The following is a 55,784-nucleotide window of genomic DNA, read 5'->3' as shown; positions in this document are numbered from 1 at the left end:
CGTTACTCGCCACAGCGTCTTCGACGTCTTCTGGTGTGAGCTCCGCCGAGGCGCCCATAAACACTGAAATACGGTTGGCCCCATCGGGCTGAACCCAAATAGTCGCATTACCCGAGGCGCCATCGACTTTTTTTAGATGCGCCAGGTCGATGCCCTCACCGGAGAGGCCCTCCTGCATCATTTCGCCAAAAGAGTCATCTCCCACGCAGCCAATAAAGCTCACGCGGCTCCCGGCTCGTGTCGTGGCGACCGCTTGGTTGGCGCCCTTGCCCCCCAGTCCAATCTTGAAGTCGGAGGCAATAACGGTTTCCCCCTCAGCGACTTCGTGAGGAACGTAGGCGACGAGGTCCACATTGGTGTTGCCGAGGACCACGATGTCGGCTACCTGAGCGTCAGCAGTGCCATTGTTCTCGTCGATTGTCACGCTCATTAGTATGTCACTGCGACGGCGCCGTAGGCCGACAGGAAGCTCCCACGGCCGCCCCCAGAAGACAGCGCTGGGTGGTCAGTCCGATACCGCGGTCGGGTGTCCTCCCGTTGCCATTCGGTGGGCTCTTTCCTTGACGATCCTGTGTGGGTTAGACCCCGGGGCGTTGTGCTTTCAGCCCGGCATCCATTGACTCGCGTGCGGCGACCACACTGGAGCGCTCTGACACCTCGGGGACGCCGACCTGCCAAAAGGCACCGCCTTCGGTGAAGTCCTTTGCGCGCACCTTGGTCACGATCACGGTCGTGCGATCGGCCGCCCGCGCTGATGCGAGGGCTTCTTCGAACTCGGAAAGGCTTGACACTTCGTGGGTGAGTGCCCCCATGGCGGCGGCGTGAGCACGAAAATCGACGCGGACGTCGGTGCCGGTGCCATTGGAATCGGCCAACATGTTGTTGTAGGACGCCCCGCCTTGGCCGGTTTGGAGCCTCTCAATCACGGCGTAGCCTTCGTTGTCACAGACCACAAGAATCATCTTGTGTCCGGAGAGGACAGACGAGTAGATGTCCGAGTTCATCATCAGGTAGGAGCCGTCACCGACGAGCGAAAAGACCTCTCCGGTCGTTCTGGCCATTGCTGCACCCCACGCGCCGGAAATTTCGTAGCCCATGCAGCTAAACCCGTACTCGCAGTCGAAGGTGGCTATGCCTTTGGTCATCCAGTTGATGTTGAGCTCGCCGGGGAGCCCACCGGCCGCGGTGAGGACGTAGTCCTCTGTGGTGGCCTGTTGGTTGACCAGTCCCACCAGTTGGGCATAGCTGGGGGGCCACACGCCGTCATCGGAGACGCGGGAGTGCACAAACGCATCCAATTCGCCGCGATGGGTCTTCGCCTGATCGAACCAGGTCTGCTCACTACTCCAGCTGCCCAATACTTCCGTGAGCTCTGTGAGGGCTTCACGAGCGTCGGCCACGACGGGCACGGCACGGTGCTTGGTGGTGTCAAAGCGTGCGGCGTTGATCGCGACGAATTGGGCGGAGGCGTCAAAGACCGTCCAGGAGCCTGTCGTGAAGTCTTCCAGCCGAGTGCCCAGTGCGATCACGACGTCGGCTTTGCTGACCACGGCGTTCGCGGCCCCGGCTCCCGTGACCCCGATGGGCCCCGCGTAGCAGGGGTGGCTTGCCAGAAGAGAGGACTTGCCCGCTACTGTCTCCACCACGGGAATGTGGTGATCGGAGGCAAAAGCTGCCAACTCTGCTTCGGCCTGTGAGTAGTGCACTCCTCCTCCCGCAATAATGACGGGCCGCTTCGCGTCCTTGATTACCTGTGCCGCGGAGGCGAGCTGGGCCGTGTCTGGACGTGGGCGCGCAGTCTGGTGCGTGACGGTCTCGAAAAACGACTCCGGGTAGTCGTATGCTTCCGCGGCAATGTCCTGGGGCAGGCCCAAGAATGCGGGGCCGCAGTCGCCGGGATCGAGCATGGTCGCCACAGCGTGTGGCAGTGAGCTCAGAATCTGCGCCGGGTGAGTGATGCGGTCCCAGTAGCGCGTGACCGACTGAAAAGCGTCATTGACCGTCGTCGAGGGCATCCCGAAGTGCTCCACCTGCTGAAGAACGGGGTCGGGCAGGCGTGAGACAAAGGTATCGCCAGAGATGAACAGCACAGGCAGGCGGTTGGCCATGGCGACACCGGCAGCGGTCACCATATTGGTGGCCCCGGGCCCAATCGATGAGGTGGCAACCATGATCTGTTGGCGACGGGTGGCCTTGGCAAATGCCGTGGCAGCCAGCGCCATCCCTTGTTCGTTTTGCCCCCGCCACACCGGAAGTTCCTCTCGGTGCATTTCCAGTGAATGACCGAGGCTTGTCACGTTACCGTGCCCAAAAATTCCATAAACACCGGGGAACAGCGGCTGGTTCTCGCCGTCGACGATGGTCCGCTGCGCAACGAGATACCGCACGATTGCTTCAGCGACCGTGATGCGAACAGTTTTGCCGTGCATTGTTATTTCCCCCCTAGGTTCACGACGGGCTCGAAGGAGCGTGAGTCCCACGAGTTGATCAGAGCCTGTTGAACACTCACCACATCGACTGCTTCGGTAAAACTGGGAGAGAAGTCACTTCCCGTGGCGATGGCTTCGAGGAATGAGTAGTCCTCGATGGTCATCAGATCCTCGAGTCCGATCGAGTTCGCCTGTCCCGGCGCGAAAGCGCCGTGAAAGGGGAAGCGGTCTCCGCCGTAAATGGTGGTGTAACCCGAACTGATGTCGTCGGTGAGCCGGTAGTACTGCAACTCATTGATCTTTTCCAGGTTCCACGACAGGGCGCCCTTTGTGCCGTAAATTTCGAACGCATTTTGGCTCTCCGGCCCGACCGTCGTGCGACTGGATTCGAATGTTCCGGTTGCACCATTGGAGAACCAACACAGCATCGACGCGAAATCTTCGTTTTCGACGGCGCCCTTGGGGTCTTCTGGCTTTCCTCGCCCGTAGTGGCTGGCGGCCCCCGTGGGGAGCGGGCGCTCAGGAATGGTGGTGTTTTTCATCCCGACGACCTCTGTGATGTCGCCCACGAGGAAGTGGGCAAGCGAAATCGCATGGCTGAGAACGTCGCTCGTTGCACCATATCCCCCCTGTTCCATCATAAATCGCCAGGTCAACAGGCCCATTTCGTCACTGCCGTACATGGAGAGGAAACGACCCCGGTAGTGGGTGATCTCGCCGAGTGCGCCGGAGGCAATTAAATCGCGGGCGTGGAGCACCAGCGGTGCCCAGAGGTAGTTGTAGCCCACCGCGGTGCGCACTCCCGCGGCACGCGCCAGTTCATTTGCGCGCACCGTTTGTTCTGGTTTACCCCCAATGGGTTTTTCACTAAAGACGGCTTTGCCCGCGGCAGTAGCTGCTTCGATCATCGGCAGGTGCAACATATTGGGAGCGGTCACCCAGACCACGTCGACGTCGTCGGCTTCGACAGCCTCACGCCAGTCGGAGACCGCACGCTGAAAGCCAAAGTCGTTGACTGCTCGGTTCCGACGCTCCTCTTCGGTATCCGCGCAGACGACGAGTGTGGGATCAAAAGATCGCTGCGGAAAAAGTGACGGGATGCGAAGCATCGAGCGCGCGTGGACTTGGCCCATCCAGCCAAGACCGAGCACTGCAACACCGAGTTTTGTGTTCATAGTGGCTGGTGCCTTTCTGATGGTTACGGGGTCGGTCTGACAATTTTTGCGGCACGCTCGGCTGTTGCGTCGAGTTCACCATCCGGTGGGTAGAGCAGAGTCCGACCGGCGAGCAGGCCTCGAACGTTTGGCTCCCGCATTCCCTTTTCCCACAGGGAGAAGATCCGATCGACGCCGTTGGTGGGGTCGCCACCGAGCATGAGGATCGGCAGCGTGGTCGCTCCCGCTGCTTCGGCCATACGTTCACTGGCCGGGATTTTCAGCCAGGTGTAGGCCGAAGAGGCTCCCAGCCCAGAGGCGATGGCCACCACGGTGATCAGGGCGTCATCGGAGGGATCGAGTGTGGCGCGGCCTGAAGCGTCTTTCTGGTAAGGCAGCGGCTCGATCATGGAAAGTAGTTTTCGGTCAGCTAACTCTGTGGTGATTGAGGCCACCGTCTCGAGGGTTTGTGCGACCGCGGGGTCTGAATAGTCGATTCGGATGAGCGTTTTACCGCCATCCAACCCCATTGATTCGATGTGCTCCGCGTCGTAGGAGGTGACGCGGTCGTCGAGCTCCCAGGTCGCACCGACGATGCCTCCGCGGTTCATCGTTCCCACCGCTACTTTGCCTTCCAGGGCGCCGAGCCAGGCCAGCTCTTCTAGAACGTCGGCGCTTCCGAGGACACCATCGACGTCGGGACGCGAGAGCACCCGGACCAAGTGGTCGAGAAGGGTGTGCCGATCAGCCATGGCAACTGGATTGGATTGAAGGCTAATTTTGCCCCGCGCCGTGTGGTCCGAGGCCACCAGCAGCAACTTGCCATCATCGCCCGCGACGGGGCGACGTTTCCTGTTCTGCAGGGCGTGAGTAAAGGCTTCCGGTCGGAACACTCGTTGTTCGAGTAGTTCCCGATACTGCTCCGAGCTCACACTCATGCGGAGTCACTCAAGGCCGAGTGGAGTTCACTGAGGGTCGGCATCGCATCGGAGCAGGTGAGTTGCCCCGCGACGTGGGCACCTGCAGCATTAGCGAGAGACCCGATTTCTTCCAGGCTTAGCCCCTCGATCAATCCGTGGCACAGTGCGCCTCCAAAAGCATCTCCCGCGCCCAGTCCACACACCACGTCGATCGGGGTGGGCTGAACGCGAATGCGCTCTTCGGCGCTGGCCAATAAAGCCCCGCCTGCACCGAGTTTGATCACGGCAAGACGCACTCCTGCCTCAAGCAGTGCATCGGCAGCAGCATCTGGATCACTCACGCCAAGGGCCACCTCGCACTCTTCGGCATTTCCCACCACCGTGCTGGCGAGGGAAATCGCCCGCTGGGCCATGTCCCTCGCCTCATCGACAGATGACCACAGCGAGGGGCGGTAGTCGAGGTCGAGAACCGTGTGCTGATTTGCCCCTCGAAGAGTCATCCACTCCACGCAGGTTTCCGCAGTGCTTCCCTGGGCGAGTGAGCCTTGACTGATCCAGAGCACTGTGGCCTCCGCCACGGTCGAGGCGGGAACGTCTGAGGGGTCCAGTTGGGTATCGGGGGCGGAGGCTCCTCGGTAAAACATGATCGTGGGAGTTTCCGGGGGAGTCAGGGCAGCAAAGGCCAAAGGAGTGGGTTCTCCGGCGACTCGACCGATGAATTCGGTGTCCACACCCATTTCCGCGAGGCGGTTTGTCACGTAGTGGCCAAAATCATCATCGCCGACTTTGGTCGCGAGCACGGCGTGGTGACCAAGTCGCGCCGCGGCTACCGCCACGTTTGTGGGACTTCCGCCTACCGACTTTCGAAAGCTCTGCTGCTCCGCGAAGCTTTTGTGGGGCTCCATCGCGTAGAGGTCGACACTGATGCGACCGACGCTGAGCACATCAACCGTCATGTCGACTGATTTTCCAGCGTGGGCGCAACCTCTTCGACGAGGTACCGCAACGATGCGGTGACTTCGTCCAAGGGGCCCTCGCCCTCACCGGGCAGCCCGTTGGTGATGGCGGTGTCCTGCTCGATCACGTACCAGCCGTCGTATCCCGACCTCTCGAGCGTCTGAATCACGCCCATGATGTCGACATCACCCTGTCCCAGGGGGGTGAAAATTCCTGCTTGGGTCGCTTCCATCAGAGAGACTTCCCGGCGAAGGACGGGTCCCACCATGTCTAAGCGAATGTCTTTGAGGTGGACGTGGCCCACTCGGTCCATCGCGTCTTTTGCGAAATCCACTGGGTCCTGACCCCCAAAGGCCATGTGGCCGGTGTCCAGACAGAAGTGCACGTCGGAGGAGTCCAGTACTCGGGAGATGTCGTCTTTTGTTTCGACGAGCGTTTGAACGTGGGGGTGGAGTACCTGTTCGAGGCCGTGCTCGGCGCAAATGTCGTCGATGATTCCAAACATTTCGGCCATGTGAGACCGCTCGTCAGCGCTGAGGGGCTGGGGTACTGTCCACTCCATGTCTTGAACTACCGAGGAGATGAATTTGGTGGCACCGGCATCTTGAAACAGCTTTGCCGTCGCCCGTGCGCTGGCAATGGTCGCCTCCCTCTGGGACTTGTCGTGAAGTACGACCGGTGTGAACCCTCCCAGCAGAGACATCCCAAAGCCCGAGAGTGTGTTTTTTACGTCATCGGGGGAGTCGGGGAGAAAACCAGGCGCGCCTAATTCTGTTGCGCTGAAGCCCAGGCCGGCCATTTCGCCCAGTACGCGCGATGTGGGCAACATCGCACCCCAGCCGGGCACCTCGCAGACGCCCCAGGAAATCGGGGCGGATGCGACACGAGATAAAAAGTCCACTTTCGGCACCCCTTCTTTGGAACGTTCCAATAAGTATGGCAGACTCTCGAAACAGGTGCAACACACGGTTGGTCGAAAACGAAGGAGCACACCATGCGAGTCTTAGTCGTCGGAGCGGGGCGTATGGGGGCGATTCGGGTCGAAGACCTCGTGGCCGATCCGCGCGTGTCCGAAGTGGTCGTGACCAACCGCAATGCCAGCCGAGCAGAAAGCCTCGCGCAGGAGTGGGGCGCGACCGTGTTGCCCTGGGATCAGATTGGCGAAAAAGTTGCCGACGCCGCCGTCGTTGCCGTTGGAACGGACGCCCACGACTTTGTCCTCAAGGGAGTCTTGCCCCAAGGAATTCCGGTGTTGTGTGAAAAGCCGGTCGCGTTGACCCTCGAGGACACCGCCTCAGCAATCAGCTTGGCCGCTGAGAGTGGCTCGGCGATGCAGATTGGGTTCCAGCGTCGCTTTGACGAGGCCATTCGCGGCGTATACGACACTCTCCAGTCTGGTCGGATCGGAACGCTTTATTCGATGTCGATGGCGTCTCGCGACCACACTCCGAGTACGACAGAATTCATCGCCGGAAGCGGAGGAATTTTCCGTGACCTCCACGTCCACGATTTTGATCTGGTGCGCTGGCTCAGTGGGAGTGAAATCGATTCTGTGTTCGCGAGAAAGCAGGTCCGGGAACATCAGGATTACGCGGCCGCTGACGATGCCGACGTGGCGACGATTTCCCTGGTGACCACCGAGGGGATGCAGGTGGTCATTACCGGCACTCGCCACGATGCTCTGGGACACGATGTGCGATTAGAAGTGTTCGGTTCCCAAGATTCGGTCTCAGCGGGGCTGAACACTCGCACTCCGCTGCGCACACTCGAGGGCGACCTGGGGCTCAATGACAATCCCTACACCGGATTTGTCGATCGTTTCCGGGGGGCTTTCGCGAAGGAGACAGAATCCTTTGTCTCCTTCGCTGCGGGTGAAATCGACAATCCGACCCCAGCGGATTCCGCCTTGGAGAGCCTGCGGGTCGCCATCGCCTGCGAAGAATCGATTCGGACATCGCGCCCGGTGGCCGTCGCGGACATCGGATAGGCAATGTCTGCGTCGAGACCCACGATTCTTGATGTCGCATCTCGAGCCGGTGTGTCCAAATCGTTGGTGTCTCTCGCCCTTTCGGGGTCACCCAAGGTGAGCGAGAAAAGTCGGTTGAGGATTGAGCGGGCGGCCCAGGACCTTGGCTATCGGCTCAACGCGGCGGCCAGAAGCCTGGCCATTCAAAAAAGTCGCACACTCGGTGTCCTCGTACTCGATCTTCACAACCCGGTCTTCGCCGAAATTCTCGATGGCGTTCAAACCGAAGTGCGCCAGCACGGCTTCAGCACGATGTTGGTGAGCGGGGGAGAGGATCCAACTCTCGAACACCGCCAGATCAACACCCTCCAGGAGTTTCAGATCGAGGGTCTCATTTTGATTTCCCATCGACTCAGTGCCGATGTGCTGAAGGCAGTCGCCCGGGAAATTCCGACCGTCACGGTCACACGAGACGATATTCCCATCAGCCGGATGGACATGGTCTGCAACGACGACATCTCGGGCGCACGGCTCGCGGTAGATCATCTTGCGAGCTTGGGACACGAGCGAATTGTCTGCCTCAGCGGAGGAGATAACCCGGTATCTCATGCGCGGGCTCGTGGCTACTCCGAGGCGATGGAGGATCACGCTCTTGCCAACTATTCGACGATCGTCTCCGGAGGCCTGACCGATAGCGCCGGGTATCGAGCGGCCCAAGAGGCGCTGCAGGGGGACCCCACTGCTCTTTTTGTCGTCAACGATATTGCGGCGATGGGAGCCATCGCCGCCGTCGAAGAAGCGGGTTTGAGGGTCCCGGAAGACATTTCCGTGATTGGCTACGACGGTATTCGACTCGCCGGCCTTCGAAGCATCAACCTGACCACGGTTGCGCAGCCGCTCGCCGAACTCGGCCGACTGGCCGCGACACGCATGTTGGAGCGCCTCGATCAGCCGCAGCGGCCAGCTCAGCACGACCAGGTCGCCTCCCGCGTGGTGGTGCGGGGCACGACAGGACCGCCTCCTGCACACCCGCGCTCCAGTGCCTCATGAGGCCAGTTGGCCTGGCGTGCCTGCCCACGCATCCGCCTACACGGGGTAGATGAGCGAATCGGTCGCTGGAGGTCGAGTTAGTCCTCGGCTCGATAGGGAAGTCGCGGGTCGACCTCTTCAGATTCCCACATATCTCGAATCCAGACGTGTCGCGGATCATCGGTGACTCTCCACGAGCGATCGGGGTCTGGCCCCGCCATCACATTGGTGAAGTACAGATCGTAACCGGGCATGGGGGCCGCCGGTCCGTGGTAGCCGTAGGGAACGAGCACAATGTCGCCGCTTCGAATCTCCATCATTTCGTCCATTTCCCGTTCATCGGAACTGTATGTCCGGAAATAGGCGATCGGGTCGACTTCACCCTCGGGTGCATGAGAGCGATCCGGGGCGAGTTCGAAGTAGTACACCTCTTCGAGGTTTGATTCCACCCCGGGTATGTAGGTGTCGTGCTTGTGCGGTGGAACGCCTGACCAGTTGCCGGCTGGTGCCACCACTTCAACAGCGACCATGCGGTCGGCATCGAGGTGGTCGACGCCACCGTAATCATGAATTTGTCGGCTGGATCTTCCCGCCCCTCGCAACAACAGCGGGACATCGGCGGCTTTTCTCAGAGACACCGGTTTGCTCACCGAGGCTACGGCTTCAACGACCATTACCCGGCCGTCAGTCGAAAATGAAATCTCCGTGTTGATCGGAAGGTAGAGGTAATCCACGGCACCGTGAAAAACAGACACACGGCCGTCAAGGGTGACGGTGGAACTCTCGCCGTCGACTGTGTAGGTCACCGACGTCGCCTTTCCGCTCAACATATAAATCACGCGCTCTTTGCCATCTGCGGGGATGGTGAAGTGATCGGAATCGGCAGAGTCGGCGATGCGCATTCCGGTGTACTGCCAGCCCGGCAGGCTTTCATCGACAACAGCTTCCCACGGGCCTTGTCGCAGGGACCCTTTGGGGTAATACCACTGACTCATAATCCAACCTCCGCTGTTGCACAATCGACTACGACGATGTCTTCGGCCTCCACCATAGAACCACAAACAGAGTTGGGCCGATTACCCTCGCCCAAATTCATCCACAGCCCAGCTTCAGCCACAGCCCAGGCGCAGCGCGGGCTTCGCTCAGACTGCACACACCCGGGTGAACGTGCAGCCAAGTACGCGGTGGACCACCGTGTTTCCCAATCGCGTCTCGGGCATTGCCCGAACAGATCGTTAGCGCGAGCGTAAAACCAGTCCCGATCCTTGGCCGCCGCCACCACAAATGCCCGCAGCGCCCCATGTGTCCGGGCCGAATTCGGCAAGTTGCCGGGCAAGTGTGCCCACAATTCGGGTACCCGATGCGCCAATGGGGTGGCCAAACGCAATAGCGCCCCCCTTCTTATTGACGACATCCAGGGAAAGGCCGAGGTCGCGCGCGGACTGGATGACGACCGACGCGAAAGCTTCATTGATCTCCACCGCGGCGAGAGCGTCCGGTTCGACGTTGACCGAGCGAAGAGCCTGCGAGATGGCGCGTGAAGGTTGGGAGTGCAGGGCGGTGGTGGGCCCCGCAACTAGCGCGTGTGCCTCGACGGTGGCGAGGCCAGAGATGCTCCGCTTGGTCGCTTCCTCGGGGCTCATTAACACAATCGCTGCCGCCCCATCCGAAATCGGCGACGCATTCGCGGCAGTGATCGTCCCCGCGCTGTCAAAAGCGGGCTTGAGTCGTGAGACTGACTCCATCGAAGTCTCGGGTCGAACTCCCTCATCCTGGGAAATGTGAACAGTCTCGCGACCCAAGACGACCTCGACGGGAGTGATTTCATTGGCGAGAAAATCGTCGTTGCTCGCTGCACGACGATGAGATTCGACCGCCACAGCGTCTTGTTCTTCGCGAGAAATCCCAAGCTCCGCGTTGACTTTCTCCGTGCCAAGGCCCATGGATTCTGTGGAGAACGCATCGGTCAACCCGTCGAATTCGAGGGAGTCAATGACTTCCAGGGAGCCATATTTGGTGCCCGATCTCGAGTTTTTCACCACGTGCGGGGCCTTACTCATTGACTCTTGTCCCACACACACCACAATGCGGGCTTCGCCTGAGCGGATGAGGCGTGTTCCGTGGGAGACGGCCTCGGCTCCCGAGAGGCAGACCGCGTTCAGTGTGAGTTGGGGGACGTCCAGGCCAATCCCCGCCGCGATCGCGGACTGACGAATCGGATTTTGGCCCTGTCCTGCCTGCAACACGTGGCCGCCCACCACGAGGTCCACATCTGTGGGGTCGATCTGGGCTTCGGAGAGTGCGGCAGCGATGGCGTGGCCGCCAAGCTGCATCCCCGAGAGGGAGCTGAGCCCACCCATTAGGCGACCAAAGGGCGTGCGTTGGTAGGACGCGATTACTGTCATGGCGTGACCTCACTGTCGCCTGCGGATAGCGCCTGTCGAAAAGGTGTTCCGGTTTTTTCCACGATTTCTTCCACATCGTGGCCCGGCGCAATGGCCATCAGTGTGAGGGCGTGATTCTCTACCTCAAAAACCGCCAAATCAGTGATGATTCGCCCCACGACTCCGCTGCCGGTCAACGGCAGTTGGCATTGCTCGACGATTTTGGGGGAACCGTCTTTTGCCACATGGTCGGTGAGCACAATGATGCGAGGTATTCCCGCCACCAGGTCCATGGCGCCGCCCATCCCCTTGACAAGCTTGCCGGGGATGGTCCAATTCGCGAGATCACCGCGACCAGAGACTTCCAGCGCACCCAGAATCGCGACGTTGATGTGACCGCCCCGGATCATTGCAAATGACGTCGACGAGTCAAAGATGCTCGCGCCGGGCTCCAGCGTCACGGTCTGCTTACCCGCATTGATCAGGTCAGGATCTTCCTCGCCGGCGAACGGGAAAGGCCCCATACCCATAATTCCGTTTTCGGATTGCAAAGAGACGTGGACGCCCTCAGGAAGGTGATTGGCCACCAGAGTGGGAATGCCAATCCCTAAATTGATGTATTGACCGGCCTCCAATTCGCTCGCGGCAATTGCGGCCATTTCCTCTCTAGTCCACATCTCTATGCCCTCTCTCTGACGGTGCGCTGCTCAATGTCTTTCACCGGGTCCGGCACGTGAACCACACGCTGGATAAACACCCCAGGGGTCATCACCGAGTCCGGCTCGAGAAACTCAGGGCTCACATGTTCGACCTCGGCGACCGTGAACGAGCTCGCCATCGCCACAAGCGGGTTGAAATTGCGCGCCGTGAGTCGGTAGCGCAGGTTGCCCTCCAAATCAGCTGTGTGGGCGTGGACAAGACTCAGATCGGCGCGAATTCCCATCTCGAGAACCGCCGTTGTTCCGTTAATCTCGCGGACTTCTTTACCTTCTGCCACGGGGGTTCCCACGCCCGTGGGGGTATAAAACGCTGGAATGCCAGCCCCACCGGCCCGAAGTCGCTCCGCCAGGGTTCCCTGGGGGACAAACTCAACGTCCAAGACGCCCTCGAGAAACTGCTGCGCAAAAAGGGCGTTTTCCCCGACGTAGGACGAGAGGACCTTGGCGACTTGGTTGTTTTCGATTAGCAGGCCCAAACCTTTCCCATCGACCCCCATGTTGTTGGAGACGATGGTGAGGTTTTTTGCCCCGCTATCGCGAATCGCGTGGATCAGTGTCGACGGGATGCCGGAGAGACCAAAACCCCCGACCGCAAGGGTCATCCCGTCGGAGATTCGATCACTGACTGCTTCGGAAGCACTTGCCCACAATTTGTCCCGCATGACTTGGCCTCCTCGCCTTGGTTCACACCCTCTGCGTCCGATTCCACTGACCCTTCCGCCTGAACGGGTAGATCGCATCAAGCCAAAAAAAGTGTAGCCCACGAGTGTCCAGCGCGCCCCACCGCTCGATTCCCGACGATGTCGCGTGAGGGCACCGCTGGTTCATCAGCTCTTTGGACCCCTCTCGCGCACCTGGCGCGTCGGCGGCCTAGGGCATACTTGTTATTGACGCACTAACCAGGAGAGGGTCTGTCTATTGAGCGCAATTCGAATCGGGCTAATTGGGACGGGCCGGATCGGTCAAGTACACGCCGAGAGCATCGAAGGACTCTCCGAAGCGACGCTCTCGCGGGTTGCCGACACTGATACCCGCAGCGCTGAAGCAACGGCGGAAAAATTTGGCGCCAGTGTGTCCACGCCGGATGATATTTTTCGCTCAGATGACGTCGACGCTGTGCTCATCGCCTCGCCCACGAGCACACACCTCGATTTGATGATGGCATCGGTTGAGGCGGGCATTCCCGCCCTCTGTGAAAAGCCTATTGATCTCGACATCACAAGAGTTGACGCGGTTCGAGAGGTCATCAACTCCTCCGGGGTTCCCGTGGCAATCGGCTTCAATCGCCGATTCGATCCCCACTTTCAGGACTTTCGCCGTCGGGTGCTTTCGGGAGAAATTGGGGCGTTAGAGCAATTGCTGATTACCAGCAGGGATCCGGCCCCGGCGGGAACCGACTATCTGGCGGTGTCGGGCGGAATTTTCCGGGATATGACAATCCACGACTTCGATATGGCGAGGTTTATCCTGGGCGACATCGTTGAAGTGAGCGCCCAGGGGTACAACCAATTCAGTGAAGACATCAAGGGCTTGGGTGATTTCGATGCCACGTCGATCGCCCTTCGAAGCGCATCGGACCAGTTTGCGACAATCACCAATTCACGCCACGCCGCCCATGGGTTCGACCAGAGGATGGAAGCGCTCGGAAGCGAGGGAATGGTTCGTGTCGAAAATGTCTCGGACACTGAAGTTCGGACGTATACAGCAGAAGCGGTCGAGAGCAAACAGCCTTACAAGAACTTCTTTTTGGAGCGCTACCTCGATGCTTTCCGCCTCGAACTGTTGGAGTTTGTGAAGCTGGTTCGAGGCGAACCCGGCCAATGTCCCACGTTCGATGACGGACGAATGGCGTTGATGTTGGCCAATGCTGCCACCGAGTCGGCCCAGACGGGTCGCGTCGTTCGGGTGGAGGCGTAGTCCACCACTGTGCTGCGACTAAACCACCACCACCGCTTAAAACCGAGAGTCTGAGTAGATGGCCAATTCCCCAGCCTTCGACATGTTGACCATCGGACGTGTTGGAGTGGACATTTACCCACTGGATATCGGCGTTGGCTTAGAAGAAGTTTCTCGCTTTGGGAAGTTTCTTGGGGGTTCGCCCACAAACGTCGCGGTCGCCGGAGCGAGATACGGCCTCGACTGCGGTGTCATTACCCGCGTGGGGCCAGACCCCCTCGGGAAGTTTGTACGATCGGAAATAGAGCGTCTCGGGGTTGACCCGCGATTCGTCGACGACGTCGCCGGCCTGAAAACCCCTGTGGTGTTCTGCGAAATTTTTCCGCCCGATCACTTTCCGCTCTATTTTTATCGAGATCCGGTCGCTCCCGATCTGATGATTGAGGCAGGAGATTTGGATGAGCAAGCCATCGAAACGGCCGATATTTTTTGGCTCACCGTAACCGGCCTCGTCCAGGAGCCCAGCCGGTCTGCCCACCACCGTGCACTGGAGCTTCGCAGCAGAAAAGCTCACACAATCGTCGATCTGGATTATCGCGCGGAACTGTGGTCTAGTCCGCAAGAGGCCACCAGTCAGGTCGAACGGGTTCTTGAGTATTCGAGCGTCGCAATCGGAAACCTCGAAGAGTGCGCCGTCGCCGTGGGAGAGTCTGACCCGGAGCGCGCCGCGGATGCTCTGCTCGATCGCGGTCTCGACATCGCCGTGGTCAAACAGGGACCGAAGGGTGTGCTCGCGAAGACCGCAAGCCAACGCGCAGAGGTTTCGGCTTTGCCGGTCGACGTTGTCAATGGTCTCGGCGCAGGCGATGCTTTCGGTGGCGCTTTTGCCTACGGTCTGCATGAGGGCTGGGATTTACACAAAACACTCGAATGTGCGAATGCGGCGGGAGCAATCGTCGCTGGCCGGCTCGAGTGTTCTACCGCAATGCCATATCTGGCAGAAGTCACTGACTATTTGGAGGCACACAGTGGCACATCCTGACTTCTCTGAGCTTCGCCAGCTGCGCGCTCATTCCCCCGAAGCAGTAGCGACCGCGCTCGCGTCGCGGTCGAGGCGTCCACTGCTGGCAGAAGATGGCCGGATGATGGTGATCGCGTGCGATCACCCCGCTCGAGGCTCCCTCGGTGTGGGTGGAGACCCTGTCGCAATGGCTGACCGCGAAGAGTTATTGCGCAGGCTCCTGGATGCACTAGCCGTGCCTGGAGTCGATGGCCTACTGGCCACCCCCGATCTGGTGGATGACCTGGTGCTGTTGGGGGCTTTGGAAGACAAGATTGTGGTGGGGTCTCTCAATCGTGGCGGGCTCAGTGGGGCTCGTTTCGAGATGGATGATCGTTTTGGCGCTTACAGCATTGCCGGAATAGTCGATCAAGGCCTCGACGCGGCGAAGACGCTCACGCGGATCAATTTTGACGACGAGGGAAGCGCGGCCACTCTGGAGGCTACCGCTCACGCCGTGACGGAAGCAGCCGCCGCAAAACTGCCGATTATGGTTGAGCCATTTATTAGTCGCCACGAGAACAACAAAGTGCAAAACGACTTGTCAACCGATGCGGTCATTCGGTCCATTGCCATCGCCTCTGCGCTTGGAACCTCGAGCGCTTACACGTGGCTAAAAGTGCCGTATGTGGAGCACATGGAACGTGTGATGGCCGCGACGACACTGCCTGCGGTGGTTCTCGGTGGTGACCCGGGTGGAGACAGCGAAGGCCTTTTCACGCAGTGGGCACACGCGATGAAGCTCGATGGTGTGATGGGCCTGATGGTCGGCCGTAGCCTGTTGTACCCCTCGACGGGAACCACATCTGACGCCGTCGCCCGAGCGGTCGACGTCGTTCACGGATAACAATTTTTTGACAAACAAGGAGAGGACACAGCGCATGAGCCAAGACATCGTGAATCACTTTGTAGCGGGAGAAGAATTTGAGGGGAAGTCCACCCGGACGGCTCCTGTTTTTGATCCTGCGAAAGGGGTGTCGACCAAGCAGGTGAGATTGGCGAGCACAGATGATGTCGAACACGCTGTGCAGAAAGCAGAAGCGGCTTTTGCCAGCTGGTCGTCAATGTCCATGACGAAACGTAACCAGGTGCTCTTTCGATTCCGTGAGTTACTCGAGGCGAAAAAAGGTGAGCTCGCCGAAATTATCACGTCGGAACACGGCAAAGTACTCTCCGATGCGCTCGGAGAGATCACGCGAGGCCAAGAGGTGGTTGAGTTCGCGTGCGGACTTCCCCACCTGCTGAAGGGGCAGTTTTCTCTCAATGCCTCCACTGGTGTCGATGTGTACTCGTTGACCCAGCCCCTCGGAGTCGTGGGCATCATCAGTCCCTTCAACTTCCCCGCCATGGTCCCAATGTGGTTCTTTCCGGTGGCGATTGCCGCGGGGAACACGGTGATTTTGAAGCCCAGCGAAAAGGACCCCTCAGCGGCTAACTGGATGGCGGCGCTATGGAAAGAAGCGGGGTTGCCCGACGGGGTTTTTAATGTCGTCCACGGGGATAAAGAGGCAGTCGACGCCCTTTTGGAACACCCCGTCGTCCAGTCGATATCGTTTGTCGGCTCTACCCCCATTGCCCGCTATGTCTACGAAACGGGGGCGCGCGCGGGAAAGCGAATTCAAGCTCTCGGCGGGGCGAAAAACCACATGCTGGTGCTACCAGACGCGGACGTCGATGTCGCGGCGGATGCTGCGGTCAACGCGGGATTTGGTTCCGCGGGGGAGCGCTGCATGGCGATTTCGGTGGTCGTCGCCGTCGACCCGGTGGGTGACACGCTGGTCGAATCGATTGCGAAAAAGATGTCAGCGATTCAGGTGGGAGACGGTCGTCGCTCCTGCGATATGGGCCCTCTGGTGACCGAGGCGCACCGAGACAAAGTCGCTTCCTACATTGATGTTGCGCGAGAAGACGGAGCCACAGTGGTCGTGGACGGCCGCGAGGTGGCAGTAGACGGTGACGACCAAGGCTTCTGGCTTGGCCCCACACTCGTCGACAACGTGCCGACCTCATCACGGGTGTACGGTGAAGAAATTTTCGGACCGGTGCTCTCCGTCGTTCGGGTATCCAGCTATGACGAAGGTGTGGATCTGATTAATAGCGGTGCCTTTGGAAATGGCACGGCGATTTTCACCAACGATGGGGGCGCAGCGAGGAAGTTTGTGACGCAGATCGAAGTCGGAATGATTGGTGTCAACGTGCCAATACCCGTTCCAATGGCCTATTACTCCTTTGGTGGGTGGAAACATTCGATGTTCGGCGACTCGCGTGCTCACGGAGAAGAAGGCTTCCGGTTCTTCACCCGTCAGAAGGTCGTCACGTCGCGTTGGCCAGAACCCAGTCATGGTGGCCTGAACCTCGGTTTTCCCCAGAACTAGTAGCGGGCGCACTGGCCCGAAGCCGACTTGGCACTTTAGAGCCTGTTTCTCCAAGGTGCCTCACACCCCGGGTTGGACCATGTGAATCCAGCCCGGGGTATTTTGGGTCGGGCTGTCGACGATCCCCGAATTCCGGTGTTTTCGACGGCGTGTTTTCTCGTGGTCGTTGCAACCACCACTAGTAGCCTCCTGGCCTGCCGGGGTAAAAAAACAGTGCCGGTATGGGGTCCCCACACCGGCACTGAGGTGTTCTTTCTCGAAATGAATTCCTTGGATGGGGGGGCACCGTTAATCACTCGGGGCATCGAGCTCAATTAGTGGGGCTTACTCACCGGGAATGATTACTTCGCAGTAACGCCTGGCGACCCCCACGAGCTTTGGATCGAGGGTGACCAGGGGTATGTCTAGTGCCATCGCCAGTCCGACATAACAGGCGTCGTAGAAGGTGATGTCATGACGAAGCGGCCACGCGATGGGGGCGTATTCGCTCACGTGATACTCACTCCAGGGTGAACTGGTGAAGGATTCGAACTGGTGTGTGAGATCCACGCCTCGGAGCCGTTCCTGGGTGCGAAACACGTGACCCACTTCAGAAAAGACGAGGTCGGGGACACACGATTCAGACGAGGACAAGATCCCTCGACACTCTGAGGCGACCGGGGAGTCGTTGATCCATGCCTCCACGACAACCGAGGCATCGGCAACAATTCTCACGCGTCTCGGACGGTGCGAATTGTTGCCACGATCTCCTGGGTACTTATGCCCGGGTTGGGCGTGGTTCTTAAACCCGCCTCAATCTCCGCCATGACTTCGGCCATGGTGGGCTTGTCGGCTGATGCCTTAAGAAGGCCCAGAACATATTCCTGGAGTGACTGGCCTTCGCTTTCTGCCCGACGAACCAAAGTCGCGTGGGTATCCGAAGGGACACTTCTGACCAGAAGATTGGGGCTCATACTCCGACGATAGGGGAGCTGCTTACGTTTTGCAAGCACTTGGTAATGCGGTGGTTGCATCCCTGAACGGTAGCTCCCGAGGCAATGGCGTTGGCGAAAGGCGCCACATCTGTGGAGAAAAGCCTGTGGCGCTCGTGAAAAACAGGACGGGTTAGCTCAACACATCCTTAGTGCTGAACCTGCCGTAGGCGAGGGCGCCGAACAGGGCGATGTAGCCGAGCTGTAGGAGGGCGTTGGAGCCGAAACTGGAGAGCTCGATGGGCTGTCTCAAAATATCCGCGAAGTCCAACCAGTAGTGGGTAAACAGCCATTCGTGGATGATCGAGAGCTGGGGCAGGTTATCGAGAATTTGGCTCACGCCACTGGCGATCAACACGCCTGTCATGGCGCCCACGGGAATGGTCGTCAGGGTCGAAATAAAGAGCCCGATGGCGAGCATTCCCGTCATCGACACCGTCGTATAGAGCGCAACGAGGGCCATTCGGCCGAGGCCTTCGCCGAGTCCAATGACATCGCCGCTCAAGAGTGTGATGGGTCCGGTGGGAAAGAGGATCCAGCCAATCAGTGCGCCTGCCAGCATCAGGGTGAATGTGCCTGCCAGGACGAAGGCGAGTGTCCCCAGATACTTCACCACCAACAGGCGAAGCCTGCCGACCGGGGCAATGAGTAAGTAGCGAAGCGTGCCCAGGCCGGCTTCGCCGGCGATGGTGTCACCGGAGACCACCGACACAGTGAGTGGCAAAAACAGTGGCATCGCGAGCAACATGGCGGCAAAACCGGTGAAGAGGCCGTTTTGGGTGACCCGGTCGACAAAGGGTGGGCCTTCACCCGGGGCGAGGCGATCAGAGGATAAATAGACGGCCACGGCCAACAGGATGGGAATCAGCGCGATGGCGGCGAGCATCGCCCACGTACGCCGCCTGGTGAACATCACGAGCAGTTCTGAGAGCATTAAGTCGAGGCTGAGTGCGGCGCTTAAGGTTTTGTTAGCGGGCAACGTCGAACCCCTCTCCGGTGAGTTCCACGAAATACTCTTCGAGGCTCGGCCGCTCGATTCGAATCCCACTGACGCCGATGCCCGCCGAGACGAGTTCTTGGTTAATCGCCGCCGGGTTCGTGTCCGCACTGACCGTGGCCACCAGCGTGCTGATCATGCCCGCCGTGGTTGCCCGAGGGCTCTGCGGGGACTCGGTGGCGGAGAGGGGGAGAGTCTTGGTGGTCGCGATGATCTGGTGCCTGGCGAGGACCTCTTTTGCTCCCGCGACATCGTTGACTTCGATGACCAGTCTCGGCTCGGCGTGCGAGCGAAGCTCGTCCAGGGAACCCTGGGCGAGCAATTCGCCCAGATTCATCACCGCCACGTGGCTACACAGCTGTTCGATTTCCACCAGAAGGTGGCTGGAGAGAAAAATGGTGATGCCTTCATCGGCGAGGCTTCTAATCAGGGCGCGTACTTCCCGGGTGCCTTGGGGGTCGAGACCGTTGGTGGGCTCGTCCAAAATCAACAGATCGCGCGGTTTTAATAGAGCATTGGCGAGGCCCAGTCGCTGTTTCATGCCCAGCGAATAGGCACCCGCTTTTTTCTCGGCCGCGGCCGTCAAGCCCACTCGCGCCAAGGCGTAGTCGACTCGCTCCGCCCGGGTGTCGGCATTGGAAAACCGATCAGCGGCATCCATCCGGAGCAGGTTTTTCCGCCCGGAAAGATAGGGGTAGAAGGCGGGGCCCTCCACCAGGGCGCCCACTTTGGGAAGGGCCTGCTCGAGGTGGCGAGGAATGTCGTGGCCGAGAACGCTGATGGTTCCCGAACTCGCTTCCGCGAGTCCCAGCAGCATCCGAATGGTGGTCGTTTTGCCCGAACCGTTTGGACCGAGGAAACCAAACACCGACCCGCGGGGAACCGCCAGGGATAACCCGTCAACGGCAGCCTGCGAACCGAAAGTCTTGGTTAAGCCCTCGGTCTGGATCGACAACTCGCCGGGACCGTGCGCTGTGTCACCGAGCTCTGTGTCGCCGAGTTCTGTGTCGCCGTGCTCTGTGGCTGCTGCCGCGGTGGCCGCGGCGGCAGCTGGTGTCCGCGCGCTCACCTAGTTGGTGGCGAGTTGCTGCAGGTAGTCGACGCTCACTGCTCCGGTGTAGACCTCGCCGGAGTCGGTCAGAAGCGTGGTGCTCAGCGGTGTACTAAACACCGTGCCACCGTCGACCTCGGTAGTGAAGTCGCTGAGGAGTTCGTTGTCCAGCATTTCGCGCGGGAAGGCTTCTGGTAGCTGGTTCATGGCGAGCACCGTGTCGAATCCTTCACCGAGGGTTTCTGAGGTGACGTTGGAGCCAAATTCTTGGCCCATGTCGGCCCGAAGCGACTCGAGCAGTGCTTCCCGCTCGGCGTCGGTGAGGTCTTCGCGCTGGAGCTCGGTCAGCGTGTTTTCCACCTCATCGGGGAACTCGAGGGTCTCTACTGTTGCCCCTGGAGGGGGACTAAAGGCAAAGATCGAGTCTTGTGGTGTCTCGTATGAGATGGAGTCAAAAGCGACGGAGAACGCCACGTCGGCCTGCTCGGTGGAATACACCTGAACGCCGAGGCCCAAGCCGGTGTTCGCATCGACGGAGATGTCGATGCGCTCCACCAGACTGACGTCTGATTCCGGTGTCACGACCAGGCGGTAGGCGTCTTGTCCGGCGACCTGGTGGTCGGCTCCCACCGTGATGGTGGCTTTACCGGCTGACTGCTCGAGAAGGGCGCCCGCGAGTTCGTCGGGGTTGGTGAGATCCAGCTCCACCTCAGCGTTTAGCTCATCGAGGGTGGGCTTATCGAGATCCGCATCGATGCTTCTGGTCAGCACAGTATTGGTCTTCGCGTTGTAGGAGTAGAAGGCGTCTTTGTTCACAATGACGTCTCGTTGGCTCATCGGGTCAAGAATTTGTGCGCGGAAACCCTCTTCGGAGGCGTAGACACGGATGGTGTCGGAGCCGGCGAGGAAGGAAATGGCGTCGGTCACCATATTTTGTTCCACCACTTCGGGGACAAAGTCTTCGAAGCCATCGGGCATCCGCTCTTCCATGTCGGCGACCATCTCTTCGCTCATCAGCTGAGACATTTCCAGCTCGGGAAGACCCAGGTTGGACGTCTTGGTGACACTTCCGGAAAAGCCCTGCACGCTGTCGTCCATTGCGGCGAGTAATTCCGCGACGGTGCGCTCGGGGAGGTCAACCGCGCTCGCCTGCATCGGAACGGCGATCGCTCCGGCGGCGATGACGCCTGCGACGGCTACTGAAGGAACCCATTTGGTGAGAATGTCGATCACGACCTTTCAAAGACTGTGTGATGCTCAGAATACGAGCAGTGGCTAAACAACCGCTGAGTGCGCTGCTGAATGTGGTCCCGATGGGGACCACACCCTCTCCTTGCTCACAGCACGCAGTACCGGCGCGGAGGAGACCCGGCCGGGGATCCGGTTTTTTCAGACCGTCTCCAGGAGAAAGCCCACGTCGTTCCTGGAGCGCATTGGGGCGCCAATCCCGGTTCACCTGGATCTTCTGTAGCCCGCAGGCAGCTACCCGGGCCCCCACACTGAACTGACGAACTGTTTTCCACTCCGCGGTGGCTTAATCGGGCGGTGGCTTAATCGGACTGTCGCAGCAAAAACACAGCGCAGCAAAAGACCCCGTGCCGTAAAGGCCACGGTGTCCTACACTGTAGAACTGTGGGTAACAATCACGTAGGGCTGCGTCAACTCGGTCAAAATGTCTCCCGTGTACTGGAGCGAGTAAAGCGGGGGGAAGTCTTAGTGGTCACCGAATTTGGCAAACCGATTGCGAAAATCTCTCCCGTGGGTGAACCGCGAACGCTTGAGGAAGCGGTCGAAATGGGGCAGGTCACACCCCCGACGGCGGATCTGAGAGATTTTCTCGCTCGCGGGCCCCTGCCCTCGGCCGACGGAGAACCGTTGTCCGACATTTTGGAGCGAATGCGACGCGACGAGCGATGAAGGGGTTTTATCTCGATACTTCGGCGGCACTCAAGCTGTTGGTCACAGAGAACGCCTCAGAGCAGTTGTCCAGTTGGCTGGCAGAGTCTCGCTCCCCACTGATGTCGAGTTCACTCCTCGTCACGGAGTTGGTTCGCGCCGCACGGCAGGGAGGTGACGGCGCAGTCTTGGCAGCTCGGTCACTTCTCAATACGGTTTATCTGCACGACGTCGCGGGGCCGGTGCTCGAATTGGCCGCTCACCTCACGCCCACGGCTTTGCGATCGCTTGATGCCATTCACCTCGCCACTGCTCTTCAGTATCTTCATTTTCTCGGCGGAATGGTGACTTACGACCAGCGGCTGGCCGCCGCGTGTCGAGACCACGGTGTCCCGGTCGTGAGCCCCGGTGTGGACTTATAGCGGGCTGGAAAGCCGCGTCCCGCCCCAGAAGGAGCTGCCGGATACCCGGAGTTGAATTACCGAGGATCGGCGACTGCTGCCCTGCTGTGGGGAGGTGCCCTTCTGGCAGCAGGAGAGCTGGTTTGTGGAACTCCCGCTACGAAGAGCTCTCGGAGTCGTCTTTGGGTGCGGTGACGCGGCCGGCGTGGGCGACGGCGTCTGGGTCCCTCGCCGATTTGATCAAGCTCGCCACCGTGGCCACGGTGAGGATCGCCACAATCACGATCAGGCTCACCACGGTGTCGATCTTTGGCAGCGCTTCCGAGATTTGCTCGTGGCCGAAGAGCAAAATGAGTTTCACTCCGATAAAGATGAGAATGAACGCGAGTCCGAGAGAGAGGTAAATGAGCCGATCGAGCAGGCCCTTGACCAAAAAATACAGGGCGCGAAGGCCGAGAAGGGCGAACGCGTTGGCGGCGAAGACCAAGAACGGCTCCTGGGTAACCCCGAAGGTGGCGGGGATGGAATCCAGGGCAAAGAGAAGATCGGTGGAGCCAATCGCGATCATCACGATGAACATCGGTGTGGCCAGGCGCACACCGTTTTCCTTCACGAACAGTTTGGTGCCGTGGTAGGTCTCTGTGAAGGGCACTTTGCGCTTGACAAAGCGCACCACGAAGTTTTCTGAGGGGTCGGGGTCTTCGTTCCAGTGGCGCATCAGCCCGAATCCCGTCCAGATGAGGATCGCGCCGAAGATGAAGAAGGTGAACGCGAAGTAGGCCAGGGCGGCCGCGCCGATGGCGATGAAGATGGCGCGGAAGATGAGCGCGAGGATGACACCGATGAGGAGCACTCGCTGCTGATAGATCGACGGGACCGCAAACGTCGTGAGGATGATCGCGAAGACGAAAACGTTATCGATCGAGAGTGACTTCTCGACCAGGTAGGCGGTGAAGTACTCGGTGCCAAAGACGCTTCCCGAGTCCCACCAGACCCATAGTCCAAAAGCAATCGCGACGGCGATGTAAAAAACAGACCACCACGCCGCCTCTTTAAACCCCACCTCGTGGGGGTGTCTCGAGAAGGTGAGGAGGTCGAGAACGAGAAGGGCGAGGATGATTCCGATAATGAAGGCCCAGGTATCAAGACCGACGTCCACGGCGGGTGTGTCCTAACTGTGTGAGAAGCACGGCGAACGCCGTATTAAACACAGTTTATGAAACTCAGGCGCCGGGTGGGTGGGAATATGCCGAGGGTTTCTGCCTCGGGGTGGCTCGCTGGCAGGAGAATTAGGCCGGGGGAAGGTCGGGCATTGCCTCTTCTGCCGTGTCGTCCATGCGCACGACGACTTTGCCGAATACTCCGATTTCCTCCAGGTCGATGAAGGCTTTCCTGACCTCATCGAAGGGTTGGGTGCGAATGGGGATAATGAGCGAACCGTCCGCAATTTTTTCCGCCAATGCGGTGATAATCGGCGGGTTGAGCCCCACGCGTCCCACGGTGGGGACCCCGAACTGGGGGCCGTCGCCGGAAATGGAGTTGATGTTCTCTCGCGGGACGCCCAACTCCAGCGCCGCCTCGATCATTTCGTGCCCGGAGTTGTCAAACACGTGGTGGAGGCCTTTGGGGGTGAATTCTTCGAGGGAGGCGACGAGGTCACCGTGATAGTCCAGGGGGATGAGACCCATTCCCTCCAAATACACGTGGTTTCGGGGGCTGGCGGTGGCAATCACCGTCGCGCCCAGATCGCGAAGCAACTGGCACATGACCACGCCCACTCCGCCGGAGGCACCGCTGACGGCGACCACCTCTCCGGGTTTCACACTCTGAGATTCCACGGCCGCCCAGGCTGTCTGGGCGGCAACGGGTAACACTGCGGCGTGATCAAAGGTGATTCCCTCGGGTTTTGCCATCACCAGGTTGGCGGGGGAGGAGATGATGTCGGCCATGACCCCTTGGCCGGTGCCCAAGACTTCTGCACCCACCTCGATGTGGCTGACGTCTTTCCCCACCGCAATGGCGATGCCGGAAAATTCACGACCGATTCGGGCGGGGAGTTCGACAATGGGGGTGCGCCCTCGCCGCATTTTGCTATCGGCGGGGTTCAGCCCGGCGGCGACCACGCGGATCGAGACTTCGTCGGGACCAGGCTCGCTGGGATCTGCTTCGTGGGCCAGAGTGATGACCTCTGGAGGGCCGTATCGGTCGTATTTTGCTACTCGCATGCTCGGGCTTTCTTCCTGGGCGCCTGCGGTTGTGGAGGGCAAATCGAGACGTCTTCTCGGCTGGTGGCATCAGTGTAGTAGGGGCCTGTGACATGGCGGCAGGGCGAAAAAGCGACCGTGGGTGAGCAGTAACCGGGTAAGTAATTGATTACCCGGGTGGCCTCCCTGGCTGCGTGGCCACCCACAGTGCCCGCCACTACCAATAAAACGCCACGAAAAAAAGTCTTGAATGTTATTCGACTCTGCAGTTAACTGTGCGCCATGTTGACCCGAAGTCGTGTCACCGCAGCAGCCACACACCCCGATTCGCGCCGCGAGCCGCGGCGACGATCCGGCCCGGCCGACACCCGGAGGACGGCGGGCCACCCCGCAGGAATCCACCCCTCGGGGGCGCTCCCGATTCGAACTGCTCTGCTCACGGGCGGCGCGCTCGCCCTGGCAGCAGTCCCGATCGCCACGCCGCTGTATGCCACGGGCGGTGAATTAGAAGACGACAGTGCCGTCATGATCGGCTCCGATGGAAAGATCTACGCACTCGATCTCGACTCTGCCGAGGTGAGCGGAGGCGTCGCAATAACCGGCGACACCTTCGACTACGTGGTCACTGGCCTCGAAGCAGACCCCGTGTCAAACACCCTCTACGCGATTAACCAGTCGGCCACAGACTCGAACGTGCTGGCCGCAATCGACTACACCACGGCCGAATCCACCCTCGTGGAACCCGACTACGGCGAAGACGAAATTCTGAATGCCCTGGACCGAGCAGAAGACGGTACCTATTTCTTGGGTCACCTGCCCCATGACGGGCCCGCCGGTGCCCACCTGTCCACCCTCGCAGTCGATAGCGGAAACTACAGCACAATCGACACCACCGACCTAGCGGGGGGGGGGTGGGGGGTAATAACAAGATTGTCTCAGCGCTCGTCTCGGTAGCCGATTCCCTCTACGGTTTCGTCCTCGGCGGCGATGACGGGCTCTACCTCGTCGATACCGACACCGGCGAATTGGCCGCCACACAGGCCGCCAGTGACGAGATGGACGGGATCACCATTGTCGCGGCCGATCACACCGCCGATGACACGGTGTATGTGCTCGGTCGAGATATCGACTCCAATGTCTCGCTCTACACCAACGACCTCGCCGGCACCAGCACCCTGGTGGGTGCGATTACCGGCCTCTCCACCGGTGTCTCGGTCGGCAATTTCGCCATCGCGACCCTGCTCGCCGATGAACGCGTCGGTGAGGACACCGAAGAGGGCTCCGGGGGAGACTCCGGAGACGACGAACCAGGTGGGAGCGGGGGTGGTGACCGTGAGCCGGAGGACTCCGATGGTGTCGACACCATCGTCAGCACACCGCTCCCACCTGCCACACTCCCTCCCGGGCAGCCAGAGCTGGCCCCCACAGGACCCGTGACCGCGATCGCCTCTGGCAGCACCCTGCTGGGACTGGGGCTTGGCACAGGGGTCGGCGCACTACTGGGGTTTGGACTCACCGTAGGACTCACTGGGGGAGCCACTGGGCGACTTCGGGGCGCCATTGGGCCCCGAAAGCGTCAGCGCGGCGGGCAGCGCGGCGGGCAGCGTGGTGGGCAGCGTGACCGGCAGCGAAGCCAGCAAGGTGACCTTCGGTTCAGGTCCGCAGCTCGTGCCCAGAGCGAACGGCCCTCCGGTGGGAGCCGCGGGCGCACTATTCTGTGAGGACATGAGTGAATCGTCCAAGCGGGTAGACCCCATTGATCGAATCCTCTCTCGCGCGCCCGAAGAGCGCTCGGCTGCTCCCCAGCAGAGCGTCTTTAGCGCACCGGTAGAAGAACACGCGGGGGATACCCCGGCCACGGTGGCAACCCCCGATACCGCGGAGGCGCAGTCCTCCGTGCGAGCGGGTGCTCCACCGACCACCGGGGATTTGGACCTGGAGGCGAGAAGTGGCCTGCGCCGCGTCGGAGGGCTCTCGACAGAGCTCGAGGACGTCACCGAAGTCGAATACCGGCAGCTTCGTCTCGAAAACGTCGTCCTCGTGGGCGTCTATCGACACGGGGACATTGTCGATGCGGAAAACTCGCTGCGCGAGTTGGCGCTGCTGTGTGAAACGGCCGGCGCCGCCGTCATTGACGGGGTGTTGCAGCAGCGCGACCAGCCAGACCCCGCCACCTATTTGGGCAGTGGCAAAGCGCGTGAGCTTGCCGACCTCGTCGCTGCAGTCCGGGCGGACACCGTGGTCGCCGATACCGAATTGGCGCCCAGTCAACGCCGTGCCCTCGAGGATGCGATCGGAGTAAAGGTCATCGACCGCACAGCGGTCATTTTGGACATCTTTAGCCAACACGCGAAAACCCGTGAGGGTAAAGCTCAAGTGGAGCTCGCCCAGCTGCAGTATTTACTTCCGCGGCTTCGCGGCTGGGGTGCCTCGATGAGCCGCCAGGCCGGTGGCCAGGTCGGTGGGGCTGGTGCCGGAATGGGCTCGCGTGGTCCCGGTGAAACCAAAATTGAGTTGGATCGTCGACGTATTAACCAGCGGATGGCGAGGCTTCGACGCCAAATCGCCGGGTTTAGCCCCGCTCGAGCGGGAAAGCGCAAAAACCGCGAGCGAAACAACATCGCCTCGGTCGCCATCGCCGGCTACACCAACGCCGGGAAGTCCTCGCTGTTGAACCAGCTGACCGGTGCGGGGGTGATGGTTCAAGACGCCCTGTTTGCCACACTGGATCCGACGGTGCGAAAAGCCCAGACACCCGACGGCCGGCCCTACACACTAAGCGACACGGTGGGCTTTGTCCGCTCGCTACCGCACCAACTCGTGGAGGCTTTTCGCTCCACCCTGGAAGAAGTCGGTGATGCCGACGTGATCGTCCACGTCGTCGACGCCTCACACCCCGACCCCACCGCGCAAATCCACACCGTGCGACAGGTCATCGCCGATGTGGGCGCCAGCGAGATCCCCGAAATCGTGGTGTTCAACAAATCCGATCTCATCGACTCTGACCGGGAAGTCGAACTGCGCGGTGTGCAACCCGGTGCTGTCTTTGTTTCGGCGTCCACCGGCCAGGGAATCGACACTCTGCACCGCGCCATCGCCGAGGTACTCCCGCGGCCCACGCTCCACCGCCGCCTGCTCATTCCTTTCGACCGCGGTGACCTAGTCGCCCTCGTGCACGACTCGGGTGACGTGCTGGCGACCTCTTACGACGAGGCGGGAACCAGCATGGAGGTCATGCTGGACGAGGTCACACTCGCCTCACTCGAAGACTTTGTGGTCCTGTCAGACCCGGCGGGTACACCCGCAGCGGTGACGAGCCACTCGGGGGATTAACACTCCTCGCTGCCTCCCACCGCATTGCCTCCCACTGCAGTGCCACCGCATTGCCTCCTACCGCACTGCCGCGGCGCGTGCGCTCCGCCCGCGAGAGGTGTTTAGGCGCTCGCTGGGGGCTCCAGGTAGCCGTCGTCGCCGGGCTTCCCAAAACGCACGGCATCCACCGCGTCGAAAGTGGCGTCGGGGCCGTGTTCGATTGTGACCCACAGCACATTGGCTTCGGCTTGTCGAAGCGCGCGCAGGGTGGGGCTTAGCTGCTCCCGGTCGAGCGCGGCCGAGACCACGATGACCTGCTCTGCCCAACCCAAGAGGGAGCCGATGGCATCGGAGACGACCTGGTGAAACGACTCCACCGAGACACTGACTTCGCCGGTTGTGGGCTGGTTGGCCCCGGGATCTGATTGCGGCGCGAGCCAGAGGGTGGGGGTCGTCCACCAACTGGCGAGCTCGGGCAGAGCGGCATTGAGCTCGGCCCGGATTCCAGAGGCCGCCGCTTCGACGCGCAAAATGTCTGACCCCAGCGCGGTGTCCGCGCTGGTGGCGTGTAAGCGGGCAATGGGAAGCAGCACCCGCAGTGCCCCACCGGGGTGACTCGACTGCACGGCGGCGATGTGCTCGGCACTGGAGTGGAGAAGATCACGACCTGACATGCTCGCCAGGCTACTCCGCTTGCACCCCGCACGGGAAAGGGTGTGTTGGGGCTGCCGCGTCCACCCTCGCCAAACTGCTCCGAGCCCCGAGTGCTGCCCCCCGAGCACTACCCCTCGAGTATTGCCACTCCGGCTCAATCACTCCGGCACAGCGCAGGGAGTCCCCAGTCGACGAGTCTTTTCGTGGGCGAGTCCTCAGTCGACCTTGCGCATCACGGTGACGACCTTGCCCAGGATGGTGGCTTCGTCGCCCAGGATGGGTTCGTAGGCGGAGTTTTGTGGCAACAGCCAGGTGTGTCCGTCTCGTTGTTTGAAGACTTTGACCGTGGCTTCACCGTCGAGTAGTGCGGCGACAATTTCGCCGTTCTCCGCGGTTTTTTGTTCGCGGATGACCACGTGGTCGCCATCGCAGATGGCGGCATCGATCATGGAATCTCCGACAACACTCAGCATGAACAGGTTGCCACCGCCCACCCACTGGGTGGGGAGGCTGACGACTTCTTCGACGTGCTGTTCCGCGGTGATGGGCCCACCCGCGGCGATGCGGCCCACCAGGGGGATGGGCACCATGTTGTCCTCGAGGGAACTCACCGGAGCGACGGGGGCGTCTGCTTCCGGCGTGAGGCGAATGAGCACCTCGAGGGTTCTCGCTGTGCCCGGGTGTCTCCTGATGTATCCGGCGCGCTCTAACTGTCCCAACTGGTGGGAGACACTCGACGTTGAGGTCAGACCGGTGTTGTCACAGATCTCTCGCATGCTGGGGGGAACGCCCCTCGAGTCGAGGCTGCGTTCGATAAATGCCTGGATACGTTCCTGCTGTGGTGTCAACATAACCCCCAGGTTAGCGCGTTTCGAACACTTTTGTGAAACATTCTTTCGAACGTGTCGCGCCAATGTCGGTGGTCCCTGGTGAAATTTCTGGTGTTCGGTAGTTGACAACGTCGCTATTCGAACATATATTCGAAACAGAGATTCGCCCCCGACTCTCCCGGCCGAGGGTCGGGGGCGGGACTCAACACCAGGACAAGGAGAACACCATGTCACACACCACCACCGCCGGCCCCGCTCAGCTCGCCAGTGCGCCACTGAGAATCACTCGGCGTGGACGCGTCGTCCTCGCGGGCCTGATCGCCCTTCCGGTATTAGTGCTGTCACTGGTTTTTGCGACCCCGGGTGCACAGGCCGGTGGCGAAGACGGCACCGTGGAGGTCTACACCGTCCTTGCCGGCGAGTCGCTGTGGGACATCGCCGAAGATATTGCCCCCCAACAGGATCCGCGCGTCGTCATCGATCGCCTGCTACGCGCAAACGCGCTCGACTCTGCGAGCCTGCAGCCCGGTCAACAACTGATCATTCCCGCCGGCCTCTAGCCACGTCCTCTAACCCCTTTCTCCAGGCGCCCGGCTCCTCGCCCCGTCCTCCAGGTGGCCGGCCTCTACGATGGGGGAGTGGAACTTTCCGATCTGCCCATTCGAGACGACCTGCGGGGAAAATCCCCTTACGGCGCTCCGATGGTGGACGTTCCCGTCACGCTGAACGTCAACGAAAATACCCACCGCGTGCCCGACGCGGTGCGATCGAGCATCCTCGAGGCACTCTCTGATGCACTGGAGAACATCAACCGCTACCCGGACCGCGAATTTCTCGCGCTTCGAGAAGGATTAGCCGCTTACCTCGCCCAGCGCCCCACCGGCGAGTCGACGACGGGTGGTCCAGAATCAATCTGGGCCGCCAACGGTTCCAATGAGGTGTTGCAACACGTCTTGCAGGCTTTTGGTGGTCCGGGACGAAGCGTTCTGGGCTTTCCGCCCACCTACTCCATGCACCCCATCATCGCCGAGGCGACGGGAACGCGCTGGGTGCCTGCACAGCGAGACGCCGACTTCGAGATTTCTCCGGCGACGGCCGTGGCCGCCGTCACAGAACACCAACCCGATGTGGTGTTTTTCTGCAGTCCCAATAACCCCACCGGGACCGGGGTGTCGTTAGAGACCATCGAGGCAACCTATGACGCCAGCGAGGCGATGGTGTTGGTCGATGAGGCCTACATCGAATTTGCCCCCGACGATCACCTCTCCGCCAGGCGGCTATTGGCGGGCAGGCCGCGGTTGATGATCTCTCGCACCATGAGCAAAGCGTTTGCCTTTGCCGGGGCGAGGCTTGGCTATCTGATTGCCGATCCGGTGGTCAACGACGCTCTTCGATTGGTTCGCCTGCCCTACCACCTCTCCGCACTCACCCAGGCGGCTGCCACCGCGGCGCTCGCCCACCACGAGACCATGCTCGCCACGGTCGAGTCGATTCGCCAGCAGCGAGATCGCCTCGCGCGCGAACTGACCGCGATGGGCTACTTTGTCTGGCCATCGCTCGCGAATTTTGTGCTCTTTGGAGGCGTAGTGGACCCGGGGGAGACCTTCCGGGGTCTCCTGGAGCAGGGAGTGCTGGTGCGGGATGTGGGCATCGAGCACACCCTTCGGGTGAGCGCGGGCACAGCGGAGGAGACCAGCGCCTTCCTCGAGGCTCTTACTAGACTGGAGCGATGAGTAGAGTCGCCAGTATCCAGCGCCAGACCAGTGAATCCACGGTTAGTGTGAGTCTGAACCTCGACGGCACCGGCGACAACAGTATTTCGACCACCGTGCCCTTTTTCGATCACATGCTCACGGCGCTCTCAAAGCACTCGCTGATCGACCTCACCGTGAATTCACACGGCGATACCGACATCGATGTCCACCACACCGTGGAAGACACCGCCATTGTGCTGGGTCAAGCACTTCGTGAAGCACTGGGCGATAAAGCCGGTATTTCGCGCTTCGGCGACGCACTGGTACCCCTCGATGACGCCCTGGCCCGAGCGGTCGTGGACGTCTCCGGCCGGCCCTATCTGGTCCACAGCGGCGAACCCGAAGGGTTCGAACACCACCACATCGGCGGCCACTTCACCGGCTCGCTGGTGCGCCACGTGTTCGAAGCGATCACCATGCACGCCATGTTGACCGTGCACGTGAGTGTGTTGGCCGGGCGAGACCCCCACCACATTGCGGAGGCGGAATTTAAAGCATTTGCCCGCGCGCTTCGAAAAGCCATCGCCACCGACGAGCAGGTCAGTGGCATCCCCTCCACCAAAGGGGCGCTCTAGTCGTGGCAGCCACACCCCACGTCGTCGTCTTTGACTACGGCTCGGGAAACGTCCACTCCGCGGTCAAAGCCCTCGAGCACGCCGGTGCCCGGGTGTCACTGAGTGCCACACGTCAGGACGCAATGGACGCCGATGGTTTGGTGGTCCCCGGCGTGGGCGCCTTTGCCTCGGTCATGGCCGGCCTCACCGACAAACGCGGTGGGGAAATTATCGAGCGTCGGCTGGCTGGAGGCCGTGCGGTGTTGGGTATCTGCGTGGGCCTGCAGGTGATGTTCGATCGCGGTGTCGAACACGGTGTGGATACCGCGGGCCTTGCTCAGTGGCCGGGCGTTGTCGAGAAACTCGACGCCCCACGGCTTCCCCACATGGGGTGGAACAGCGTCGAGGCGGCCCCGGGCAGCGAACTTTTTGCCGGGATCGAGCGGGAGCGCTTTTACTTTGTCCACTCCTACGCGGTCACCCAGTGGAGCTTGGAGCCCGGACCCCAATTTAAGCCGCCCCTGGTGAGCTGGAGCGAGCACGGCCAGCGTTTTGTCGCCGCCGTCGAAAATGGTCCGCTCACGGCCACCCAGTTCCACCCTGAAAAATCTGGCGATGCGGGAATCGCGCTCTTGACCAATTGGCTCAGGCGCCTATAGTGGGTGGGTCAGTCCGGGCCGAGCCTGTGTGGTCGAAAACCTGTGTGGTCGAAAGCCTGTGTGGTCGAATGGGTCCGGTTGCTGCATCTGAACAATCTGAGTGTTTCTTACGCGACATTGAGGGAAAAATACGCACGCTATGGCCGTTTCTTCTACTCCCCAGTTGGTCCTGCTCCCCGCCGTTGACGTCGCCGACGGCAAAGCCGTCCGACTGACCCAGGGGCAAGCGGGAACCGAAACCGCCTACGGCGACGCGGTCGCCGCCGCCGAAGAGTGGGCCCGTCTGGGCGCTGAATGGATTCACCTGGTCGACCTCGACGCGGCCTTCGGCCGCGGCTCTAATCGCGGAGTTATCAAAAAAGTGGTCAAAGCCGTGGGGAAAAAACTCAACGTCGAGCTCTCCGGGGGCATCCGCGACGACGAATCCTTGGACGAGGCACTCTCGACCGGGGCGGTGCGAGTGAATCTGGGCACCGCGGCGTTAGAAAACCCGGAATGGACCGCGCACGTCATCGCCGAATACGGCGATGCCATCGCGGTCGGTTTGGATGTGCGCGGTGAAACCCTCGCGGCCAGAGGCTGGACCCAAGAGGGGGGAAACCTCTTTGATGTGATGGAGCGGCTGAACGACTGCGGCTGTGCGCGCTTTGTCGTCACCGACGTCACCAAAGATGGCACCATGCGCGGTCCCAACGTGGAATTGCTGCGACAGGTCCTAGAAAACACCGACCATTCGGTGATCGCCTCCGGCGGCATCTCCAGCCTGGATGACATCGCCGAGTTGCGCGAACTGGTGCCGCTGGGCCTCGAGGGCGCCATTTTGGGCAAAGCCCTCTACGCCGGTGCCTTCACGTTGACCGAAGCGCTCGATGTCGCGGGCCGCTGACTCGGCCGGTATCCCCTTCGACGGGCGAGAATTTCGGCCACACCCCTTCGCGGGTGACGACGGCAGTGCACCGGAGCGCCTGGGTGAAGCCCTCGCCGACTGGGCGAGAAACTCCTCCAGTGGGGCGTATTCGGAAGTCGTGGAGTCGCTTCGAGATAGCAGGCTGTTAGTTCCTCTGATTGCCGAAGCCGGTGATCTCGGCCACACCCCCGAGGGTCGGCTGGTGGAAAAAACCCAAGAGCTCTCCGTGGTGACCGTGGAGGGGCCAGATTCCCAACCCGTCGGTGTGGTCTTTTCCGACGTGGAGTCACTGGCGAGGTGGCGACTGGAGGCGAGGCCACAACCGGTCGAAGCGCTTCGCGCCGCCGCCTGGGCGCTCCAAGAGGGCGTCACCCGGTTGGTGTTAAACCCCACGAGCGCGAGCGAGTGCGTGCTTCGCCGCGGAGCGCTGGTCGCGTTGGTGACCGCCCAGCCCTACACGCCGCCGTGGGAAGACCCCGAGGTGATCGAGGCGATCGAGAGCGGCCTTGGCGGCCAGGGGGTGTTGCTCTCGGTGCGAAGCGGCTGGGACGAGCCACCACAACCAGGCGCTGACCTCATTGTCGAGGTGGGCTTAGAGCCGGGTTTGACTTCGCAGGAGCTCTCCCAGTTACACAGCCAGTGGAGTGGTGCGTGGGGGCAAGAGACCATTCTGAACCAGAGGGTCGACGGCTTGCGCCTGGCGATTGTCGCCCTCTAGAGCACTGTCTGTCCTGGTTAATTAACAGGGTTAATTGACAGGGCTAATTGACCGGGCCGGTGTATTTCTCCCCGGGGCCTTGGCCGGGGGCATCGGGATAGGTGGAGGCTTCGCGGAAGGCCAGTTGCACGCTGCGCAGACCGTCTCGCAGGACGCGCGCGTGGTGGTCGCCAATCTCTGGTGAGGCGGCGGTGATGAGGCCGGCTAGCGCAGTGATGATTTTTCTCGCCTCAGCCAGATCAATTTCTTCTTTGGGGTTGTCCGAGAGGCCACACTTCACCGCCGCCGCGGAGAGGAGGTGGACGCAGACGGTTTGAATGAGCTCCACTGCTGGTACGTCGCCGATGTCGCGCTCGGCATCCATCAGGGCTTTTTCTAATTCGTCGCTCATTGCTCTCCTTCAGACGTGACCCCAGAGTATCGGGCCTTCTTCTGGGCGTTTTTTGCACACAGGGTCGCGCCTTGTGTTGGCGAATGCAATAACGCGATTGTTCCCGCCATTCGAGGGTGGCTGCGATCAGGCAATCAGTGCTTCGGCCGGTATTCCCAGCTCCCGGTGCAAGTTGCGAATCATCCGGATGCTTAACGGGCGTTTTTTGTTCAGGACTTCGTAGACGCGGCTGGTACTGCCGATAAGTGGGGCAAGGTCGCTGACGGCTAGACCACTTTGTTCCATCCGAAAACGGATAGCTTCGACAGGATCGGGTGGGCTAATCGGGTAGTGCTTGGCTTCGTATGCTTCTACCAAAGTGGCAAGAACATCGAGCTGTTCACTCTCCGGTGTCCCGGGTGCGGGATTAGCGTCCATGAGTGCCTCAATTGTTTCTAAAGCGGTGTGGAGATCTGTTTCATTGCGAATCGGATGGATAAACATTTCTTGTCCCTTCTACTTCCGCCATTTGACGGTTTGCGCGTCGATTTGGTCATATTCTGCGTGGGTTCCGACGAACTTGATGTAGCAAATGTGAAGGAGGTAGTCGATGGCGACTACCAGGCGATACTTGTTTCCTGCGATGTTGAATACGACTCGACCACCTTGCAATACGCTGGCGTGGCGATAGAGGGCCTTAATGTCAGAGGGGTTTTCCCACTGTGCGTGCCGAGCTTCTTCGAACCATGCCCTAAGAGGTTGTTCCGCGTCGCCGTGCCGGTCCCAAAAATCTCGAAGACTTGACATTGCGATCACCCTCACACAATGAGGATAGTCCCAATTTGGGACTTCCGCAAGGGCGTTGTTCCCCAATGTGCTGAGCGGAGTATCCCCAGAGCGCTCTGTGCACAACTCCCCACTCGGGACGTGCACCTGCTACCCTGGGGGAGTTACTCATCCGAGTAATAGTGAAAGTGGAGAAGACTCCCACCTAGGAATACCGAACATCACGGTTTCCGGGTCGTTGTGCTCCGCCGGGTAACCGGCAGCGTGAAGGGCACGGGGGATTCGTCCCCGGGGACGACACTCGCACTCTCGCTGGTACTGCGTGTTGATGTGTGTGAAAGGAGCCCCCATCAGCGATCCACGAATCAACGACCGTATCCGAGCAAGCGAAGTGCGCTTGGTCGGGCCCGAAGGGGAACAGGTCGGAGTGGTGCGAGTCGACATTGCGTTGCGCCTCGCCCAAGAATCCGACTTGGACCTGGTAGAGGTTTCGCCCAACTCGAACCCCCCCGTAGTGAAAATCATGGACTACGGCAAGTTCAAGTACGAAGCCGCTCAGAAGGCCAAAGAGGCCCGCAAGAACCAGGCCAATACGGTGTTGAAGGAAGTGCGTTTCCGCCTCAAGATTGACACCCACGACTACGAAACCAAGCGCAAGAGAGCTGAGTCGTTCCTCCAGCAGGGCGACAAAGTCAAAGCGATGATCCTGTTTCGGGGACGCGAGCAGTCGCGACCAGAACAGGGTGTGCGCCTGCTTCAGCGCTTCGCCGAAGACGTGGCCGAATTTGGACAGGTGGAATCGACGCCCACCATCGACGGACGCAACATGGTCATGGTGATTGGACCGCTGAAAACAAAGGCCGACCAGAAGCAGCAGGCACGTAAAAGCCAAGGGGCGCCCGCCTCTAGCGAGACCAGCGAGTAAGGCAACGAGGAGAAAGGCCAGAAGATGCCTAAGCAGAAAACCCACTCGGGGACGAAAAAGCGTTTTCGCACCACCGGTAGTGGAAAAATCATGAAGCAGGGTGCCGGCATGCGCCACAACTTGGAGCGCAAGGAAACCAGGCTCACCCGTCGACTCAGTAGAGATCGCGTCATCGCCCCCGAAGACGCCAAAGTCATTAAAAAGCTACTCGGTAAATAGACCGACAACCAGGAAAGGTGTGAACCATGGCACGTGTTAAGAACGCGGTAAACGCGCACAAAAAACGCCGGGTTGTCCTCGAGCAGGCTGAAGGCTACCGCGGGCAGCGCTCCCGGGTGTACCGCAAGGCCAAAGAGCAGGTCATCCACTCGCTGAACTACGCCTACCGCGACCGTCGGGCCCGAAAGGGTGACTTCCGTCGGCTGTGGATTCAGCGCATCAACGCTGGGGCGCGCCAAAACGGCATGACCTACAACCGTTTGATTCAGGGCTTGAACCTCGCCGGTGTCGGTGTCGATCGGCGGATGCTGGCCGATATGGCCATCAACGACGAGAAGGCTTTTAGCCAGCTGGTGGCGGTGGCCAAAGCGGCCCTGCCCGAGCAGCGCTAACACTTCGCACTGAGACGGCGTGGGGCTCCGGGTGTGACCCGGAGCCCCACAGCTTTCTTCGCCAGCGTGCGATGCTGGTCGCCTCGTGCCCCGTGCTAATCGCCCCGTTCTGTTCGTCCCGTTCTGTTCGTCTCGGGCTGATCACCTCGTGCTGATTACCTCCGGCTGATCACCTCGTGCTGATTACCTCCGGCTCATGGAGCGCGGCCTGGTGGTGCTCAGCAATTCCTTGGCGTTTATTCGCCCAGTGTTCATCTCATCGACATACCCTTAAGGCGTCATGATTGACAACCCGCGCTCTCCCCGCGTTCGAGCGGTGGCGAAGCTTGCCAAGAAATCTCGCCGTCACGAAGCCGGAATGTTTCTCGTCGAGGGCCCACAGGCGGTGCGCGAAGCGCTGACCCACCGGCCAGAAGACGTCAGCGATGTGTTTGTCACCGAGCAGGCGACCACGCGACACCACGACCTGTTAGAGCTCGCGGCCTCCGCGGGCATCGACGTCGAGACGGTCACCGACGAGGTTCTGGAGCAGATGGCCGATACGACCACACCGCAGGGTGTGATCGCGGTATCCCAAATCGTCTCCCACACCCTCGACGAGGTACTTGTCGGCTCAGCGCGGCTGGTTGTCGTCCTCGACCGAGTGAGCGACCCGGGAAATGCCGGCACCATTATTCGGGTGGCGGTCGCTGCCGGCGCCGACGCGGTGATCGTGACCGAAGAATCGGTCGATATCTACAATCCGAAGGTGGTGCGAAGCACCACCGGCAGTCTTTTTCACATCCCCCTGGTGACCGGTGTGGACTGCGCGGCTGCCGAGCGCGCTCTTCGACGCGCCGGTCTGCAAGTACTGGCAGCCGATACCTCCGGTGAGTCGCTTCCCGATCTCGCCGAATCCGGAGGCCTTGCCACCCCCACCGCGTGGTTATTGGGTAACGAGGCGCACGGTTTGGACCAGGAGGTGTTGGACGGCGCCGATCGGGTGGTCTCCGTTCCCCACTACGGCCCGGTGGAGTCGATGAACCTCGCCACGGCGGCCGCCGTGTGCCTATTCCAGTCCGCTTTTGCCCTGCGCGGTGGCGCTGGCTCCTAAGCGGGCGGACGCTCCGGGGGTGCCCGGCACAGCTGTGGACACTCGCCCCTTGCAGTACCCGACGCCCAGTAGACTGGGCGCTCGTGTCCGAGGTCGAAGAAATCAATGAAGCTGTCACTCAGCAGGCAGTAGACGCTGCCCTGCAGGCGATTGAGCAAGCCGAGACCCCAGAGGCGCTTCGTGCGGTCCGGAGCGAACACTTGGGTGATGACTCCGTCTTGACCCGTTTGCACGCCACGCTGAAAAACCTGCCCCAGGAGCAACGCGCCGCGGCAGGAAAACTCGTGGGTGGGGCGAAAGCGACGCTGGCGGAGGCCTTTGAGGCAAAATCGCGGGTTGTCGAAGCAGCGGCCGAAGCGGCGGCGCTCCAGGCAGAAGCGCTCGATGTGACCGCGATTGCCCCCAAGGCAGCAACGGGGGCGCGCCACCCGCTGACTGTGCTGATGGAGTCGATGTCCGACGTGTTTGTCCAGATGGGCTGGGAAGTCGCGGAAGGTCCCGAACTCGAACACGAGTGGTTTAACTTTGATGCGCTGAATTTCGACGCCGATCACCCCGCGAGGGCGCTACAGGACACCTTTTTTATCGACCCCGCCGATCGTCACCTGGTGCTTCGCACCCACACGTCTCCGGTTCAAATCCGCTCGCTGTTAGACCGAGAGCTTCCCGTCTACGTGGTGGCACCCGGGCGGGTGTATCGCACCGACGAACTCGATGCGACCCACACCCCGGTGTTCCACCAGATTGAGGGCATCGCCATCGACCGGGGCCTCACCATGGCCCACCTGCGCGGAACGCTCGATCACCTCGCCCGCGCGATGTTCGGCGACGAGGCCACCGTGCGGCTTCGGCCCAACTATTTCCCCTTCACCGAGCCGAGTGCCGAAATGGATATTTGGCACCCGGGCTTCACAGGCGGTGCCCGCTGGATCGAGTGGGGCGGCTGCGGCATGTTCAATCGAAACGTGTTGGCCTCGGCGGGAATCGACCCCGACGAGTATCAGGGGTTTGCCTTCGGTATGGGTATTGAGCGCACGCTGATGTTTCGCAACAACGTCCACGACATGCGCGACATGGTCGAGGGTGATGTGCGCTTCTCGCAGGGCTTCGGGATGGTGGTCTGATGCGGATACCCCTGTCGTGGCTCCAGGAATACGTCAGTAGCCCCGCACCGCTCAGCGCCGAATCGCTCCACGATGCACTGGTCTCGGTGGGTCTGGAAGAAGAAGACATTCACCGCTTCGAGGTGTCTGGACCGGTCGTCGTCGGTGAAGTACTCGAGTTCGTTGAGGAGCCACAATCAAACGGCAAAACGATTCGCTGGTGTCAGGTGCGCGTCGCACCGGGTGGGGGCGAGGACGCAATCCGGGGCATTGTCTGCGGCGCAGACAATTTCTTCGTCGGCGACAAAGTCGTCGTGTCCCTGCCCGGCGCAGTACTGCCCGGCGGTTTCGAGATTTCGGCGAGAAAGACCTACGGCCACGTCTCTGACGGCATGATCGCCTCGGCGAAAGAATTGGGCCTCGGTGAGGACCACTCCGGTATTTTGCGCCTGGTCGACCTGGGCATCGACCCCGATGTGGGAGACGATGCGACCGCGCTGCTGGGCCTGGACGACGTGGCTGTGGAGGTAAACGTCACCCCCGACCGCGGCTACGCCATGTCTATTCGGGGCATCGCTCGGGAATACCACCACGCCACCGGCCACGATTTTGTCGACCCCGTCGACCGCGTCACCCCGGTAGGAAGCGCGGGCTTTGGCGTCAACGTGGATGACCGAGAGCCCATCCGCGGGGTCCCCGGCTGTCGAGTGTTCATCGCGCGCAGTGTGGAGGGAATCGACGCCAGCGCGCCGACGCCGCCGTTTATTCAGAGCCGATTACTCCTCGCCGGAATTCGTTCCATCTCCCTGCCGGTGGACATCACCAACTACGTGATGATGGAATACGGCCAGCCTCTCCACGGCTACGACCTCGACCGATTGACCGGAGGAATTACGGTTCGCCGGGCGAAGGCTGGGGAGTCGCTCACGACCCTGGATGACCAGGTCCGCACGCTCGATCCCGAGGATCTGCTCATCACCGACGAGTCGGGCCCCATTGGCATGGCCGGAGTGATGGGTGGCGCGAAGACCGAACTGGGCGAGGGCAGTACCCGGGTGTTAATCGAAGCAGCCTGGTTTGACCCGGTATCGATTGCGAGGACCGCGAGGCGTCACAAACTCCCCAGCGAAGCCTCAAAGCGCTTCCAGCGCGGTGTGGATCCCCTGGTGGCCGAGGCGGCTGCCCAGCGCGCCGTCGACCTGCTCGTGACCTACGCCGGAGGCACACCCGGCGATCTGGGTGCCAGAGTCATCGACGACGCCGTCGCCGTGATGCCGACAATCGCTTTTGACCCCCAGTCGGTCGACGGCCTGGCGGGGATCACCCTCGAGCACTCCCGAATTTCCGACATCCTCTTGGACATTGGCTGCCAGGTGGCCACTGCGGGTTCCGGGGCAGTCGACACCTGGCAGGTGACGCCACCGAGTTGGCGACCAGACCTTGAGAACTCTCCCACGCTGGTCGAAGAAGTCGCCAGGATTGCCGGGTTTGACACGATTCCCTCGATTTTGCCGCCGGCACCGTCTGGTCGCGGCTTGACGCCCATCCAACAGGCGAAGCGTCGGATCAGCCAGGGCCTCGCCCACCGCGGTTACACCGAAGTGCTCTCCTACCCCTTTGTGGACCCAGCCGATAACGCGGTCTGTGGTGGTGTGGACGAGTCGAAACAGGTCCGGGTCGCCAACGCTCTCGACCCGCAGAAGGCGGTGCTTCGCACCAGTTTGATCCCCGGATTAATCGAGAGTGCCCAGCGAAACCTCTCCCGCGGTGTAGTCGACATTGCCCTCTACGAGGCGGGGAGTGTTTTTCTGCCCCCGGAGAGCCTGGGAACGACCGATATTGCCCCGGGGGCGACGCGCCCCGATCAGGACACCATCGACGCCATGAACCAGTCGCTTGGCCACCAGCCGTGGTGGCTGAGCGGACTCTTCATCGGTCAACAGCGCCCCCGAGGGGTCGGCCAACACCCCGAATCGGCGGGCATTGCCGACGCGTTGGATGCGGCGAGGACCGCGGTCGCGCTCGCCGGGGGAGTGCTCGAGGTCACCCAGGGCAGCCACCCGGTATTTCACCCCGGTCGTGTCGCCACGCTGATGGTGGCGGGTGAAGAGGTTGGTGTCGCCGGTGAGCTGTTGCCCTCCTGGTGTGTGGAGCGCGACCTGCCACGACGCGTCGCGGCGTATGAAATCGATGGCTCCAAGCTGATCGACCTTGCAGGCACTGACCCGCGCGTCGTGGACTCGTTATCGGCGATGCCGGCGGCGACTCAAGACATTTCTGTCGTGGTCGACCAGAGCGTGCCTGCGGCCACCGTGCAGGCGGCGCTCGCTGAGGGGGCCGGTGACCTGCTCGAGCACATCGCCCTCAGCGATGAGTATGTCGGCGAGGCCATTGCGGAGGGATCGCGCTCGCTGACGTTTGCTCTTCGCTTCCGCGCGGACGATCGCACGCTGACCCAAGCAGAGGCCACCGAGGCGAAATCTGCGGGTCTCGCGCGTGCCGCCGAGGTGTGTGGTGCTCGCCTGCGCGGCGAGTGACCACGCGGCGACTTCACCCTCTGGCTTAAGCTGAGGGCATGACGCGTATTGCGGTAGTGGGCGCCAGCGGCTATGCCGGTGGCGAGGTGGCCCGGATTGTGGCCTCGCACCCGCACCTGGAGCTCGGTGTACTCACCGCCGATCGACACGAGGGCCGACCCGTCCGGCAGGTACACCCGCACTTGCGCACCCTCGGCGATCAGAGTTTTTCTGGCATCGACGTCGAGGAACTGAGCGCCCACGACGTCGTCGTGCTCGCTCTTCCCCACGGATACTCGGGTGAGCTGGGCGAGAGTCTCTCGAAGGCTCGATCAGACCTCGTTCTGGTGGATTTGGGGGCCGATCGGCGCCTGAGCGACCCGCAGGCGTGGGAGCACTCTTACGGCGGGCGACATTTTGACCCCTGGGTGTATGGAATGCCCGAGCTGGTCTTGGCCGGCGGTGACACCCAGCGCTCCCGACTCGAGGGGGCGACGCGGATCGTCGCACCGGGCTGCAATGCCAGCGCGGTGACCCTCGCACTGGCGCCATTGATTCACTCCGGCCAGATTGACCCGGCCGATATTGTCTCGACCCTGTCGGTGGCACCCAGCGGTGCGGGGCGCGCGCTTCGAGACGAACTGCTCGCCGCCCAGCGGCTGTCATCAGCGGCCGCGTATGCGGTGTCTGGTTCGCACCGGCACATTCCAGAAGTCATCCAGAACCTTCGCCTCGCGGTGTCATCAGCCGCCACAGACGCGCACGCACCGGCTGACCCCGCGGGGTGGGGTCTTAGCCTGACCCCCGTGCTGGTGCCCATTTCCCGTGGAATTCTCGCGGTCAACACCGCGCGAGTTGTCTCCCAAGAGACGGCCGCCACACTGCACCAGACACTGGAGCGTCACTACGCGACCGAGGCGTTTATCGACCTGCTGCCCCTGGGTGAACTGCCGAGCACCGGCAGCGTGCTGGGCTCCAACACGGTGGCCTTGGGTGTCGGGTTTGACCCCGCCACCAGTAGGGTCACCGTGGTGAGTGCGCTGGATAACCTCTACAAGGGCACAGCCGGTGCGGCCGTGCAGTCGTTGAACATCGCTCTGGGCATCGACGAAGCTGCCGGGCTCGACGCGAACGGAGTAGCCCCGTGAGTGTCACCTACCCCCAGGGTTTTCGAGCCGGATCGGTCGCGGCCGGCCTCGCCGCGCGCGGCGGTGTGGATCTGACCGTGGTGGTCAATGACGGACCGGCATTTTCTGCGGCGGCGGTGTTCACCACGAACCGCGCCAAGGCCCACCCGATTCGCTGGTCGATGGCGGCCATCGACGACCATCAGGCCAAAGCCATCGTCTTAAACTCCGGCGGGGCGAACTGTTTCACCGGTCCAGAAGGATTTGCCCTCACCCATCGATCAGCGGAGCACGCCGCCCAGACGCTGGGAGCGCGCGAAGACCGGGACGTGAGCGCCTCCGATGTCGTGGTCTGCTCCACCGGCCTAATCGGTGAGCCACTGCCTGCGGGGGCAGTCATCCAGGGCATCGAGGTGGCCATTTCACACCTCGATGACAGCCCTGAGGCCGGCGAAGAGTCCGCGCGGGCGATTATGACCACCGATACGCTCCCCAAACTCGCCAGCCGTGAGCTCGACGGCTGGCGTATTGGCGCGATGGCGAAGGGTGCGGGCATGCTCGCACCGGGGCTTGCCACCATGCTGGTCGTGATCACCACTGACGCCCAGATCGATGGCGCGAGGGCCGATGCGGCCCTGCGGGCCGCCACCGCGGCCAGCTTCGACCGACTCGATTCCGATGGCTGTATGTCGACAAACGACCAGGTGACCCTGATGGCCTCCGGGGCCAGCGGGGTAAGCCCCGAGGGGTCGACATTTGAGGATGCGCTGTGGGAGGTGTGTGTTGACCTGGCCCGCCAGCTCCAACGAGACGCCGAAGGCTCCCACCACGACATCACCATCGAGGTGATCGGTGCGGCCTCTGTGGCCGATGCCGTGGCGGTGGGGCGTTCGGTCTCGCGCAGCAACCTCTTCAAAACGGCCATCTTTGGTGGTGACCCCAACTGGGGTCGTATTTTGGCGGCCATGGGGACCGCCCACGCCGATTTCGTGGTCGATGCGACCGATGTGTCGATCAACGGTGTGCGAGTCGCCAGTGGCGCACTGCCGGATCGGCCTCGAGACGAGGTGGACCTCAGCCCGCGCGAGACCCACATCCTCATCGACCTAAAAGCCGGTTCCCACAGTGCCAGTGTGTGGACCAACGACCTCACCCACGACTACGTGCACGAAAACAGTGCGTATTCCAGCTGATTCGATGATTACCCCCGAGCCGCGCTTTCACGACGCCCACGTCAAAGCCCAAACCCTGATCGAGAGCCTGCCGTGGCTCTTGCGCTTTGGCGGGCACACCGTCGTGGTGAAGTTGGGCGGCAACGCGATGGTCAGTGACGACCTGTTGGACGCGTTTGCCGCCGACATGGTCTACCTGCGCACGGTCGGCGTCATGCCCGTCATCGTCCACGGCGGCGGCCCGCAAATTTCTGAAGCACTCACCGCGCGGGGCATCGAGAGCGAATTTCGCGGCGGCTACCGGGTGACCAGCACCGAGGCGATTCCGATCGTGCGAGATGTCTTACGCGAGGAAATATCGGCCGATGTGGTCGAGCGCATTGAGCGCTACGGCGTGAGCGCCCGCGCGCTGAACGGCTTCGATGAGGGGCTCTTTCAGGCCACCCGCCGCGGCGCGATCGTCGACGGGCACGAAGTGGATCTGGGCCACGTGGGAGAAGTCAGCGAGGTCAACCCCACTGTGGTGCGCACCCTGCTGGATGAGCAATCGATTCCGGTGGTGTCCTCACTCGCACCCGAAGCCGGCGGCGCGGGCGATGACCACTCGGGACTAAACGTCAATGCCGACCAGGCGGCTTCCGCCCTCGCGGTCGCGCTGGGGGCGTCGAAGCTGATTTTGCTCAGTGACGTGCCGGGCCTCTATGCCGACTGGCCGGATACGTCGTCGGTGATTTCCACCATCACGGTGTCCGCGCTGGAGGCCATGGTGCCCGAATTGGAATCGGGCATGATCCCGAAGATGACCGCCTGTCTGGAAGCGGTGCGGGGTGGTGTGGAAAAGGCGGCCATCATCGATGGCAGGCTGGGCCACTCGGTGTTATTGGAAATATTCACCCCCACCGGGATTGGAACTGAGGTAGTGGCATGACCCGACACTTTCTGCGAGACGACGACATCACTGCGGCCGAACAGGCCGATATTTTGAGCCTCGCGGGCCGCATGAAAGAACAGCGCTTTGAGCACCGCCTGCTCGAGGGGCCACAGACGGTCGCCGTGATTTTCGATAAATCGTCCACGCGCACCCGGGTGTCCTTTGCGGTGGGTATCGCCGACCTGGGTGGCGCTCCCCTGATTATTTCGACCGCGTCGTCCCAGCTGGGCGGCAAAGAAACCCCCGCGGATACCGCCCGAGTGCTGGAGCGGATGGTCGCGGCCATTGTGTGGCGCACCTACGGTCAAGACGGTCTCGAGGAAATGGCCGATGGCACCAGTGTCCCGGTGGTCAACGCCCTAAGCGATGATTTTCACCCCTGTCAGCTACTGGCCGACCTGCTCACCATGCGCGAAAAGTTCGGTTCGCTCGAGGGTCGAATCGTGTGTTTCAGCGGGGATGGCCGCTCGAATATGGCCCAAAGCTACCTGCTGGCCTGCGCCACTGCCGGAATGCACGTGCGCATCGCCTGCCCGGAGGGGTTCTCCCCGCGTGCTGACGTGGTGGCAGACGCCGAGCGGCTCGCCCTGCAAACCGGTGGCAGTATCCGAGTCGGCTCAGACCCGCAGGAGCTGGTGGCCGGAGCGGATGCGGTGGTCACCGACACCTGGGTGTCGATGGGCAAAGAAGACGAGAAAGTCCAGCGCGTGAAGACCTTCACCCCCTATCAGGTCACCGAGGCCCTGATGGCGAAGGCGAAGCCGGCGGCGCTGTTCATGCACTGTCTTCCCGCCGACCGTGGCTTCGAAGTCGAAGCCTCGGTCATTGACGGGCCACAGAGTGTGATCTGGGATCAGTCCGAAAACCGCCTACACGCCCAGAAAGCCCTGCTGGCGTGGTTACTGCAGCGCGCTTAGGCCCCCGTCGTCAGCAGTAGGATTGGGGGTGAATCCCCACCTGACTGGCTCTGTGCCATCCTGCGAGCTGGGGGCGTACGAGCCGAGAGGAAACCCTATGTCTGAACGCGTCGTCCTTGCCTACTCCGGAGGCCTCGATACGTCGGTGGGAATCGGCTGGTTGAAAGACCAAACCGGTAAAGAGGTCGTCGCGCTCGCCGTTGATCTGGGTCAAGGCGGCGAAGACATGGACACGATTCGCCAGCGCGCCTTGGACTGTGGTGCGGTGGAATCTATCGTTGTCGACGCCAAAGACGAATTCGCGAACGATTTTGTGATGCCGGCTTTGAAGGCAAACGCCCGCTACCAAAAGCGCTACCCGCTGGTCTCGGCACTCTCCAGGCCCGTGATTGTGCGACACCTGGTGCGGGTGGCCAGGGAGCTCTCCTGCGACACTGTCGCCCACGGCTGCACCGGTAAAGGAAACGACCAGGTGCGCTTTGAAGCCGGTGTGTTGGCCCTCGCGCCGGAGCTATCCAACATCGCGCCCATCAGGGACCTTGCGCTCACCAGAGACAAGGCCATCGCCTACGCAGAAGAGCACAACCTGCCCATCGAACAGAGTAAGAAAAACCCCTACTCGGTGGATAAAAACGTGTGGGGTCGCACCGTGGAGACCGGCCCGCTGGAAGACCCCTGGGCCGCCCCCGGTGAAGACGTGTGGGAATACACCCAGACTCCTCCGGGCGATAAGCCCGCCGATGAAGTCACCATCACCTTCCAGCACGGCATCCCGGTCGCACTGGATGGAACACAGGTCACCCCACTCCAGGCCATTCAACAGCTGAACGCCCTCGCCGGGCCCCACGGTGTGGGCCGCATCGACATTATGGAAGACCGCCTGGTGGGTATCAAGTCTCGCGAAGTGTACGAAGTCCCCGGCGCCGAGGTGCTCATTAACGCCCACGAAGAGTTAGAAAACCTGGTCATGGAGCGCGATGTGAACCGCTACAAGCGAAGCATCGAAGCCGACTGGTCCCACCTGGTCTACGACGGCCTGTGGTATTCGGGGCTGAAGCGCTCGCTGGATGCGTTTATCGACGACACCCAGAAGCCCGTCTCCGGGGAGGTGCGAGTGCGCATCCACCAGGGTGCGGCCGTGGTGACCGGGCGGAAATCCGAGCAAAGCCTCTACGACTTTGACCTCGCCACCTACGACACCGGCGACACGTTCGACCAGTCCCACGCCAAAGGCTTTATCGAATTGTGGGCAATGCCTGGCAAGATTGCGGCTAAGCGCGACAGCAAGTAGGAGAGGGGATTAGTCCCCGCGAGCTGGCGTAACGGGTCACGAATCGAGAAGGGCGCCACAACCATGAGCGAAGAACACTCCCGTGGTGACAGTGGCGCGAACGACGGTAGGCCAGAAGGAACACACGAGGGTACACACGAGGGCAGCCTGTGGGGAGGGCGCTTCCAGGACGGTCCGTCCTGGGAAATGGCGCAACTCTCACGCTCCACGCATTTTGACTGGCAGTTGGCCGTCTACGACCTTGAGGCCACGGCCGCGCACGCGAGGCAGTTGCAGGCCCACGGCTACCTGGAGCCTGAAGGCTTAGCCACAGTTCTCGCCACGCTCGAATCCATGCGAGAAGACTTTCTCGAGGGTCGCCTGGTCGCACAGCCCGATGACGAAGACGTCCACGGGGCACTCGAGCGGGAACTCATCGAGCGGGTCGGCCCGGAATTGGGCGGCGCGATTCGCGCCGGGCGCAGTCGAAACGACCAAATTGCCACCTTTGTGCGGATGTATTTGCGCGATCGCTCGAGGGCGATTCGACACATCCTGATCGAACTGGTGCGCATCCTCATCTTGCGCTCAGAGGAGGCCGGGGTGAGGGTGATGCCCGGTCGCACCCACTTCCAACACGCCCAACCGGTGTTGGTCGCCCACTATCTACTCGCCCACGCCTGGCCCCTGGTGCGAAATATCCAACGCCTCGATGACTGGTCGGTGCGCAATAACCTCTCGCCCTATGGTGGCGGGGCGCTCGCCGGCGGCGGCCTGGGTCTCGACCCGGAAGCGGTGGCCACAGAATTGGGCTTTGACGGTGTATTGCCGAACTCTCTGGATGCCACCAGCGCGCGCGATAGCGTCGCCGAATGGGCGTATGTGGCGGCACAAATTGGTGTGGATCTTTCCCGTGTGGCCGAAGAGATCATCGTCTTTTCCACCGCAGAGTTTGGCTACATCACCCTTCACGACGCCTATGCCACCGGATCGTCGATGATGCCGCAGAAGAAAAACCCGGACATTGCCGAGCTCGCGCGGGGGAAGTCGGGTCGCCTGATTGGAAACCTGACGGGTCTGCTCAGCACCCTCAAAGCTCTTCCTCTGGCGTATAACCGCGACCTGCAAGAGGATAAAGAACCGATTTTCGATTCGGCCGAGTCACTGTTGGTGACGCTCCCGGCGATGGCGGGCCTGCTCGCCCACCTGGAATTTGACTACGACCGGATGGAGAGCCTCGCCACGGCGGGGTATTCCCTCGCCACCGACGTCGCTGATTGGCTGGTGGTGCGCGGTATTGCGTTCCGCGAGGCACACGAAATTGCGGGTGCGCTGGTGCGAGCGTGTGAACAGCGCGGTGTGGGCTTAGATGAGCTCACCGATGACGAGTATCTGGCCGTGTCGCCACATGTGGACCCGTCGGTGCGAGACATGTTGAGTGCGCAGGAGTCGGTGTCGAAAAAGAACGGTCCAGCGGGGACAGCACCGCAGGCTGTCGCTGCTCAGCGCGAGATGCTCGCACGACTTATTGAGGATTTAGATCGAGAGTAATCCGCGCCAACCACCCGCTTCTGCTGGGGCGCGGATGTAGCTTCCTGTGTGCTGTGGTCGCAATGAGGGCGTGTTTCTCGCAGTGCGTGAACTCAGGGTGGTGTGTTGTCCACACGATGACAGTGCGCGCGGTCATTGAGCAGGTATCTCGTCGCCGACTTGAGGGGAGGAGAGTAGTGGCACCTTGGGGTCAGTGGTGGAAATAAACCCTGGAGGTTGTAAAGTGGAGGGACCGTGGGTTGTTGATGCCCGGCTAGTGAGGACCTGGATGCTGCTACTCGATCGGCCGACCCAATACAGCGTTGCCGGAGCTATTCGGGTTCTCGAGTACCACGGCCCCCATCTTGGTCGACCTCTCGTCGATCGGGTCCGGGGATCACAAATCAATAATTTGAAAGAGCTCCGTCCGCCCAGTAAAGGACTGCAAGCCATCAGAATCTTGTTCGTCTTTGACCCCAGGCGTACCGCAGTATTGCTGGTGGGGGGAGACAAGCGGGGCACATGGAATCGGTGGTATCCCGAAGCAATTGCACAGGCGGAAAACCACTACGAAAAGTACTTGATCGAGAAGGGAATGATGTGATGGAGGCCCTCAGCCCGACAGAGTTGTTCGAAGAAGCTGGTTTGGATGAAGCCACCATAAAGCGGGGTGTCGACACGCTGTGGCAATCGATCAGCGGGTATCAATTGCGAGAACTGCGGCGCGCTGCCGGATTTACTCAGGTGCAGCTCGCCTCCATTCTGGGTGTGAGCCAAAACAGGGTTTCTCGCTTGGAGCGCGGTCAGCTCGATACCGCGCAGCTCGATACATTGCGTCACTACATCCACGCCCTCGGAGGAGAACTCCACATCGAGGTCCACTGGAAAACACAGCGGATTGCGCTGGCCCCCCACCCGTCAGGAATTTCGCTGGAAGACGACGCGGCCGCTACAGCCCACGCAACGAACTAGGGCGACACTTCTGCGCCCGCTCTGGTTCATGCCGTAGCCTTGGACAAATGTCGCTTTCCCGCACGCCCGTCGTTGCCTTTTCTCTCGTGGGCGTATTCATTGTCTCCGCGTGCCAGGGGCCAAGCGCTCCGTTTGTTCGCGATGCTGAGACTCCCGGGCCAATAGACATTGAGAGCTACTACGACCAGGAGGTGTCCTGGGGCGAATGTGACGCCGAGTGGCTTATCGAACCCGACGTGGCCGCCAGTGGTTTTGTGGACGCCGAAGTGACCTGCGCGAGCGTGGCCGTGCCCGCTGTTTATGAGGAGGCAGCCGAAGAGGTACCCGATTTTGAGATCGCCATGATGCGCCGTGGCGCCACCGACACGGCCCGGGGCAGCATTTTCATTAACCCCGGTGGCCCGGGAGTATCCGGGGTGGGCCAGGTGCAATTTTCTGACTTCCCCGAAGACCTCACCGACAATTTCGACATCATCGGCTTTGACCCCAGGGGCGTGGAACACTCTGTATTCGCCGACGGCAGTGAGATTCGCTGTTCCGACGAAACCGACTTCATCACCTACTTTGAAGAGGGCTCACCCGCGAGCGAAGAGGAACTCGACGCGGTCGTCGAGGTGTTGGATGTCCACTACGAGACCTGCCAAAAAGACAACCCCTACTGGTGGACACTCTCCACCGACAACGTGGCCGCGGACCTGGACATCGTGCGCGAAGTGGTCACGCCCGGCGAACCACTGAACTTCATCGGTTCGTCCTATGGCACCACCATCGCCGGGCGCTACGTCAGCAACTTTCCCGACCATGTCGGAAAAATTGTCTTCGACAGCCCCACCACCGTGGATACTGACCGGGTCGCCAGTCGGCTCGAAAAGCTCGCCGCCGATGAGGAAAAACTCGCCGGATTTGTCCAGGGCTATGCCGACAACCAAGAACTGAGCTTCGACGAAGCGTGGGAGACGGTGCTGGAGCTGCGCCAGCTCGCCGACGACGACCAGCTCTACGGTTTCGCGGGGATCGAACCGGCGGGTGAATTCGAAGACACCCAAATCAGCTCAGAGTCGCTATTCACCAAAGGCATTGCCGCGATGAACTACCTGCCAGAAGACCAGGCGCAAGGGTATTTCAATCTGGCCATTTTCGAGGCCGTGCAGCACCGCTCAAATCACACCTTTGAGTGGTTTGCCTTCCGGCTCGACGGCTACGAGCCAGATAGCCTCTACGGCGAAAGCCTGGAAGAAAAAGACATTGAGCGCTCCAATGAGTTTGAAATTCGGGTGATCGTCAACACCATGGACTTCTCCCAGCCGCCCCTTGGCGAAGAGGAACAGCGGGAGTTTTCTGAGCGGGCCGAAGAAGTGGCCCCCATGCTCACTACCCTCTACTCGGATGCCTCCGGCTACGAATACTTCGGTCCCCCCAAAGGGCTGAGCTGGTACCAAATGGCGATCGATGACCCGGAAATTCCTGACCCGCCGGCAGAGCCGTTCGTGCCGTCAAACCCCTCCGGGGAAGAGCTGTTGATCATCGGCTCCCTCTACGAATCGGTCACGCCCTTTAGTTTCGCCGAGGACACGGCGGAAACCCTCGGGGCGACGCTCATTTCGGTGGAATCAGAAATCCACGCACCCGCCGGCAACTACACCAACGACTGCGTCAATCGGGTACTGGTCGACTATTTCCTCGACCGTGGCGAGATGGCACCGGTGACGTGCCCGGGGGCATCGTGAGCCTCGAAACAATCGCAATCGGGGTGGGCATTGCCGCCGTGTTGACACTCGCCGGAGGGGCCATGGCGGTCGCCGCCAGGATGCGCCGGAACCGATGACAGGACCGGAAACCGGTGAAACCTGCCGATTGTGAAAGAGTGTGCGGCGCTTAGCGGTTATTGAACCGGTGGAGGAACTCTTTCGTGCGGGCTTCGGTGGGAGCTTCAAAAATCTGTTGGGGCGATCCGCGCTCGCAAATGACTCCCTGGTCGAGAAAGACGACCTGGTCAGAAATGTCTTTGGCGAAGTCCATCTCGTGGGTGGCCATCACAATCGTGGTGCCGTCGTCTTTTAAGGTGCGCACCAAATCCAGTACTTCGCCGACTAGTTCCGGATCGAGTGCACTCGTGATCTCGTCGAGAAGCAACACCTCGGGGTTAGTCGCAATCGCCCGCACCAGGGCGACGCGTTGCTGCTGGCCGCCCGAGAGACGGTCGGGAAAGGCTTTGGCCTTATCGGCTAACCCCACGCGCTCTAACAGGCGCATGGCGGTGGCCTCGGCCTGAGTTTTCGATGTGCCAAACACTTCGGTGTCCGCCAGGGTGATGTTTCGCAGCACGCTCAGGTGGGGAAAGAGGTTGAACTGTTGGAACACCACACCGATACGCGCGCGAACGGAATCGACATTCACCCGAGGGTCGGAAATATCGTCACCGCTTAGCCACATTTGCCCATCGTCTAACTGCTCCAACAGGTTGATACAGCGCAACAGGGTGGACTTGCCCGACCCGCTGGCACCAATCAGGGCGACGACGTCACCCTGATTGACGGTCAAGTCGATGGAGTCGAGGACGACGTTGTCGCCAAATTCTTTTCGCACAGCGCTGAGGGCCAGGACCGGGGGAGTAGCCATTAGACGGTCGATCCTGCCTGCTCGCGGTCTCGAAGCCTGGCCGAATACCAGTCGGTGAGCCTAATCATCGGAAGGGCCAGGAGAACAAAAAGCAACCCGGCGAGGACGTAGGGGGTGAAGTTAAACGCTTGGGCCGTTTCGATCTGGGCGGCCCGGACCGCATCGACTGCCCCCAGAACAGAAATCAGCCCGACGTCTTTTTGCATCGCGATGAAGTCATTCATCAGCGCGGGGGTGACTTTCCGCACGGCCTGTGGCATCACGATCATGCGCAGGGTCTGGCCGTAGTTCAGGCCGAGCGACCTGGCGGCGAGACGCTGGGAGGGGTGCACCGATTCAATGCCGGCGCGAAACACCTCAGAGACGTAGGCCGAGTAGGTCAGTATCAGCGCGATCGTGCCCCAAAACTCGAGGGGCATGCGAGGTAGTGCGCCCAGGCCGGGAACACCAAAGCCCACCAGATACAACACGATGATGAGCGGAATGCCGCGAAATAGGTCGGTGTAGCCCGCGGCGATGGCCCGCAGCGGGAAAAATACGGGACCGCGAAGGGTGCGCAGGGTGGCCAGTAACAGGGCAATGATCAGCACACCAATAGCGGCAAAAAAGAGCACCCGGATGTTGAGCCACAACCCTTCAATGACGCGCGGCCACGCGCCCACCAACACGTCGACGTTGAAAAACGCCTGCTGCACGCGCTCCCACCCGGGTGTGTTGATCACCGTGAAGTAGATCACCACGGCAAAGACGACGGTGCTACCAAAGGAGACCGCGACGGAGCGGCCGGACTGTTTTTTCCGAAACGCCCGGCGCTCGAGCTCAATAGGGCTCGGGCGCCGGGCAGCGGATTCACTCACGATGGGGTGAAGGTTTCTCTGTGGTGGTCGTTACTGGAGGACCGGAGCGGACTGGTCGGCACCCAGCCACGTGTCGGTGATCTCGGCCAGCGTGCCATCGTCGGTCAGGGCCTGTAGCGCCTGGTTGACCGAATCAGTCAGTGGGCTATCTTTTTCGAGCACCAAGCCCCACTGGTCGGGCACACCCACTTCGCCGGCGAGCTGGCCGACAATCAACCCGTCGGTGATTTCCACACCGGTCAAGTAAAACGCGGTGGGGAGGTCGACCACGAGGGCGTCGATCTGACCGGTCTCCAGCGCCAGTTTTGCCGCGTCGTTGTCGTTAAACGCCTGGGCGCCACTGGTCGGCTCGATAATCGCTTCGATCGCCTGGAAACTGGTCGTTCCGGTCGCCGCACCGATGATCAACTCCTGCAGCTCGGCAATCGACGAGGCCTCGGCCGCCGCGGAGGAGGCGTTGGTGATGACCGCCTGCGGCGTGGAGTAGTAGGGCAGGGAGAAGTCCACGTTTTCAGCCCGCTCTTCCGTAATGGTGTACTGCTGCAGGTTGAAATCGAAGTTCTTCGGTCCGGGTTGGATGGCCGCTTCGAAGGTGGTGCGCACCCACTCGACGTCCTCGGGGGCAAAGCCCAGTTCCTCGGCGAGCGCGTAGGCCACGGCGGATTCGAATCCTTCGCCGCTGCTGGGGTCGTCGTCGAGGACATACGGGAAGTACGCCGGTTCGCCGGTGGCGATGGTGAGCACACCATCGGTCACGGTCGGAAGCGACTCCTCCGCGTCAGTGGCATCGGTGGCCTCTTCCGCGGCCTCTTCTGGTTCGGCAGTTTCGGACTCTGGTGCACTGTCCGCCTGGCAGGCGGCCAGTGCGAGTACCAGAGCACTGGCACCTGCCAAAGCGCCAACGCGCTTGCTCAGTGTCGACATCATGTCTCCTCAGTTGTGCTGTGTGATGTAGTCACGCTGCTGTGTGCTGCATTCACTGTGTGGTTGCGCCTTCCGGAGGCCTCCTGGCGCAGGGATGCCTCTATTCTGTCCTAGCTTTGTCCACGGCGTGCGCGCGATGACAGTTCATGACGCCGCAGTGCTAACCTAACCGCGTGTCTTCGGCCTCCACTGGCGGGCAAATTCCCGCCCCGCACAACGATGCGAGCTTTGGAGACATTTGGGAAGAACTCTCCTGGCGCGGACTCATTCACGTCTCTACTGACCCCCAGGCGCTGCAGTCCCTGCTCGCGGGACCTCCGGTTTCCTACTACTGCGGTTTTGACCCCACCGCCCCCAGCTTGCACCTGGGTAATCTCGTGCAGCTGTTGGTGATGCGCCGGCTGCAGCTGGCCGGACACCGGCCACTGGCCTTGGTCGGGGGATCCACCGGGCTCATCGGTGACCCCAAACCCACCGCCGAGCGCACACTGAACGACCCCGAGACGGTGGCGCTGTGGGTGGAGAAGTTGCGCCACCAGGTCACCCGGTTTCTCGACGACTCCGGCGATAACGCCGTGGTGATGGTCAACAACCTGGAGTGGACGAAAGACTTATCGGCCATTTCTTTTCTTCGAGACATCGGCCAGTACTTCCGGGTCGGCACGATGATCAAAAAAGACGCGGTCGCGGCCCGGTTGAACTCGGACGCGGGCATTAGCTACACCGAGTTTTCCTACCAAATTCTCCAGGGCATGGACTTTTTGCGCCTGCACGAGCAGTACGGCTGCATGCTCCAAACGGGAGGCTCCGACCAGTGGGGAAACCTCACCAGCGGGACCGACCTGGTGCATAAGGCTCTGGGGGAGACCGTCCACGCGCTCGGCACACCGCTCATTACCAATTCGGATGGCACCAAGTTTGGAAAATCCGAGGGAAACGCGGTGTGGTTGGACCGTGAGCTCACGAGCCCCTGGGCGATGTATCAGTTTTGGCTCAACACCGACGACCGAGACGTGATCGACCGGCTCAAAGTCTTCACCTTCCTCGAGCGCAGCGATATTGAGGATTTCGAACACCAGGTCGCGAGCGAACCCCAGCGCCGCGGCGCACAGCGCACGCTGGCGCTGCACGTCACCGCGCTGGTGCACGGGGAAGCAGAGGCCCGGGCGGTCGAGGATGCCGCCTCGAAGCTTTTTGGTAAAGACCCTCTGGATGGTATTGACCAGGCCGTATTTGATCAGGCCATGGCCGAGCTGCCACACGCCGAGGTCGAGGCGGATACTCCAATCAGCCAGGCGCTCGTGGATTCGGGGCTGTGTGCTTCGCTCTCCGAGGCGAGGAGAGCCATCGCCCAGGGGGGAGTCTCGATCAATAACGCCGCTGTCACCGACGAGGGTGGCCTGGTCGGCCCGCCGAGGACTCCCTCGCGCACCTGGTTGTTGCTCAAGCGCGGAAAAAAGACCCTGGCCGGGCTTCGACTTCGCGCCTAACCCCGCGACACGCGCGGGAATCCGGGGGAATTTGGCGATTGGGCTTCCTGGTCCCTATAGTGATGAGGCAGTCGTGAGGGTCCAGTCTGGAGTAATCCCGAAGCCCCGAAAATGACCGCCGCTAGGCCACCATCCTCTGTTTGCCAGAGTGACAGAAATGGACTAGTGTGAAACACCTGGCGCTTCTACGGAGCGAGACGGTCGAGTAAGGAAACTTCTCCCGGTTCGCAATCAACAAAGCGACAGATAAGTAAAAGGTTAAGACGCTTCGACGTTAACCCGAGAGGGAGCGAGTCGGAGGCGCCCGATCCTTGAGAACTCAACAGTGTGCACTAAGTCAATGCCAAAAAACCTCCGAGGCAGAGCAATCTGCCTTTGAGATTCCTTTGGATTATTGAACGAGTCAGACTCGTTCCAATAGTCAGAACACATTGGCATCGCGAGCAATCGCGGTGTCGCCAAGTGTGTGGTGATCTTCGGATCACCACAGACAAACTCTTTACGGAGAGTTTGATCCTGGCTCAGGACGAACGCTGGCGGCGTGCTTAACACATGCAAGTCGAACGATGAACACCGGAGCTTGCTCTGGTGGGATTAGTGGCGAACGGGTGAGTAACACGTGAGCAATCTGCCCCCGACTCTGGGATAAGCGTTGGAAACGACGTCTAATACCGGATACGACACCTCCTGGCATCAGGTGGGTGTGGAAAGAATTTCGGTTGGGGATGAGCTCGCGGCCTATCAGCTTGTTGGTGAGGTAATGGCTCACCAAGG

General features: G+C 61.1%; 58 protein-coding genes and 1 rRNA gene (1 of these 59 running past the window's edge). 34 read left to right on the top strand and 25 right to left on the bottom strand.

Features of this window, described 5'->3' with window-relative positions; all coding sequences use genetic code 11:
• The 6 genes from RI518_RS03860 to RI518_RS03835 form a co-directional block, all read right to left on the bottom strand.
• On the bottom strand, positions 1-430 hold the 5' end (the start) of the coding sequence (locus RI518_RS03860; protein ID WP_310689399.1) for a ribokinase. 581 nt of this gene lie to the left of the window's left edge; 430 of the gene's 1,011 nt are visible here — the first part of the coding sequence; the start codon lies at positions 428-430; the stop codon falls past the left edge of the window.
• Positions 431-578: 148 nt separating this feature from the next.
• Complete coding sequence (gene iolD / locus RI518_RS03855) at positions 579-2,429, bottom strand: 3D-(3,5/4)-trihydroxycyclohexane-1,2-dione acylhydrolase (decyclizing) (RefSeq protein ID WP_310689398.1); 1,851 nt, start codon at positions 2,427-2,429, stop codon at positions 579-581.
• A 2-nt stretch (positions 2,430-2,431) separates the two neighbouring features.
• Positions 2,432-3,604, bottom strand: a complete 1,173-nt coding sequence (locus RI518_RS03850; RefSeq protein WP_310672119.1) for a Gfo/Idh/MocA family oxidoreductase — start codon at positions 3,602-3,604, stop codon at positions 2,432-2,434.
• A 23-nt stretch (positions 3,605-3,627) separates the two neighbouring features.
• Complete coding sequence (locus RI518_RS03845; protein ID WP_310689396.1) at positions 3,628-4,521, bottom strand: deoxyribose-phosphate aldolase; 894 nt, start codon at positions 4,519-4,521, stop codon at positions 3,628-3,630.
• Positions 4,518-5,459, bottom strand: a complete 942-nt coding sequence (iolC, locus tag RI518_RS03840; RefSeq protein ID WP_310672121.1) for a 5-dehydro-2-deoxygluconokinase — start codon at positions 5,457-5,459, stop codon at positions 4,518-4,520. The genes RI518_RS03845 and iolC (RI518_RS03840) overlap by 4 nt, the downstream gene beginning before the upstream one ends.
• The gene (locus tag RI518_RS03835; RefSeq protein WP_310689394.1) at positions 5,456-6,289 is read right to left on the bottom strand and encodes a TIM barrel protein; all 834 of its coding nucleotides are present in this window, start codon (positions 6,287-6,289) and stop codon (positions 5,456-5,458) included. Before RI518_RS03835 ends, iolC (RI518_RS03840) begins: the two co-directional genes overlap by 4 nt.
• A gap of 165 nt (positions 6,290-6,454) precedes the next feature.
• On the opposite strand from RI518_RS03835, the gene RI518_RS03830 reads away from it, so the two are divergent.
• Together RI518_RS03830 and RI518_RS03825 are read left to right on the top strand one after the other, a co-directional pair.
• Entirely contained in the window at positions 6,455-7,447 is a 993-nt protein-coding gene (locus tag RI518_RS03830; RefSeq protein ID WP_310672123.1) for a Gfo/Idh/MocA family oxidoreductase, read from the top strand.
• 3 nt (positions 7,448-7,450) lie between these two features.
• On the top strand, positions 7,451-8,476 hold the full coding sequence (locus RI518_RS03825; RefSeq protein ID WP_310689392.1) for a LacI family DNA-binding transcriptional regulator: 1,026 nt from the start codon (positions 7,451-7,453) through the stop codon (positions 8,474-8,476).
• 77 nt (positions 8,477-8,553) lie between these two features.
• Here RI518_RS03825 and iolB read toward each other — a convergent pair whose 3' ends face one another.
• The 4 genes from iolB to RI518_RS03805 form a co-directional block, all read right to left on the bottom strand.
• On the bottom strand, positions 8,554-9,450 hold the full coding sequence (gene iolB, locus RI518_RS03820) for a 5-deoxy-glucuronate isomerase (protein WP_310672125.1): 897 nt from the start codon (positions 9,448-9,450) through the stop codon (positions 8,554-8,556).
• Between the two features lie 240 nt (positions 9,451-9,690).
• A complete protein-coding gene (locus RI518_RS03815; protein ID WP_310672126.1) occupies positions 9,691-10,860 on the bottom strand; it encodes an acetyl-CoA C-acyltransferase in 1,170 nt (389 codons plus the stop codon).
• Entirely contained in the window at positions 10,857-11,516 is a 660-nt protein-coding gene (locus RI518_RS03810) for a 3-oxoacid CoA-transferase subunit B (protein ID WP_310672127.1), read from the bottom strand. The genes RI518_RS03815 and RI518_RS03810 overlap by 4 nt, the downstream gene beginning before the upstream one ends.
• Before the next feature lie 2 nt (positions 11,517-11,518).
• Complete coding sequence (locus RI518_RS03805; protein WP_310689391.1) at positions 11,519-12,220, bottom strand: CoA transferase subunit A; 702 nt, start codon at positions 12,218-12,220, stop codon at positions 11,519-11,521.
• Between the two features lie 256 nt (positions 12,221-12,476).
• On the opposite strand from RI518_RS03805, the gene iolG reads away from it, so the two are divergent.
• From iolG to RI518_RS03785, 4 genes are read left to right on the top strand one after another with little or no spacing between them, the layout of a single operon-like run.
• Complete coding sequence (gene iolG, locus RI518_RS03800; protein WP_310672129.1) at positions 12,477-13,475, top strand: inositol 2-dehydrogenase; 999 nt, start codon at positions 12,477-12,479, stop codon at positions 13,473-13,475.
• 58 nt (positions 13,476-13,533) lie between these two features.
• Positions 13,534-14,496 carry a 5-dehydro-2-deoxygluconokinase gene (iolC, locus tag RI518_RS03795; RefSeq protein ID WP_310689390.1) on the top strand — a complete coding sequence of 321 codons (963 nt, stop codon included), beginning with the start codon at positions 13,534-13,536 and terminating at the stop codon, positions 14,494-14,496.
• Positions 14,483-15,361, top strand: a complete 879-nt coding sequence (locus RI518_RS03790) for a deoxyribose-phosphate aldolase (RefSeq protein ID WP_310672131.1) — start codon at positions 14,483-14,485, stop codon at positions 15,359-15,361. Before iolC (RI518_RS03795) ends, RI518_RS03790 begins: the two co-directional genes overlap by 14 nt.
• Positions 15,362-15,395: 34 nt before the next feature.
• Positions 15,396-16,889, top strand: coding sequence for a CoA-acylating methylmalonate-semialdehyde dehydrogenase (locus RI518_RS03785; RefSeq protein ID WP_310672133.1), 1,494 nt, complete (start codon positions 15,396-15,398; stop codon positions 16,887-16,889).
• 324 nt (positions 16,890-17,213) lie between these two features.
• Here the strand turns inward: RI518_RS03785 and RI518_RS03780 are convergent, their stop codons facing one another.
• From RI518_RS03780 to RI518_RS03760, 5 genes are all read right to left on the bottom strand, one after another.
• Entirely contained in the window at positions 17,214-17,603 is a 390-nt protein-coding gene (locus tag RI518_RS03780; RefSeq protein WP_310672134.1) for a type II toxin-antitoxin system VapC family toxin, read from the bottom strand.
• Positions 17,600-17,842: a FitA-like ribbon-helix-helix domain-containing protein gene (locus tag RI518_RS03775; protein WP_310689388.1), complete on the bottom strand. Its 243-nt coding sequence runs from the start codon at positions 17,840-17,842 to the stop codon at positions 17,600-17,602. The genes RI518_RS03780 and RI518_RS03775 overlap by 4 nt, the downstream gene beginning before the upstream one ends.
• Before the next feature lie 151 nt (positions 17,843-17,993).
• Positions 17,994-18,794, bottom strand: a complete 801-nt coding sequence (locus tag RI518_RS03770) for an ABC transporter permease subunit (protein ID WP_310672143.1) — start codon at positions 18,792-18,794, stop codon at positions 17,994-17,996.
• Positions 18,795-18,828: 34 nt separating this feature from the next.
• Entirely contained in the window at positions 18,829-19,812 is a 984-nt protein-coding gene (locus RI518_RS03765) for an ATP-binding cassette domain-containing protein (RefSeq protein WP_310689406.1), read from the bottom strand.
• Positions 19,813-19,926: 114 nt separating this feature from the next.
• Complete coding sequence (locus RI518_RS03760) at positions 19,927-21,141, bottom strand: hypothetical protein (protein WP_310689387.1); 1,215 nt, start codon at positions 21,139-21,141, stop codon at positions 19,927-19,929.
• A gap of 399 nt (positions 21,142-21,540) precedes the next feature.
• On the opposite strand from RI518_RS03760, the gene RI518_RS03755 reads away from it, so the two are divergent.
• Both RI518_RS03755 and RI518_RS03750 read left to right on the top strand, forming a co-directional pair.
• Positions 21,541-21,825 (top strand): type II toxin-antitoxin system prevent-host-death family antitoxin, encoded by a 285-nt coding sequence (locus RI518_RS03755; protein ID WP_310689386.1) that lies wholly within the window; start codon positions 21,541-21,543, stop codon positions 21,823-21,825.
• Positions 21,822-22,226, top strand: a complete 405-nt coding sequence (locus RI518_RS03750; protein ID WP_310672138.1) for a type II toxin-antitoxin system VapC family toxin — start codon at positions 21,822-21,824, stop codon at positions 22,224-22,226. Before RI518_RS03755 ends, RI518_RS03750 begins: the two co-directional genes overlap by 4 nt.
• 136 nt (positions 22,227-22,362) lie before the next feature.
• Here the strand turns inward: RI518_RS03750 and RI518_RS03745 are convergent, their stop codons facing one another.
• Together RI518_RS03745 and RI518_RS03740 are read right to left on the bottom strand one after the other, a co-directional pair.
• Positions 22,363-23,364, bottom strand: coding sequence for a TerC/Alx family metal homeostasis membrane protein (locus tag RI518_RS03745; RefSeq protein WP_310672139.1), 1,002 nt, complete (start codon positions 23,362-23,364; stop codon positions 22,363-22,365).
• A 130-nt stretch (positions 23,365-23,494) separates the two neighbouring features.
• Positions 23,495-24,430: an NADP-dependent oxidoreductase gene (locus tag RI518_RS03740; protein ID WP_310689384.1), complete on the bottom strand. Its 936-nt coding sequence runs from the start codon at positions 24,428-24,430 to the stop codon at positions 23,495-23,497.
• Positions 24,431-24,691: 261 nt separating this feature from the next.
• On the opposite strand from RI518_RS03740, the gene RI518_RS03735 reads away from it, so the two are divergent.
• The 3 genes from RI518_RS03735 to hflX are packed head-to-tail and all read left to right on the top strand — an operon-like array spanning position 24,692 to position 27,742.
• Complete coding sequence (locus tag RI518_RS03735) at positions 24,692-25,363, top strand: hypothetical protein (RefSeq protein WP_310689383.1); 672 nt, start codon at positions 24,692-24,694, stop codon at positions 25,361-25,363.
• Entirely contained in the window at positions 25,321-26,130 is an 810-nt protein-coding gene (locus tag RI518_RS03730; RefSeq protein WP_310689382.1) for a hypothetical protein, read from the top strand. The genes RI518_RS03735 and RI518_RS03730 overlap by 43 nt, the downstream gene beginning before the upstream one ends.
• 4 nt (positions 26,131-26,134) lie before the next feature.
• Complete coding sequence (gene hflX, locus RI518_RS03725; protein ID WP_310689381.1) at positions 26,135-27,742, top strand: GTPase HflX; 1,608 nt, start codon at positions 26,135-26,137, stop codon at positions 27,740-27,742.
• Positions 27,743-27,843: 101 nt separating this feature from the next.
• Here the strand turns inward: hflX and RI518_RS03720 are convergent, their stop codons facing one another.
• The gene (locus tag RI518_RS03720; protein WP_310689379.1) at positions 27,844-28,395 is read right to left on the bottom strand and encodes a hypothetical protein; all 552 of its coding nucleotides are present in this window, start codon (positions 28,393-28,395) and stop codon (positions 27,844-27,846) included.
• A 195-nt stretch (positions 28,396-28,590) separates the two neighbouring features.
• Entirely contained in the window at positions 28,591-29,226 is a 636-nt protein-coding gene (gene lexA / locus RI518_RS03715; RefSeq protein ID WP_310672236.1) for a transcriptional repressor LexA, read from the bottom strand.
• A gap of 206 nt (positions 29,227-29,432) precedes the next feature.
• Between lexA and RI518_RS03710 the strand changes: the two genes are divergently transcribed.
• From RI518_RS03710 to RI518_RS03685, 6 genes are all read left to right on the top strand, one after another.
• Positions 29,433-29,765, top strand: a complete 333-nt coding sequence (locus RI518_RS03710; RefSeq protein WP_310672235.1) for a LysM peptidoglycan-binding domain-containing protein — start codon at positions 29,433-29,435, stop codon at positions 29,763-29,765.
• 78 nt (positions 29,766-29,843) lie between these two features.
• Positions 29,844-30,938: a histidinol-phosphate transaminase gene (locus RI518_RS03705; protein ID WP_310689378.1), complete on the top strand. Its 1,095-nt coding sequence runs from the start codon at positions 29,844-29,846 to the stop codon at positions 30,936-30,938.
• Positions 30,935-31,534 carry an imidazoleglycerol-phosphate dehydratase HisB gene (gene hisB, locus RI518_RS03700; RefSeq protein WP_310672233.1) on the top strand — a complete coding sequence of 200 codons (600 nt, stop codon included), beginning with the start codon at positions 30,935-30,937 and terminating at the stop codon, positions 31,532-31,534. The genes RI518_RS03705 and hisB overlap by 4 nt, the downstream gene beginning before the upstream one ends.
• A gap of 2 nt (positions 31,535-31,536) precedes the next feature.
• Positions 31,537-32,172: an imidazole glycerol phosphate synthase subunit HisH gene (hisH, locus tag RI518_RS03695; RefSeq protein WP_310689376.1), complete on the top strand. Its 636-nt coding sequence runs from the start codon at positions 31,537-31,539 to the stop codon at positions 32,170-32,172.
• A gap of 139 nt (positions 32,173-32,311) precedes the next feature.
• Entirely contained in the window at positions 32,312-33,058 is a 747-nt protein-coding gene (gene priA, locus RI518_RS03690) for a bifunctional 1-(5-phosphoribosyl)-5-((5-phosphoribosylamino)methylideneamino)imidazole-4-carboxamide isomerase/phosphoribosylanthranilate isomerase PriA (RefSeq protein ID WP_310672231.1), read from the top strand.
• Complete coding sequence (locus tag RI518_RS03685; RefSeq protein WP_310672230.1) at positions 33,042-33,797, top strand: SseB family protein; 756 nt, start codon at positions 33,042-33,044, stop codon at positions 33,795-33,797. Before priA ends, RI518_RS03685 begins: the two co-directional genes overlap by 17 nt.
• Positions 33,798-33,840: 43 nt before the next feature.
• On the opposite strand, the gene RI518_RS03680 is transcribed toward RI518_RS03685, so the two are convergent.
• From RI518_RS03680 to RI518_RS03670, 3 genes are all read right to left on the bottom strand, one after another.
• Positions 33,841-34,188 (bottom strand): DUF1844 domain-containing protein, encoded by a 348-nt coding sequence (locus RI518_RS03680; RefSeq protein WP_310672229.1) that lies wholly within the window; start codon positions 34,186-34,188, stop codon positions 33,841-33,843.
• Positions 34,189-34,314: 126 nt separating this feature from the next.
• Positions 34,315-34,605 carry a hypothetical protein gene (locus RI518_RS03675; RefSeq protein ID WP_310689374.1) on the bottom strand — a complete coding sequence of 97 codons (291 nt, stop codon included), beginning with the start codon at positions 34,603-34,605 and terminating at the stop codon, positions 34,315-34,317.
• A gap of 78 nt (positions 34,606-34,683) precedes the next feature.
• Positions 34,684-34,974, bottom strand: coding sequence for a type II toxin-antitoxin system HigB family toxin (locus RI518_RS03670; RefSeq protein WP_310689373.1), 291 nt, complete (start codon positions 34,972-34,974; stop codon positions 34,684-34,686).
• A 313-nt stretch (positions 34,975-35,287) separates the two neighbouring features.
• Here RI518_RS03670 and infC point away from each other — a divergent pair, with 313 nt between their 5' ends.
• The 15 genes from infC to RI518_RS03595 all read left to right on the top strand — a co-directional run bounded on the left by infC (position 35,288) and on the right by RI518_RS03595 (position 50,847).
• Positions 35,288-35,878 carry a translation initiation factor IF-3 gene (gene infC / locus RI518_RS03665; RefSeq protein ID WP_310689372.1) on the top strand — a complete coding sequence of 197 codons (591 nt, stop codon included), beginning with the start codon at positions 35,288-35,290 and terminating at the stop codon, positions 35,876-35,878.
• A 24-nt stretch (positions 35,879-35,902) separates the two neighbouring features.
• Positions 35,903-36,097, top strand: a complete 195-nt coding sequence (gene rpmI, locus RI518_RS03660) for a 50S ribosomal protein L35 (RefSeq protein WP_310672227.1) — start codon at positions 35,903-35,905, stop codon at positions 36,095-36,097.
• A gap of 26 nt (positions 36,098-36,123) precedes the next feature.
• A complete protein-coding gene (gene rplT / locus RI518_RS03655; RefSeq protein ID WP_310672226.1) occupies positions 36,124-36,489 on the top strand; it encodes a 50S ribosomal protein L20 in 366 nt (121 codons plus the stop codon).
• A 280-nt stretch (positions 36,490-36,769) separates the two neighbouring features.
• Positions 36,770-37,582: an RNA methyltransferase gene (locus RI518_RS03650; protein ID WP_310672225.1), complete on the top strand. Its 813-nt coding sequence runs from the start codon at positions 36,770-36,772 to the stop codon at positions 37,580-37,582.
• An 83-nt stretch (positions 37,583-37,665) separates the two neighbouring features.
• Positions 37,666-38,706 carry a phenylalanine--tRNA ligase subunit alpha gene (gene pheS / locus RI518_RS03645; protein WP_310672224.1) on the top strand — a complete coding sequence of 347 codons (1,041 nt, stop codon included), beginning with the start codon at positions 37,666-37,668 and terminating at the stop codon, positions 38,704-38,706.
• The gene (gene pheT / locus RI518_RS03640) at positions 38,706-41,222 is read left to right on the top strand and encodes a phenylalanine--tRNA ligase subunit beta (RefSeq protein WP_310689371.1); all 2,517 of its coding nucleotides are present in this window, start codon (positions 38,706-38,708) and stop codon (positions 41,220-41,222) included. The genes pheS and pheT overlap by 1 nt, the downstream gene beginning before the upstream one ends.
• Positions 41,223-41,260: 38 nt before the next feature.
• A complete protein-coding gene (argC, locus tag RI518_RS03635; protein WP_310672222.1) occupies positions 41,261-42,349 on the top strand; it encodes an N-acetyl-gamma-glutamyl-phosphate reductase in 1,089 nt (362 codons plus the stop codon).
• Positions 42,346-43,521: a bifunctional glutamate N-acetyltransferase/amino-acid acetyltransferase ArgJ gene (gene argJ / locus RI518_RS03630; protein ID WP_310689370.1), complete on the top strand. Its 1,176-nt coding sequence runs from the start codon at positions 42,346-42,348 to the stop codon at positions 43,519-43,521. The genes argC and argJ overlap by 4 nt, the downstream gene beginning before the upstream one ends.
• A 4-nt stretch (positions 43,522-43,525) precedes the next feature.
• Positions 43,526-44,428 carry an acetylglutamate kinase gene (gene argB, locus RI518_RS03625; RefSeq protein ID WP_310672239.1) on the top strand — a complete coding sequence of 301 codons (903 nt, stop codon included), beginning with the start codon at positions 43,526-43,528 and terminating at the stop codon, positions 44,426-44,428.
• Complete coding sequence (gene argF / locus RI518_RS03620) at positions 44,425-45,348, top strand: ornithine carbamoyltransferase (protein WP_310689368.1); 924 nt, start codon at positions 44,425-44,427, stop codon at positions 45,346-45,348. Before argB ends, argF begins: the two co-directional genes overlap by 4 nt.
• A 97-nt stretch (positions 45,349-45,445) precedes the next feature.
• On the top strand, positions 45,446-46,639 hold the full coding sequence (locus tag RI518_RS03615; protein WP_310672219.1) for an argininosuccinate synthase: 1,194 nt from the start codon (positions 45,446-45,448) through the stop codon (positions 46,637-46,639).
• A 63-nt stretch (positions 46,640-46,702) separates the two neighbouring features.
• Positions 46,703-48,169: an argininosuccinate lyase gene (gene argH, locus RI518_RS03610; protein WP_310689367.1), complete on the top strand. Its 1,467-nt coding sequence runs from the start codon at positions 46,703-46,705 to the stop codon at positions 48,167-48,169.
• A 268-nt stretch (positions 48,170-48,437) separates the two neighbouring features.
• Positions 48,438-48,752, top strand: a complete 315-nt coding sequence (locus RI518_RS03605) for a type II toxin-antitoxin system RelE/ParE family toxin (RefSeq protein WP_310672217.1) — start codon at positions 48,438-48,440, stop codon at positions 48,750-48,752.
• On the top strand, positions 48,752-49,120 hold the full coding sequence (locus RI518_RS03600) for a helix-turn-helix domain-containing protein (protein ID WP_310689405.1): 369 nt from the start codon (positions 48,752-48,754) through the stop codon (positions 49,118-49,120). Before RI518_RS03605 ends, RI518_RS03600 begins: the two co-directional genes overlap by 1 nt.
• Positions 49,121-49,167: 47 nt before the next feature.
• The gene (locus RI518_RS03595; RefSeq protein WP_310689365.1) at positions 49,168-50,847 is read left to right on the top strand and encodes an alpha/beta fold hydrolase; all 1,680 of its coding nucleotides are present in this window, start codon (positions 49,168-49,170) and stop codon (positions 50,845-50,847) included.
• 148 nt (positions 50,848-50,995) lie between these two features.
• Here the strand turns inward: RI518_RS03595 and RI518_RS03590 are convergent, their stop codons facing one another.
• Genes RI518_RS03590 through RI518_RS03580 form a run of 3 tightly spaced genes read right to left on the bottom strand, consistent with a single transcriptional unit; the run spans position 50,996 to position 53,523 of the window.
• Positions 50,996-51,739 (bottom strand): amino acid ABC transporter ATP-binding protein, encoded by a 744-nt coding sequence (locus RI518_RS03590; protein ID WP_310672400.1) that lies wholly within the window; start codon positions 51,737-51,739, stop codon positions 50,996-50,998.
• Positions 51,739-52,596, bottom strand: a complete 858-nt coding sequence (locus tag RI518_RS03585) for an amino acid ABC transporter permease (protein WP_310672399.1) — start codon at positions 52,594-52,596, stop codon at positions 51,739-51,741. Before RI518_RS03585 ends, RI518_RS03590 begins: the two co-directional genes overlap by 1 nt.
• 30 nt (positions 52,597-52,626) lie before the next feature.
• Entirely contained in the window at positions 52,627-53,523 is an 897-nt protein-coding gene (locus RI518_RS03580) for a transporter substrate-binding domain-containing protein (protein ID WP_310689364.1), read from the bottom strand.
• A 170-nt stretch (positions 53,524-53,693) separates the two neighbouring features.
• On the opposite strand from RI518_RS03580, the gene tyrS reads away from it, so the two are divergent.
• A complete protein-coding gene (tyrS, locus tag RI518_RS03575) occupies positions 53,694-55,010 on the top strand; it encodes a tyrosine--tRNA ligase (protein ID WP_310672397.1) in 1,317 nt (438 codons plus the stop codon).
• A gap of 498 nt (positions 55,011-55,508) precedes the next feature.
• Positions 55,509-55,784: ribosomal RNA gene (locus RI518_RS03570) — 16S ribosomal RNA — on the top strand; the annotation flags it as partial.

The organism is Pontimonas sp., from assembly GCF_031581085.1.
Classification (GTDB): domain Bacteria; phylum Actinomycetota; class Actinomycetes; order Actinomycetales; family Microbacteriaceae; genus Pontimonas.
This window is presented reverse-complemented; position numbering and strand designations above follow the sequence as displayed.

Coding starts and splice junctions, on each gene's coding strand:
- RI518_RS03805 (WP_310689391.1), bottom strand. CDS start 12,220: ATGCGGGACAAATTGTGGGCAAGTGCTTCCGAAGCAGTCAGTGATCGA.
- rplT (WP_310672226.1), top strand. CDS start 36,124: ATGGCACGTGTTAAGAACGCGGTAAACGCGCACAAAAAACGCCGGGTT.
- pheT (WP_310689371.1), top strand. CDS start 38,706: ATGCGGATACCCCTGTCGTGGCTCCAGGAATACGTCAGTAGCCCCGCA.
- RI518_RS03785 (WP_310672133.1), top strand. CDS start 15,396: ATGAGCCAAGACATCGTGAATCACTTTGTAGCGGGAGAAGAATTTGAG.
- RI518_RS03650 (WP_310672225.1), top strand. CDS start 36,770: ATGATTGACAACCCGCGCTCTCCCCGCGTTCGAGCGGTGGCGAAGCTT.
- RI518_RS03680 (WP_310672229.1), bottom strand. CDS start 34,188: ATGAGCGACGAATTAGAAAAAGCCCTGATGGATGCCGAGCGCGACATC.
- hflX (WP_310689381.1), top strand. CDS start 26,135: ATGAGTGAATCGTCCAAGCGGGTAGACCCCATTGATCGAATCCTCTCT.
- RI518_RS03815 (WP_310672126.1), bottom strand. CDS start 10,860: ATGACAGTAATCGCGTCCTACCAACGCACGCCCTTTGGTCGCCTAATG.
- RI518_RS03590 (WP_310672400.1), bottom strand. CDS start 51,739: ATGGCTACTCCCCCGGTCCTGGCCCTCAGCGCTGTGCGAAAAGAATTT.
- argH (WP_310689367.1), top strand. CDS start 46,703: ATGAGCGAAGAACACTCCCGTGGTGACAGTGGCGCGAACGACGGTAGG.
- argB (WP_310672239.1), top strand. CDS start 43,526: ATGATTACCCCCGAGCCGCGCTTTCACGACGCCCACGTCAAAGCCCAA.
- RI518_RS03670 (WP_310689373.1), bottom strand. CDS start 34,974: ATGTCAAGTCTTCGAGATTTTTGGGACCGGCACGGCGACGCGGAACAA.
- iolD (WP_310689398.1), bottom strand. CDS start 2,429: ATGCACGGCAAAACTGTTCGCATCACGGTCGCTGAAGCAATCGTGCGG.
- RI518_RS03720 (WP_310689379.1), bottom strand. CDS start 28,395: ATGTCAGGTCGTGATCTTCTCCACTCCAGTGCCGAGCACATCGCCGCC.
- RI518_RS03850 (WP_310672119.1), bottom strand. CDS start 3,604: ATGAACACAAAACTCGGTGTTGCAGTGCTCGGTCTTGGCTGGATGGGC.
- RI518_RS03750 (WP_310672138.1), top strand. CDS start 21,822: ATGAAGGGGTTTTATCTCGATACTTCGGCGGCACTCAAGCTGTTGGTC.
- RI518_RS03605 (WP_310672217.1), top strand. CDS start 48,438: ATGCTGCTACTCGATCGGCCGACCCAATACAGCGTTGCCGGAGCTATT.
- RI518_RS03710 (WP_310672235.1), top strand. CDS start 29,433: ATGTCACACACCACCACCGCCGGCCCCGCTCAGCTCGCCAGTGCGCCA.
- rpmI (WP_310672227.1), top strand. CDS start 35,903: ATGCCTAAGCAGAAAACCCACTCGGGGACGAAAAAGCGTTTTCGCACC.
- RI518_RS03685 (WP_310672230.1), top strand. CDS start 33,042: ATGTCGCGGGCCGCTGACTCGGCCGGTATCCCCTTCGACGGGCGAGAA.
- RI518_RS03770 (WP_310672143.1), bottom strand. CDS start 18,794: ATGCTCTCAGAACTGCTCGTGATGTTCACCAGGCGGCGTACGTGGGCG.
- RI518_RS03775 (WP_310689388.1), bottom strand. CDS start 17,842: ATGAGCCCCAATCTTCTGGTCAGAAGTGTCCCTTCGGATACCCACGCG.
- iolC (WP_310689390.1), top strand. CDS start 13,534: ATGGCCAATTCCCCAGCCTTCGACATGTTGACCATCGGACGTGTTGGA.
- RI518_RS03845 (WP_310689396.1), bottom strand. CDS start 4,521: ATGAGTGTGAGCTCGGAGCAGTATCGGGAACTACTCGAACAACGAGTG.
- RI518_RS03810 (WP_310672127.1), bottom strand. CDS start 11,516: ATGTGGACTAGAGAGGAAATGGCCGCAATTGCCGCGAGCGAATTGGAG.
- argC (WP_310672222.1), top strand. CDS start 41,261: ATGACGCGTATTGCGGTAGTGGGCGCCAGCGGCTATGCCGGTGGCGAG.
- RI518_RS03830 (WP_310672123.1), top strand. CDS start 6,455: ATGCGAGTCTTAGTCGTCGGAGCGGGGCGTATGGGGGCGATTCGGGTC.
- RI518_RS03615 (WP_310672219.1), top strand. CDS start 45,446: ATGTCTGAACGCGTCGTCCTTGCCTACTCCGGAGGCCTCGATACGTCG.
- RI518_RS03825 (WP_310689392.1), top strand. CDS start 7,451: ATGTCTGCGTCGAGACCCACGATTCTTGATGTCGCATCTCGAGCCGGT.
- RI518_RS03595 (WP_310689365.1), top strand. CDS start 49,168: ATGTCGCTTTCCCGCACGCCCGTCGTTGCCTTTTCTCTCGTGGGCGTA.
- argF (WP_310689368.1), top strand. CDS start 44,425: ATGACCCGACACTTTCTGCGAGACGACGACATCACTGCGGCCGAACAG.
- hisB (WP_310672233.1), top strand. CDS start 30,935: ATGAGTAGAGTCGCCAGTATCCAGCGCCAGACCAGTGAATCCACGGTT.
- RI518_RS03740 (WP_310689384.1), bottom strand. CDS start 24,430: ATGCGAGTAGCAAAATACGACCGATACGGCCCTCCAGAGGTCATCACT.
- RI518_RS03735 (WP_310689383.1), top strand. CDS start 24,692: ATGTTGACCCGAAGTCGTGTCACCGCAGCAGCCACACACCCCGATTCG.
- RI518_RS03580 (WP_310689364.1), bottom strand. CDS start 53,523: ATGATGTCGACACTGAGCAAGCGCGTTGGCGCTTTGGCAGGTGCCAGT.
- RI518_RS03835 (WP_310689394.1), bottom strand. CDS start 6,289: ATGTTGCCCACATCGCGCGTACTGGGCGAAATGGCCGGCCTGGGCTTC.
- priA (WP_310672231.1), top strand. CDS start 32,312: ATGGCCGTTTCTTCTACTCCCCAGTTGGTCCTGCTCCCCGCCGTTGAC.
- iolB (WP_310672125.1), bottom strand. CDS start 9,450: ATGAGTCAGTGGTATTACCCCAAAGGGTCCCTGCGACAAGGCCCGTGG.
- lexA (WP_310672236.1), bottom strand. CDS start 29,226: ATGTTGACACCACAGCAGGAACGTATCCAGGCATTTATCGAACGCAGC.
- iolC (WP_310672121.1), bottom strand. CDS start 5,459: ATGACGGTTGATGTGCTCAGCGTCGGTCGCATCAGTGTCGACCTCTAC.
- RI518_RS03675 (WP_310689374.1), bottom strand. CDS start 34,605: ATGGACGCTAATCCCGCACCCGGGACACCGGAGAGTGAACAGCTCGAT.
- RI518_RS03600 (WP_310689405.1), top strand. CDS start 48,752: ATGGAGGCCCTCAGCCCGACAGAGTTGTTCGAAGAAGCTGGTTTGGAT.